The following is a 57,014-nucleotide window of genomic DNA, read 5'->3' as shown; positions in this document are numbered from 1 at the left end:
GTCGTACACCGCGCAGGATTGCGATCAAACCGTTGTGTGCGAGTGCTTGCTTGAGCATGTCAGGCCTCCAGGACCGGTTGAGTGAGCCCGGCCGCCACGGCCAATTGCCACAGGCCGCGTTCGGTGGCCGCTTGCGCCAGGCTGACGTGGGCGAAGCCGCAGAGGGCGAGGGCGCGCTGGTAACGGGCGCAGAGCGCTGCGGTGCCGACCAGGACGATGGGCTTATGTTTTGCAGGGGCCGGTAAACCGGCGAGTTCATGCCCGATCAGCAGGCCGGACAGGTAATCCGGTTGCTGGTCGGGAGCCAGTTCGGCGGTCAGCCCGAGTGTGCGGGCGCTGAACAATGTCGAGAGCACGCCACGCTGGCCGTCGTTGGAGAGTGCCACCTGCACGCCGCGATCAAAGGCTTCGGCCTGGAAGTGGTCGGAGGTTTTTTGCGTACGGCCGAGAATGCTGTGCTGGCTCAGCACGGCGAACAGTTCACCGGTCATGAAGGTGTCGAAGTGGGTGATGCAGCCATCCACCACCTCGACCCATTTGGAATGGCTGCCCGGCAGGCCGATCAATACCTCGGCCGCGAGGCCTTGCAGCACGCCCAGCACCTGGGTTTCTTCGCCGCGCATCACATTGGGCAAGCCCACCTGTTCGATCACGCCGGGCACGATATGCACCGCCACGCCGCGCAGGCTGCGCACGCTATGCAGCGCCTGGCCGAGGCTTGCGACATCGACCGGCGTATTGCGATACGCCGCCTCACTCCAGCCCTGGGCACTGCCGACCATGCCGCAGGCGATCACCGGCAAGTCGGGCTGGGCGTCGAGCCAGTCGCCGCAGGCCGCGTCGAACGCCAACTCGAAGCCATCGCTGCAACGCACGCCGGCAATGTCACGGGGTTCGCTGGGCAGGTGCATGATGCCGAACGCCAGTGCGCGCTGGTCGAGCACCTTGCCGGCCGGGCCGAGTTTATAAGCACGAAGGGAGCTGGTCCCCCAGTCGAGCGCGATCAATTGCGCCTGCATCGCTTCACCTGAAATGAGTGGGTGCTGAAAAAAGCAGATGGGCGAATATAAACCTATGACTGTCGATATCTCAATATATAAATAACAGTCCCATATATTGGGTTGAACCATAAAAAATCCCATCGCCTTTGCACTAGGGGATGGGATTTTTATACGCACTGGTTAAAAAACAGACAGGTCCAGCTCGCGCATCGCGCCCATCCAGATCGCGTAATCGGTGTGATCCTTCAGGTCATCGCCGGTATCAGGGTGCAGGAACACCACCAGCCCCTCGCGATGCAAAGCCAGCCATGGCAACACCACACCGATGTATTCCGGCTCGAACGCCAGCTGGCAACTCCAGTCTGGGTGCGGGCCCACCGGGCGTTCATGCACGCGGCCCATGCGCAACGGAAACAGCTTGGCCGCGTCCTCGCAGAGCTGGCGCGCCTGGTCGATCGTGCTGGCGTCGAAGTAGATGTGAGCGTGGTAGCCCTTGATACGTTGCATGGCGAAATCCGGATCCAATATGCGCCGATCCTAGACCGCAATCGACGGCAGGGCCAGCCCGGTCAGCGACTGTGCGCTGCTGGCTTGCTCGGCTACCAGCCAGTCGACAAAGCGCTCGACCAACTGCCCCCGGCGTTTGCGCTGGGGCTGCACCACGTAATAACCGAAGCGTGAGATCACCGTGTCGTTGATCGGCCGACACAGCCAGTTCTGCTCCAGCAGGTTATCCACCAAGTGGCGCCAGCCGATGGCCACGCCCTGGCCGGCAATCGCGGCCTGGATCAACAGGGTGTAGTTGTCGAAGCGCAGTTGGCCGGGTGTGGGCGCGGTGGTAATGCCCAGCTCGCGAAATACGCCGCTCCAGTCGAACCACTGGCTGTTGTTTTCCTGGCGCAGGTGCAGCAGCGGACAGTCCGGCAGCGTCTGCACGGTCAGCGGCGTGGCCTGATCCTTGAGCCATTGCGGGCTGCACACCGGGAACACTTCCTCGTTGAACAGCCAGAGGCTGTCACCCTGTTTGAAACGGCCATCGCCAAACAACACCGCCACGTCGATATCGCTGCGCAAGGTGGCATGGTTGCGTTCGCTGGTGACCAGGCTCACGTCTACCTGCGGGTTGGCCTGGTGAAAGCGGTGCAGGCGCGGCATCAGCCAGTAGGCGGCGAAGGCAAAGTCGGTGGCCACTTGCAGCACTTCATGCTGGTCTTGCTGGGTGATCGCGCTCAGGCCTTGGTTGATGGTCTGCAAACCGCCCTGCGCATGCTCAAACAACAGCGCGCCAGCGTCGGTCAGCTCGATGCCACGGTAGATGCGATCAAACAAACGCAGCCCAAGCTGTTCTTCGAGGCGTTTGATCTGCTGGCTGATGGCCGGCTGGGTGGTACCCAGTTCCACGGCGGCAGCGGTAAAGCTGCGGTGGCGTGCCGCCGCCTCGAATGCGCGCAGCAGGTCGAGGGAAAGGTCGCCAAGGGCTTCATACATAAGCTGTGCTTATCCTAGACATTGCTTTTCATGGGCTTTACCCCATTTTCCATGGGCCGCATGCTCATTCGCATAAACACCGCCTATGGAATGCCGAAGACTCATGAAGCGCAAGAACATTCTTTTCATCATGGCCGATCAAATGGCCGCGCCGCTGCTTCCGTTCTACGGACCTTCCCCGATCAAACTGCCAAACCTGAGCCGCCTCGCCGAACAGGGTGTGGTGTTCGACGCCGCCTATTGCAGCAGCCCGCTGTGCGCGCCGTCGCGGTTCACGCTGGTCAGCGGCCAGTTGCCGAGCAAGATCGGCGCCTACGACAACGCGGCAGACTTCCCTGGCGATGTGCCGACCTATGCCCACTACCTGCGCCGCCTCGGCTACCGCACCGCGCTGTCGGGCAAGATGCACTTCTGCGGCCCTGACCAGTTGCACGGCTATGAAGAACGCCTGACCAGCGACATTTACCCCGCCGACTATGGCTGGGCGGTGAACTGGGATGAGCCGGACGTGCGCCCCACCTGGTATCACAACATGGCATCGGTGCTGCAAGCCGGCCCGTGCGTGCGCACCAACCAGCTGGATTTCGACGAAGAGGTGGTGTTCAAGGCCCAGCAGTACCTGTTCGACCATATCCGCAATGAGGGTGACCAGCCGTTCTGCCTGACCGTGTCGATGACTCACCCACACGACCCGTACACCATTCCCAAATCGTTTTGGGACCTGTACGACGACAGCGACATCCCAATGCCTACGACGCCGGCCCAGGCCGACCTTGACCCGCATTCGCAGCGCCTGCTCAAGGTCTACGACCTGTGGGACAAGCCGCTGCCGCTGAATAAGATCCGTGATGCGCGCCGTGCCTATTTTGGCGCGTGCAGCTACATCGACAGCAACGTCGGCAAACTCCTGCAAACCCTGGAAGACACGGGCCTTGCCGATGACACGATCATCATCTTCTCCGGCGACCACGGCGACATGCTCGGCGAGCGCGGCCTCTGGTACAAAATGCACTGGTTTGAAATGGCCGCCCGCGTGCCGCTGCTGGTCAGTGCACCGGGGAAATTCGCGGCGGGCCGCGTGACCAAAGCGGTTTCCACGGCCGACCTGTTGCCAACGTTGGTGGAGCTGGCTGGCGGCGAGCTGGACCCACGCTTGCCGCTGGACGGTCGCTCGCTGGTCCCGCACTTGCAGGGGCAGGGTGGGCACGATGAAGTGTTTGGCGAATACATGGCCGAAGGCACCATCAGCCCGCTGATGATGATTCGCCGTGGCGCGTACAAGTTCATCTACAGCGAGGACGATCCTTGTCTACTGTTCGATGTGCACAACGACCCGCACGAGCGGGAAAACCTCAGCCAGTCACCGGAACACCGCCCACTGTTCGAGGCGTTTTTGAGTGAGGCGCGGGCCAAATGGGACATCCCGGCGATCCATCAGCAGGTGCTCGCCAGCCAACGCCGTCGCCGCCTGGTCTTTGAGGCGCTGACCCAAGGCAAGCTGAAGAGCTGGGATCACCAGCCACTGGTGGACGCCAGTCAGCAATACATGCGCAACCATATCGACCTCGACGACCTGGAGCGCAAGGCACGTTACCCACAACCCTGCCAAAACCAATAAATAGACAGAGGGAAGGCCATGCAAAAGTTGACTGTAGTGCTGGGCATGTTGGTGCTCAGTAGCGCCAATGCATACGCGGACGCTAGCTGCGACACGGTGAAGATGGCCGATCCAGGCTGGAGCGATATCGCCGCCACCAATGCCATCACCGGTTTTCTGTTGAACGGCATGGGCTACAAGGCCAAGGTCGACACCCTGGCGGTGCCGATCACCTTTGGCGGGCTCAAGGACGGCCAGGTGGACGTGTTTCTGGGCAATTGGATGCCGGCGCAGCAGGGCTTCTATGACAAGTTCGTGGCCAATGGCGATGTGGTGCAACTGGCGAAAAACCTCGACGGCACCGAGTTCACCCTTGCCGTGCCGGACTACGTGTGGGACGCCGGGGTGCATGACTTTGCAGACCTGAACAAATTTGCCGACAAGTTCGACAAGAAGATCTACGGCATCGGCTCCGGCGCGCCGGCCAATATTTCGCTGCAGGAGATCATCAAGAAGAACGACTTCGACCTCGGCCAGTGGAAGCTGATCGAGTCGAGTGAACAGGCGATGCTGGCCGAAGTGTCGCGGGCGGTTAAAAAACAGAAGTTCGTGACCTTCCTCGGCTGGACGCCGCACCCGATGAACGTGCAGTTGAACATGCATTACCTCAAGGGCGGCGAGAAGTACTTCGGTGACACCGGCAGCGTGTATACCTTGACCCGCAAGGGCTATGCACAAGCCTGCCCGAATGTCGGAAAACTACTGACCAACCTGAGTTTTACCCAGGAGATGGAGAACAGCATCATGGCGGAGGTGGTGAATAAAAAAGTCAGCAATGCTGATGCGGCGAAGGCCTGGATCAAGGCCAATCCAGCGGTGTTGGACAAGTGGCTCGATGGGGTAAAAACCGTGGATGGCCAGGATGCGCTGGCTGCGGTAAAAGCCAAGCTCTAACCCCCGAAATCGATCCTTTTTGGGAACTGGCTTTTGTGGGAGCTGGCTTGCCTGCGATGCAGGCACCTCGGTATTACTGATACGCCGCGGTGATGCTATCGCAGGCAAGCCAGCTCCCACAGGTACCGGTGTGTGCTGATACCCTGAGCTAACCTTTTCAACCCGAGTCTGCGATGCCCCGGCCCAACCGCCATACACTCTTGCCCTTCCTCGCCTGGCTCCCGCGCCAAACCCGCGCCAGCGTCGGCCGGGATGCGATGGTTGGCTTAAGCGGTGCCGTGCTCGCGCTGCCGCAGTCGATTGCCTACGCGCTGATCGCCGGTCTCCCACCCGAATACGGCTTGTACGCCGCCATCATCCCGGTACTGATAGCCTGCCTCTGGGGTTCCTCCTGGCACCTGATCTGCGGCCCTACCGCCGCCATTTCCATCGTGCTCTACGCCAGCATCAGCCCTTTGGCTGTGCCAGGGTCGCAGGACTACATCACGCTGATCCTGCTTCTGACCGTCCTCGCTGGCGTTTTCCAATGGCTGCTGGGCATGCTGCGCTTCGGCGCGTTGGTCAATTTCGTCTCTCATTCGGTGGTGCTGGGGTTCACCCTCGGCGCTGCCGTGGTGATCGCCTTGGGGCAGTTGCCCAACCTGCTGGGGCTGGATCTGCCCAGCCAAGCCACAGCGATCAAAAGCCTGCTGGCGCTCATCAATCACAGTGGCGAATGGGACCACGCCTCCCTCGCCTTGGGTCTGGGCACTTTGCTGGTGGGCGCGCTGCTCAAGTACCTGGTGCCACGTTGGCCAACACTGTTGATCGCCCTGGCCTTGGGCAGCCTGGTGGCGTGGCTGTGGCCGTCGATGTTCGGGCATGTGGCGCGGGTCAGTTCGTTTGTGGGCACACTGCCGCCGTTCAGCCCATTGCCGATGGACTTGGACATGCTCCTGCGCCTGCTGCCGAGCGCGGTGGCGGTGGGCATGCTCGGGTTGGTGACCAGCTTGTCGATTGCGCGCTCGCTGTCGGCGCGTTCGCAGCAACTGCTCGACGCCAATCAAGAAGTCCGCGCGCAGGGCTTATCCAATATCGTCGGCGGATTTTTCTCCGGTTACTTGTCGGCCGGTTCCTTTACCCGCTCCGGCCTCAGCTACGAGGCGGGCGCTTGCTCACCGTTGGCAGGCGTGTTTTCCGCCGGCTGGGTGGCGTTGTTTGCCGTATTTGGGGCGGCGTTGATCGCGCACATACCAATCCCCAGCATGGCCGCGAGCATCCTGCTGATTTGCTGGGGCCTGGTGGATCATCGCGGCATCCGCGCGTTGTTCCGCGTGAGCCGCGCAGAATTTGTGGTGATGAGCCTGACGTGCGTGGCCACCTTGCTGCTGGAGCTGCAAACGGCGATTTACGCCGGCGTGCTGGCGTCGCTGTTCTTCTACCTCAAACGCACTTCGCAACCGCGTGTTCAGCAGTGGCGCGACGGTGATGAAGACGTATTGCGGGTGGGGGGCTCGATCTTTTTTGGCGCCAGCCATTACCTGCAAGTGCGCCTGCAGAGCTTGCAGGGTGAGCGGGTGGTGATCGAGGCGCAGCAGATCAACTTTATCGACTATTCCGGGGTGGAGATGCTGCACCAGGAGGCGCGGCGGTTGCGGGGAACGGGGCGTAGTTTGACGTTGCGTAGGGCCCGGCCGCAGGTAGTGGAAGAATTGAAAAAACTCGAAGGGGCCGACAAATGCCCCATCCATTTCGAAGACTGAATGCGGTTAAAACTGTGGGAGCTGGCTTGCCTGCGATGCGGACGACTCGGTCTGTCAGTTGGACCGAAGTGATCCTATCGCAGGCAAGCCAGCTCCCACAGTTTGACCGTGCCCACGTTGGCGTTGTGTTACGCCAACTGGCGGCGTAGCTCAGCCAACACCGGCGCCGAATCCGGGCGCACGCCGCGCCACAGGAAGAACGCTTCCGCCGCCTGCTCCACGAGCATGCCCAGGCCATCCATCGCCACGGCTGCGCCATGCTCTGTCGCCCAGCGGCAGAACGCGGTGGGTTCCTTGGCGTACATCATGTCGTAGCAAAAGGTCTTGCCCGGCTCGATCAGGCTGCTGGCAATCGGCGGTACATCGCCTGACAGACTCGCGGACGTGGCATTGATGATCAGGTCCACCGGCTCACGCAGCCAGTCGAAACCGCTGGCCGACACAGGGCCCAGATCGTCAAACAGCTCGGCAAGCAACTCGGCCTTTTCCACCGTGCGGTTGGCGATGATCAGCGCGGCAGGCTGCTCGGCCAGCAAGGGCTCCAACGCCCCACGCACCGCGCCGCCAGCACCGAGCAACAGGATGCGCTGGCCGTGCAGGTTCAGCCCGGCGTTCACTTTCAGGTCGCGCACCAGGCCGGCGCCGTCGGTGTTGTCACCCAGCAGGGTGCCGTCGGCCAGCTTGCTCAGGGTGTTCACCGCCCCGGCGCGCTGGGCACGTTCAGTCAGGCTGTTGGCCAAGCGGTAGGCGTCTTCCTTGAAGGGCACCGTGACATTGGCGCCACGGCCTTGCTGAAAGAACTCACGGGCACAGCCGGTGAAATCCTCCAAAGGCGCGAGCAAGGTGCTGTAGTCCAGTTGCTCGCCGGTCTGCTCGGCGAACATGCGATGAATCAACGGCGACTTGCTGTGGCCGATAGGGTTGCCGAACACCACATAACGGTCCATCAGACGGCCGCCTTGGGCGCGGCGAGGCCCAGCCAGTCGCGGTCTTGCAGGAAGTAATCGGTGAGACGCGCTTCTTCGCTACCGGCCTCGGCCTTCCAGTCATAGCTCCAGCGCACTTGCGGTGGCAGCGACATCAGGATCGACTCGGTGCGCCCGCCCGACTGCAGGCCGAACAGGGTGCCACGGTCGTAGACCAGGTTGAATTCGACGTAGCGCCCTCGGCGGAACTCCTGGAACTGGCGCTGCTGTTCGGTGTAAGCCAGGGCCTTGCGGCGCTGCACAATCGGCAGGTAGGCGTCGATGTACGCATCGCCGATGGCGCGGATGAAGGCGAAGCAGGTGTCGAAGTCCCACTCGTTCAAATCGTCGAAGAACAGGCCGCCGATGCCGCGCGGTTCGTTACGGTGTTTGATATGGAAATACGTATCGCACCAGGCTTTATAGCGCGAGTACACGTCCGGGCCGAATCGCGCACAGGCCTGCTCGGCAACGCGGTGCCAGTGGATGCAGTCCTCCTCGTTGCCGTAGTAGGGCGTGAGGTCGAAGCCGCCGCCGAACCACCACACCGGTTCTTCGCCTTCTTTTTCGGCGATGAAAAAGCGCACATTGGCGTGGGACGTCGGCACATGCGGGTTGTGCGGGTGGATCACCAACGACACGCCCAAGGCTTCAAACCCGCGACCGGCCAGCTCAGGGCGATGCGCGCTGGCGGACGGTGGGAGACCGCTGCCGAACACGTGGGAAAAGTTAACGCCGCCTTTTTCGATGACCGTACCGTTTTCGATCACACGGGTGCGACCGCCGCCACCGGCAGGCCGGGTCCAGGCGTCTTCGATAAAGCGAGTGTCCGTCTCGAAGGTTTCCAGGGCGCTGCAAATACGGTCTTGCAGGTCGAGCAGGTAGGCTTTAACAGCCTCGGTGCGGGTAGTCATGGCATCACCTTGAATCGGGCAAAGCTACGCGAGGCCATGCGGCGTCGGCGGCAAATGGGCGCACAGGATACCACTGCACTTACGTGGCACTGCACTTAGGTGCGCCGCAGTTGACGAAGATCAAGCATAGGAGTGGGATAGAGGGCTACGCGAATTCGACCTCAGGAGAAGTGCAGATGGCCAAACGTATCCAGTTCAGCGCCCATGGCGGCCCCGAAGTGCTTGAGTATGTGGACTACACGCCGGCAGCGCCTGGCCCGCAGCAGGTTCGTGTGCGCAATGAGGCCATTGGCCTGAACTTTATCGACACCTACTTCCGTAGCGGCCTTTACGCGCCGCCGGCCCTGCCATCGGGCCTGGGCGCAGAGGGCGCCGGTGTGGTCGATGCCGTGGGCAGCGAGGTCACGCAATTCAAAGTCGGCGACCGTGTGGCCTACGGCAGCGGCCCGCTGGGCGCCTACAGCGAATTGCACGTGCTGCCCGCCGCCAACCTGGTGCACCTACCGGACGACATCAGCTTCGAACAGGCTGCCGGTGCGATGCTCAAAGGCCTGACCGTGCAATACCTGCTGCGTCAAACCTACGAATTGAAGGGCGGCGAAACCATTCTGTTCCACGCCGCTGCCGGTGGTGTGGGTTCACTGGCCTGCCAATGGGCCAAGGCCTTGGGCGTGAAGTTGATCGGCACCGTGAGTTCACCGGAAAAGGCCGCCTTGGCCAAATCCCTCGGCGCCTGGGAAACGATCGACTACAGCAAGGAAAACGTCGCACAACGCGTACTTGAATTGACCGACGGCAAAAAAGTCCCGGTGGTGTACGACGGCGTCGGCAAGGACACCTGGCTGACCTCGCTCGACAGCGTGGCGCCACGTGGGCTGGTGGTGAGTTTTGGTAATGCGTCGGGCGCGGTGGATGGGGTGAACCTGGGGATTCTGGCGGCGAAGGGTTCGCTGTATGTCACCCGGCCGACCTTGGCGACTTACGCCAGCAACCCGAAAGACTTGCAGGCGATGGCGGATGATTTGTTCTCGATGATCAAGAGCGGCAAGGTGCGCATTGATATCAACCAGCGGTTTTCGCTGGCGGACGCGGCGAAGGCGCAGACTGAGCTGTCGGGGCGGCGGACGACGGGGTCGACCATTCTGCTGCCATAAGGCGGTAGATCTTTTGAGGTTGTAAGGGCCTCATAGCGGGCAAGCCCGGCTCCCACATTTTGATCGCATTCCAACTGAAGGAACGCGGTCGAGTGTGGAGCCGGCTTGCCCGCGATGGCCGCAACGCGGTCTCAGGAAGGCCGCACCACCTCACCCGTCGCCAAATCGCGAATCAGGCTCGGGTTTTTGCGCCCACCCAGGGCGCCGCCCAATACCCGATCTACCTGGCCACGGAAGTATTGCTCCACGCGAAGCCGCGTACGCGCAGCCGGGCGCCCTTGCGGGTTGGCCGAGGTGGAAATCAGCGGCCCGACCAGCGAGCACAGATCCCGCACCAGCGGATGATCAGTCACCCGCAACGCCACCGTGTCATGCACACCCGTTACCCACTCAGGCAGCAAGTCCTGATGGGGCACCAGCCAGGTATTGGGCCCAGGCCAGGTGCTGGCCATGCGCTCGATCCAGATGTCCGGGAAGTCTTCAAAGAGAAAATCGAACTGGCGAATATTGTCCGCCACCAAGATCAGGCCCTTGTCCACCGACCGATTCTTGATCGCCAGCAGCCGGTCCACCGCTTCTTCGTTCCACGGATCGCAGCCAAGGCCCCAGACCGCTTCGGTCGGGTAGGCAATCACCGCGCCTGCGCGAATTTCCCGTGCGGTTTCCAGCACACGCCACCTGTTGACCATTACTCACTCTCCGGACTAAAGCTCTGCGCAGTTTACCGATCTTCTTTACAAAACCTAGCAGCGCGCAAGCCAGCGCCCGCTTTCGCAGATCACCTGGCCTTCGAGCTCAAGCTCGGTGAGGGTTGCCAGCACCTGGGACAACGGCCGCCCGCTGGCAATGGCCAAGCCTTCACTGGTGTGAGGCGCGGCGTGCAGCAACGCCACCAGCGGATGAGTGACGGGCATGGGGGCCGGACGGGACAGCGCCTGCCAGCCACGTAACCCTTCCAGAATGTGCTCGATGGATTCCACCAGCGTCGCGCCATCGCGGATCAATTGATGGCAGCCCTTGGCGCCAGGGTGATGGATGGAGCCCGGGATCGCATACACCTCGCGCCCTTGCTCGGCCGCCAGCCGCGCGGTGATCAGCGAGCCACTGGCCATGCTGGCCTCCACCACCAGCACGCCCAGCGACAGGCCACTGATGATCCGGTTGCGCCGGGGGAAGTTGCCAGCTTGTGGCGAAGCGTCCAACGGGAACTCGGAAACCACCGCGCTGCCCTGGGCAATCATCGTGGCTGCGAGCTGTCGGTGGCGCTGTGGATAAAAGTTTTCAAGCCCGGTACCGAGCACGCCGATTGTCTGGCCGCCGACATCCAGCGCTGCCTGGTGCGCCGCGCCGTCTATACCCAAAGCAAGACCACTGGTGATGACAAAACCGGCGCTCGCCAAGCTGCGGGAAAAGGCCGCTGCGGTGTCCATGCCGGGTCGCGACGCACGGCGACTGCCGACCATGGCCAACTGCGGTTTTTCCAGGATTTTGGGGTCACCGGCGACGAACAATAACGGCGGGGCATCATCGATCTGGGCGAGGAGTGCCGGGTACTCAGGTTGGTCCCACATCAGCAAATGCTGGGCCGGCTGCGCCAACCACGCCAATGCCTCACTGGCACCGTCACGTATTTCAGGGCTGCGGCGGGCATCGGCGCTGACGGCCGGCAACCCGAGGGAACGCCATGCACTGGCAGGGGCGCTGATGGCTTTTGAGGCAGAGCCGAAGGCTTCGAGCAACACACGAAAACGCTTGGAACCCAGTTCCGGCAGCCTGTGCAAGCGTAGTCGAGCTTCCAGTTCTGACGGGGAAATTTCGCTGCTGTTTATCGGATACATTTGATCATCCTTGACCGGAACAAGCTGTGGATAACTCTGTTGGTAACTTATTTAGCAGGCTATTTATTGTGTTTGTTGGGCAGTCTCGAATCGGTCCATGACTGCCAGCGAGCGTGAGGCGCTGAGAACCAGGCCGTAGCTGAGCTTTTCATAGGTGCGAAACACCAGCAGCGTGCCGGCGCGCTCATCGGGGAGTTGGGTTGCCGCGCCGGTGAGGGTGTCGCGGACCGTCGCGCCGGCTTTGATCACGGTCAGCAATTGGCCTTCAACCAGCCCGTCGCGTCGGCCTTTGTTCAGGGTGACGGCGTCCAGCACGCCAATCTGGGTGACGCCTTTGGGAATGTCGATGATGTGCCCCTTAACACAGGGCGCACGCTTCACGGGGGCCGGCTCAAACGTAGATTCGGCGCGCAGCAGCCGATCGCCGGGACGTACTTCCTGGGTGACTCGCTGCACCGCCAGCGTGGTGAGATCGCCGGCCATTACGAAGCGCGCGGTGCCGATGTTATCGGCGTTGATGCCCAGCAATTCCTGAGTGTCGGGGTCGGTGTAGGCCTTGGCGCGGCGAAAAATTCCGTAATTGGGCTGTGTGGGGTCCAGGGCGCCCCTTGCATACACACGGTCACCATTGGCACCCAGCACCCGGCCGGCATCGGCCGCGACAATGTAAGGTGCGTTGTCCAGGTCGTGAGCCGTATCGAGTATGCGGTTGTGCAGTAAAAAGGACTGGATGGCCTGCTGCGTTGCTGGTTCCAGCCGCTGGCCGGGCGGTGGGATCAAGGCCATCGTGAGCGGCGTCCACAGCAGCAAGACGAGTAGCGATTTCCTCATGGGGTCAATCTCCTTTATTATGTGCGTTCGCGTGAAATGCCATAGCCTTCGCGGCTTTGGAACCTTTCACACCGGCTGCCTGGGTCCATCCCACCGCCGATTTGCCTCTACCTCACATGTGCAGCAATTACGCTTATGGCTATTTTGAACATCCTCGAATTTCCCGACTCGCGCCTGCGCACGATCGCCAAACCGGTGGCCGTAGTGGACGACAAGGTTCGTCAGTTGGTCGATGACATGTTTGAAACAATGTATGAAGCCCCGGGCATCGGCCTCGCCGCCACCCAGGTCAACGTGCATCAGCGCGTCGTGGTCATGGACCTGTCGGAAGATCGCAGCGAACCGCGGGTGTTTATCAACCCCGAGTTCGAACCGCTGACCGAAGAGATGGGCGAATACCAGGAAGGCTGCCTCTCGGTGCCGGAGTTCTACGAGAACGTCGAACGCCCGCTGCGCGTGAAGATCAAGGCACTGGACCGTGACGGCAAGCCCTACGAGCTGATCGCCGATGGCCTGCTGGCCGTGTGCATCCAGCACGAGTGCGACCACCTCAACGGCAAGCTGTTTGTCGATTACCTGTCCACGCTTAAACGCGACCGGATCAAGAAGAAGCTGGAAAAAAAGCATCGCCAGCAAGCTTGATGCCCTTCTTCCAAAGGCTTGCTGCGGCAAGCCTTTTTCTTTTGTGACTGTTTTTAACCGAGATCTCCCATGACCGAGCCACTGCGCATTGTTTTTGCCGGCACTCCCGAATTCGCTGCCGAACACCTCAAGGCGCTGCTTGCCAGCCCTTATGACATTGTCGCGGTGTACACCCAGCCGGACCGCCCGGCCGGTCGCGGGCAAAAACTGATGCCAAGCCCGGTCAAGCAGCTGGCGCTGGAACACAACCTCCCTGTGCTGCAACCGCCAACCCTGCGCAACGCCGAGGCCCAGGCGGGACTGGCGGCGCTGAAGCCAGACCTGCTGGTGGTCGTGGCCTATGGCTTGATCCTGCCTCAGGCGGTGCTGGATATCCCGCGCCTGGGCTGCATCAACAGCCACGCTTCGCTGTTGCCACGCTGGCGCGGTGCGGCGCCGATCCAGCGCGCCGTGGAAGCCGGCGACCGTGAAAGCGGTGTGACCGTGATGCGCATGGAGGCGGGCCTCGACACCGGCCCTATGCTGCTGAAAGTCACCACCCCGATCACCGCCCAAGACACCGGCGCCAGCCTGCATGACCGCCTCGCCGAGCTAGGCCCGCCCGCTGTGGTCCAGGCCATCGCCGGCCTGGCCGCCGGCACCCTCGAAGGCGAAGTGCAGGACGACAGCCTGGCCACCTACGCCCACAAACTCAATAAAGACGAAGCGCGCATCGACTGGAGCCGCCCGGCCGTAGAGCTGGAACGCCTGGTGCGTGCCTTCAACCCATGGCCGATCGGCCACAGCACACTCAGTGGCGAAGCCTTGAAAGTGCTGGCCGCCACCTTGGCTGAAGGCAAGGGCGCCCCCGGTGAAATCATCGGCGCCAGCAAAGAAGGCCTGTTGGTCGCCTGCGGCGAACAGGCGCTTTGCCTGACCCGTCTGCAATTGCCCGGCGGTAAAGCGCTTAATTTCAGCGATTTGTTCAACAGCCGTCGTGAGAAATTTGCCCTGGGCACGGTTCTCGGGGCGGTCGTTCAATGAACCCGCGTCTGGCCGCCGCCAAGGCCCTCGCCGCCGTCCTGAATGGCAAGGCTTCGCTGAACAGTTCGCTGCCTACGCAGCTGGATAAGGTTGAAGACCGTGATCGCGGTTTCACTCAGGACCTGGCCTTTGGCACCGCGCGCTGGCAGCCACGCTTGTCGGCGCTGGCAGCCAAGCTGCTGCAAAAGCCGTTCAAAGCCGCGGATGCGGATGTGGAAGCGCTGCTGCTGGTCGGCCTCTATCAACTGCTCTACACCCGCGTGCCGGCCCACGCCGCCATCGGTGAAACCGTTGGGTGCGCCGACAAGCTGAAAAAACCTTGGGCCAAGGCGCTCCTCAACGCCGTGCTGCGCCGCGCTCAGCGCGAGGGCGAAGCGTTGCTGGCCGAGCTGGAACACGACCCGGTGGTGCGCACCGCACACCCGCGCTGGCTGCAAAAGTCCCTGAAAGCCTTCTGGCCTGAGCAATGGGAAGCCATCTGCGCGGCCAACAATGCGCACCCACCAATGATTCTGCGGGTCAACCGTCGCCATCACAGCCGCGACGCCTACCTGCAATTGCTCACCGACGCCGGCATCAACGCCACGCCGTGCGTGTACAGCGTCGACGGCATCGTGCTGGAAGCAGCCACCGACGTACGCAGCCTGCCAGGCTTTGCCGAAGGCTGGATCAGCGTGCAGGACGAAGCCGCGCAGCTGGCCGCCGACCTGCTCGACCTGGCGCCCGGCCAACGCGTGCTCGACGCCTGTTGCGCGCCGGGCGGTAAGACCTGTCACATTCTGGAAGTCGAAAAAGACCTCGCCGCTGTCGTCGCCGTCGACCTGGAAGCCAAGCGCCTGGTGCGCGTGCGTGAAAACCTCGCCCGCCTGGGCCTGAACGCCGAGCTGATCGCCGCTGACGGCCGCGACACCGCCACTTGGTGGGACGGCAAACCCTTCCAGCGCATTCTGCTGGACGCGCCATGCTCCGCCACTGGCGTGATTCGCCGTCATCCGGACATCAAGCTGACCCGCCAACCCGACGACATTGCCGCCCTGGCCGTGCTGCAAGGCGAACTGCTCGACGCCCTGTGGCCGACCCTGGAAGTCGGCGGCATCCTGCTCTACGCCACGTGCTCGACCTTGCCCACCGAGAACACCGAGGTGATTCAAGCCTTCCTCGCCCGCACCAGCGGCGCGCGCGAACTGGACCTCGCCACCGCGGCCGGCATCAAGCAGCCCCACGGCCGCCAGTTACTCGCGCAAGAAGGCGGACACGATGGCTTCTACTACGCCAAACTGATCAAGATTGCCGCCGCGCGCGGCTAATGGGTTTAAGGGAGTGACCGGATGAAAATCATCATCCTTGGGGCAGGGCAGGTCGGCGGCACGCTGGCCGAGCATTTGGCCAGCGAAGCCAACGACATCACGGTGGTCGACACCGATGCCGAGCGCCTGCGCAACCTCGGCGACCGCCTCGACATCCGCACCGTGCAAGGCCGCGCGTCATTCCCGACGGTGCTGCGCCAAGCCGGTGCCGACGATGCCGACATGCTGGTGGCCGTCACCAACAGTGACGAGACCAACATGGTCGCCTGCCAGGTCGCCCACACCCTGTTTCACACCCCGACCAAAATCGCCCGTGTCCGTGAGGCGGCTTACCTGACCCGTGCAGGGCTTTTCGACAACGACGCGATTCCAGTGGACGTGCTGATCAGCCCTGAACAAGTGGTGACTCACTACATCAAGCGTCTGATCGAAATTCCGGGCGCCTTGCAGGTGATCGACTTTGCCGAGGGCAAGGCGCAATTGGTCGCCGTTAAAGCCTATTACGGCGGTCCGCTGGTGGGCCAGCAACTGCGCCAGTTGCGCGAGCACATGCCGAATGTGGAAACCCGCGTGGCGGCGATTTTCCGGCGCGACCGGCCGATCCTGCCCCAGGGCGATACCGTGATCGAGGCCGACGACGAAGTATTTTTCATCGCCGCCAAAGCGAATATTCGCGCGGTCATGAGCGAAATGCGCCGGCTGGACGAGACCTACAAACGCATCGTCATCGCCGGCGGTGGGCAGATCGGCGAGCGCTTGGCCGAGGCCATCGAAAGCCGCTACCAGGTCAAGATCATCGAGATGAACCCGGCGCGCTGCCGGCATTTGTCCGACACCCTCGACAGCACCGTCGTACTGCAAGGCAGCGCCTCGGACCGCGACCTGCTGATGGAGGAGAACATCGCCGACGCCGATATTTTCCTGGCACTGACCAACGATGACGAGGCCAACATCATGTCCTCGCTGTTGGCCAAGCGGCTGGGAGCGAAGAAGGTCATGACCATCATCAACAACCCGGCTTATGTCGACCTGATCCAGGGCGGCGATATCGACATCGCCATCAGCCCGCAGCTGGCCACCATCGGCACTTTGCTTGCTCACGTGCGCCGTGGCGATATCGTCAGCGTGCACTCCCTGCGCCGGGGCGCGGCGGAGGCCATCGAGGCGATTGCCCATGGCGATTCGAAGTCGAGCAAGGTGATCGGCAAGGCCATCCGCGATATCGGCTTGCCGCCGGGCACCACCATTGGCGCGATCATTCGTGACGAAGAGGTACTCATCGCCCACGACGATACGGTGATCGTCACGGGCGACCATGTGATTCTGTTTCTGGTGGATAAAAAACATATCCGCGACGTGGAGAAGTTGTTCCACGTGGGGTTGAGCTTTTTCTGATCAAACCATTCAGGTGAGCCTGCCGTCGTCACCGCGGGCAAGCCCGCCCCACAGGTGATCGCGTTTTTAACGCGCAAGCGGGCTTGCCCGCGATGACGCGGTTGAAAACCTTACCTAGCTAAAAGGACACGCCACCATGCTCGAATCCCTGGAAAAAATGCTCGCCAAGGGTGTGGATAATTCGCTGCTGCGCTTCGGCTTGGGCAAGGGTTATCTGGATTTGAAGGACAACGCCAAGGCGGCGGAGCATTTGCACAAGTGCGTGGAATTCGATCCGAAGTATTCGGCGGCGTGGAAGTTGTTGGGCAAGGCGCAGGCGGGGTTGGGTGATAGTGCGGCGGCGCGGCTGGCGTGGGAGAAGGGCATTGAAGCGGCCCAGGCCCATGGCGACAAGCAGGCCGAAAAAGAGATGACGGTGTTCCTGAAAAAGCTCGACCGCCAGGCCTGATGCGATCCCTGTGGGAGCTGGCTTGCCTGCGATGCAGACAACTCGGTCTCTGTGTTACACCGAGGTGATGCCATCGCAGGCAAGCCAGCTCCCACATTAGGTCCTCATTGGGCTTAGACCTGGGTGAATCAATACCAACGCGCCTCACCCGGCGGGCGCTTCTTGAAGCGCTTCATGCTCCACATGTACTGGCTCGGGTAGGCGCCGACATAGCGCTCCACCACCTTGCTCATCGCCGCGCAGGACGTGGCGGTGTCGGTGCTGTACATGTCTTCCGGCGCCGCTTCCAAAATCACTTTGTAACCCGAACCGTCCGGCAGCCGCAGCGCATGCAGGAACACGCCCACCGCCTTATGGTCCGCAAGCATGTTGGGTACAAACTTGCTGGTCAGCGCCTGGGTGGCGAAGAACGGCACAAAGATCCCGGCCGATTCCGCCGGCTCGGGGTCAGCCGGGATTCCCACCTGGCCGCCTTTGCGCACTTCCTTGATCACGCTGAGAATGCCTTCCTTGGTGGACGCCGCCACGCGGTTGCCCAATTGCACGCGCTGTTTTTGCAGCAGTTCATCCACCGCCTTGAGCTTGGGCGGGCGGTAGAAAATGATCGGTTTGCACTGGTTGCAATAAAAGTGATTGAGCACTTCCCAGTTGCCCAAGTGGCTGGTGATGCCCACCACGCCTTTGCCCGAGGCCAGGGCTTGGTGCAGCACTTCCAGGCCTTCGACTTCACGCACCAGGTCGATGGAGCGCTGGGCCGGCCAGATCCAGGCGCAGGCGCTTTCCGTCAGGGACTTGCCGATGTCCATCAAGCTCTGGCCGACCAGGCGCTCGCGGGCGGCGGGGTCCATGTCCGGGAAGCATTTGGAGAGGTTGATCCGCACTGTTTCGCGGGAGCGGTTGGGGGTTTTCCACATGATCCAGCCAATTGCCGTGCCGACGGCCTGAACAGCGCGCCATGGCAACAAGGCAAACAACCGAAGAGCGCCTACCAGCAAGGCGCCTTTAAACTTTTCCACAGGTCACTCCTGATCGTGTGTGGTGCGCAAAGCGGGCATTCTAACCGGCGTTGGCCAAGTCCGCGTAACGGTCGCAGTCTTGAGTGTGGTCCATGACCATTCCGCTGGCCTGCATGAAGGCGTAGCAAATGGTTGGCCCGACGAAGGTGAAACCGGCTTTTTTCAGGGCGCGGCTCATGGCTTCAGCCTCGGGCGTAATCGCCGGGACCTCACTGCGATCCTTGAAGTGATTGACCTTGGGCACGCCGCCGACGAACGACCAGAGCAAACCCACCGGGTCTTCCAGCGCCAGCCAGGCCGCGGCATTGCGGCGGGTGGCATTGAGTTTCAGACGATTGCGCACGATGCCAGGGTCGAGCATCAGCGCCTCGATCTCGGCATCGCTGAGGCGCGCCAGGCGCTGTGCATCAAAGCCGAACAGGACCTTTCGATAATGCTCGCGTTTGCGTAAAACGGTGATCCAGGACAGGCCCGCCTGGAACCCTTCGAGCAAAAGCAACTCGAACAGACCCTGCGCATCGCGCAGCGGCGTTCCCCACTCCTGATCGTGATAAGCCATGTACAGCGGATCTTCAGAACACCAAAAGCAGCGTGGCATAAGGCTCCAGGGGATGGTGGCGCGGCCGAATCGGGTATACTCCCGCTCTTTAAATCGCAGCCCAAGTAACAGGTGAATTTCGTGAGCCAGCCTACGCCAGCCGTGCGTACCTTCCAAGACTTGATCCTCGCCCTCCAGCAATATTGGGCCGAGCAAGGTTGTGTGGTACTTCAGCCCTACGATATGGAAGTAGGCGCCGGCACTTTCCACACCGCTACATTCCTACGGGCCATTGGCCCGGAAACCTGGAACGCCGCTTATGTGCAGCCCAGTCGTCGCCCGACTGACGGCCGCTACGGCGAAAACCCGAACCGCCTGCAGCACTACTACCAGTTCCAGGTGGTACTCAAGCCCAACCCGGACAACTTCCAGGAGCTGTACCTGGGCTCGCTGAAACATGTCGGCCTGGACCCACTGGTGCACGACATCCGTTTTGTCGAAGACAACTGGGAATCGCCGACCCTGGGCGCCTGGGGCCTGGGCTGGGAAGTCTGGCTCAACGGCATGGAAGTGACGCAGTTCACTTACTTCCAGCAAGCGGGCGGCATCGAGTGCTACCCGGTGACCGGCGAGATCACTTACGGCCTTGAACGCCTGGCCATGTACCTGCAAGGCGTGGACTCGGTCTACGACCTGGTGTGGGCTGACGGTCCGTTCGGCAAAGTGACGTATGGCGATGTGTTCCACCAGAACGAAGTGGAGCAGTCCACTTACAACTTCGAACACGCCAACGTCGACAAGCTGTTCGAACTGTTCGACTTCTATGAAAGCGAAGCCAAGCGCCTGATCGAACTCGACCAGCCGCTGCCGCTGCCAAGCTATGAAATGGTGTTGAAGGCCTCCCATACCTTCAACCTGCTGGATGCCCGCCGTGCCATCTCGGTCACCGCGCGCCAGCAATACATCCTGCGTGTACGCACCCTGGCGCGTTCCGTCGCCCAAGCCTACTTGCTGGCTCGCGCCAAGCTGGGCTTCCCGATGGCAACCCCGGATCTGCGTGATGAAGTGTTGGCTAAGCTGGAGGCTGCACAATGAGTGCTCAAGATTTTTTGGTTGAACTGGGCACCGAAGAGCTGCCGCCCAAGGCACTCAACACCCTGGCCGACGCGTTCCTGGCCGGTATTGAAAAAGGCCTGCACACAGCCGGCCTGAAGTTCGCTGCGAAAAAAGTCTACGCCGCGCCACGTCGCCTGGCTGTGTTGCTGACCGCGCTGGAAACCCAGCAGCCGGACCGCAGCATCAACCTCGACGGCCCGCCGCGCCAAGCCGCTTTCGATGCGGAAGGTAACCCGACTCAAGCAGCCCTGGGTTTTGCCAAGAAGTGCGGCGTCGAGCTGAGCGAGATCGACCAGAGCGGCCCGAAACTGCGTTTCAGCCAGGTCATCACCGGCAAGCCGACGGCGAGCCTGTTGCCGACCATCGTTGAAGATTCCCTCAACGACCTGCCGATCCCCAAGCGCATGCGCTGGGGCGCTCGCAAAGAAGAATTCGTACGCCCAACCCAATGGCTGGTGATGCTGCTCGGTGACCAGGTCATCGACTGCACGATCCTCGCTCAAAAGGCGGGCCGTGATTCGCGTGGTCATCGCTTCCACCACCCAGAAGCCGTGCGCATCACTTCGCCCGCCAACTATGCCGCCGACCTGCGCGCCGCTTACGTGCTGGCCGATGCCAATGAGCGTCGTGAGCTGATCAGCAAGCGCACCGAAGAGCTGGCCCGCCTGCAGGAAGGCACCGCCATCGTGCCGCCAAGCCTGCTCGACGAAGTGACCGCGCTGGTTGAATGGCCAGTGCCGCTGGTGTGCTCGTTCGAAGAGCGTTTCCTCGACGTGCCGCAAGAAGCCCTGATCACCACCATGCAGGACAACCAGAAGTACTTCTGCCTGCTGGACGTGGACGGCAAGTTGCTGCCGCGCTTCATCACCGTGGCCAACATCGAAAGCAAAGACCCGCAGCAGATCATCGCCGGTAACGAAAAAGTCGTGCGCCCGCGCCTGACCGACGCCGAGTTCTTCTTCAAGCAAGACAAGAAGCAGAAGCTCGAAGACTTCAACCTGCGCCTGCAAAACGTGGTGTTCCAGGAAAAACTCGGCAGCGTCTACGACAAAGCCGTGCGCGTTTCCAAGCTGGCGGCCTACATTGCGCCGCGCATTGGTGGCGATGCCGCCTGGGCTGCCCGCGCGGGCTTGCTGTCCAAGTGCGACCTGGCCACCGAAATGGTCGGCGAGTTCCCGGAGATGCAAGGCGTTGCCGGTTACTACTACGCCCTCAACGACGGCGAGCCGGACGATGTAGCCCTGGCGCTGAACGAGCAGTACATGCCGCGCGGTGCCGGTGCTGAGCTGCCAACCACCTTGACCGGTGCGGCCGTGGCCATCGCCGACAAGCTGGATACCCTGGTGGGTATCTTCGGTATCGGCATGTTGCCTACCGGCAGCAAAGACCCGTACGCCCTGCGCCGTGCTGCCTTGGGCGTGCTGCGTATCCTGATCGACAAAAAGCTCGACCTCGACCTGACCCAGGCCGTGGTGTTTGCGGTCGGCCAGTTCGGTGGCAAGGTCAAGCAAGCCGGTTTGGCCGAGCAAGTGCTGGAGTTCGTGTTCGACCGCCTGCGTGCGCGTTACGAAGACGAAGGCGTGGATGTTTCGGTGTACCTGTCGGTCCGTGCCCTGCAACCGGGCTCGGCGTTGGACTTCGATCAGCGTGTGCAGGCCGTACAGGCTTTCCGCAAGTTGCCGGAAGCCGATGCACTGGCTGCCGTGAACAAGCGCGTGTCGAACCTGCTGAGCAAGGCCGACAACCTCGGCAATACCGAAGTCGACCCGTCCCTGTTTGCCGATGCCAAGGAGTTCTCGCTGAACTCGGCCATCGCCAAGGCCGAAAACGCAGTGAAGCCGCTGCTCGCTGAACGTAACTACGCCGAAGCTCTGGCGCGCCTGGCCACCTTGCGTGAGCCGGTGGATGCGTTCTTCGAAGCCGTGATGATCAATGCCGACGATGCCGGCGTGCGGAAAAACCGCTACGCCATGCTGGCGCGTCTGCGGGGTTTGTTCATCAACATCGCTGACATTTCCGTACTGGGCTGATCATGTTGAAACTGCTGATTCTCGATCGGGACGGAGTGATTAATTACGACTCCGACGCTTACATCAAGTCGGTGGCGGAATGGATTCCACTGCCCGGCTCGATCGAGGCCATCGCGCAGTTGAGCAAAGCCGGCTGGACGGTGGCCATCGCCACCAACCAGTCCGGCATCGCCCGTGGTTATTACGACATCGCCACCCTGGACGCCATGCACGCGCGCTTGCGCACGTTGGTGGCCGAGCAGGGCGGTGAGGTGGGGCTGGTGGTGTACTGCCCTCACGGGCCGGATGAGGGCTGCGATTGCCGCAAACCCAAGCCTGGCATGTTGAAAACCATTGCAGAACATTACAAGGTGCCCTTGGCTGGGCTATGGTTCGTCGGGGACAGCCTCGGTGACCTGGAGGCGGCCAAAGCCGTCGACTCTCAGCCAGTTTTGGTTAAGACCGGGAAAGGCGAAAAGACCCAGGCGAAAGACCTGCCGGTAGGCACTTTGATTTTTGACGATCTGGCGGCGGTTGCCGCAGAACTTATCAACAACTAGCCGCCCTCGACTTCCTGACCAAGGACTGTTCGGGAGTGCGCTTTTAACAGGCGGGCCGTGTCCCGCAACGGTAAATGCCGCCATGTCGATCTTGCAGGCCATCAGAACCTTTTTCTTTTACCTGCTGCTGGGCACCAGTTCGTTTCTCTGGTGCACCCTGAGCTTTTTTATTGCGCCGTTCCTGCCGTTCAAGGCGCGCTATCGCTTTATCAACGTTTATTGGTGCCGCTGCGCGTTGTGGCTGACCAAGGTGTTCCTGAACATCCGTTTCGAAGTGAAGGGCGCTGAAAACGTCCCGGAGCAGCCCTGCGTGATTCTGTCGAACCACCAGAGCACCTGGGAAACGTTCTTCCTCTCCGCGTACTTTTCGCCGTTGAGCCAGGTGCTCAAGCGCGAGCTGCTGTATGTGCCGTTCTTCGGCTGGGCCATGGCCATGTTGCGCCCGATCGCCATTGATCGTGACAACCCCAAGGCGGCGCTCAAGCACGTCGCCAAAAAAGGCGATGAGTTGCTCAAGGATGGCGTTTGGGTACTGATCTTTCCGGAAGGTACGCGTGTGCCTTACGGTACCGTAGGCAAATTCTCGCGGGGCGGCACCGCTTTGGCGGTGAATGCCAACCTGCCGGTATTGCCGATTGCGCATAACGCCGGCAAGTTCTGGCCGAAGACAGGTTGGGCCAAAAGCGCAGGCACCATCACGGTAGTGATTGGTGAGCCGATGTACGCAGAAGGCGAAGGGCCACGTGCGATTGCAGCATTGAATGACCGCGCTGCAGCGTGGAATGAAGCGCAGCAACGGGCCATGGGTTCATTGCCTCCCGAGCCTGTGGTGGTAGAGACGCCGGCGATTTGAGCTTCTGTGGATAACCTGTGTACGGTTTGTTGGCGAATTGCCGTTTTTGTTTCGTAAGAAGCTGATTTACTTACATATTTCTCAAGCTAATAAAATCGCGAAAAACGTGCATAAGTTTTTTGCGCATTAAAAAACCGGTCTTTTTGACCGGTTTTTTATGCACAGCAGAAAACCAGGCTTTTCACGTATCGAGCAGGGGCAGTTTCAGGCTGAAGGTCGAGCCTTTGCCTAACTCGCTCTCGCACAGAATACGGCCGCCATGGCGCTCAATCACGGCTTTGACCATGGTCAGCCCCAAACCCAAACCCTCACTGCCCTGGGCTGAATCGAAGCGTCGGTACTGGCTGAACAGCTCCGGCAAATCCCCAGGCGCGATGCCCAGCCCCTGATCGCTGATGCGACATTCCAACCAACCTTGCGCGCTGCCGTGGCTCAGCGTGACGGTGGTGCCTGACGGGGAGTACTTGATGGCGTTTTCCAGCACGTTGAACAGCGCCCGTGTCAGCAATGATTGATCGGCTGACACCATGCCCTCATCCGCCTCATCCAAGTCGTGTACCAAGTGAATGCCCTTGAGCTGCGCGATCACTGCCACCTGGTCAAAGGCATCCATGACCAGCATGGCAAATAGCGTCGGCTGGAAGTGGTAGCCGTCGGCTTCGGCTTTGGCCAACTGCACGAAGGATTCGGTGAGGCTCAATGCGCGTTTCACCTGTTGTTCGATCTGGGCAAATATCGGTGAATCGCCGTTGTGCACATCCAGCAACGCCAGGATCGCCGAGTGCGGCGCACGCAGGTCATGGGACAGGAAGCGCAACATCGTCTCGCGGTGTTGTTGGGCTTCACGCTCCTTGCTCAAGTCGGTAAGGCTCAGCAGCCAGCCAAGGGCGACATCACCTTCGGCCGGCAGCAAGGGTGCCAGCTCCATGCGCAGGCTGCGCTGGTGGATATCACGGAACTCGATAAGCTGCAGCGCCGACAGGGCAGGGCGAACGCCGTTGTGCAGCGGCGGGTAGCCGAGGTCGGCGAGTTGTTCCAATAGATTTGTGGCCACCAGATCGTTGCCGAACACCTCACGGGCGACGCGGTTGGCCAGCAGGATGCTGCCGTGGGGATCGGTAATCAGGGTCGCCACCGGCAGGCACTCCAACCCGTCCGCCATAAAGCGCCGCGTGTCGCGCGTGCGGCTTACCGCCTGCTCAAGCGCAAAGATCCGCCCCTGCAACACGTCACCTTTGCTGGCGGGCGCACGGCGGCGCTCGGGCAGCACTTTGGGTTCGTTATCCAGGCGTGCCAGTTCCCAGCCGAAGTAAGCAAGGATCACGCTCAGGCGGCGCCAATTCCAGATCAGGTAGCTGAGCAGCAGCCCGATCAGACACGCTGCGGGTGACCACCAATGCCCCAGGCGTAGCAGCGCCCATGAGCCGAGCAGTGCGGTGACCATGCAAGCCAGGGTCATCCACAGTGCATAGCGCGGCCGATACAACAGCAGCCCCAGCAGCAACGCCACCAGCGATGCGGCCATCAATGCGGCAAGCCAGCCTGGAAGATCGACGATGCTGCGCCCCAGCAGCAATCCATTGAGGATGTTGGCCTGGATCTCCACTCCGGCCGTGGAGCCCACTGTGGAGGAGAGGGGCGTGACAAAGCGATCACCCATTCCATAGGCCGTGGCACCGACCAATATCAACCGACCACGCAACACGTCGGGCGGTACCTCGCCCTGTAATACGCTGACGTAGGACACGCTGGGAAAGTGGCCCTGCGCGGTGTAAGGAACACGAACAGCGTGTTCACGATGCCAATGCTGCCCGTCAGGTTCCTTGGCGAGCCCCGGCATGGGTGAGGTTTGCCCACTCAACGTATAGGCAAGCCATGCCAGCTGCGCAAGCGTGTTGCCGGGCGGGCCCTCGCGCATATACAGGCTGCGTACCACACCATCGTTATCGGCTTCGACATTGATCTGGCCCATGCCTTTGGCGCATTTGAGCAGTGGCAACAGTTGCTCATCCGCCGCGTCGGAACTCGCCGTGGGCAACAACACATTGCCGGCATTGCACACCGCGTCGGCCAACCGTTGGTCATCCGCCGCATCGCCGGGCTCGCTGAAGATCACATCAAACAATATGCCTGCCGGTCGAGCGGTACTCAGCCGGTCAATCAGGTCAGCATGCACGCTGCGCGGCCAGGGCCACTGGCCTAGCTTTTTCAGGCTCTGGTCATCAATAGTCACCAGCAGGATCCGCGGGTCAACCGGCAATGGGGTCAGGCGACGAAGGCTGTCGTACAGCGGGTTATTGAGGGCCAGGCCTGGGCTCAAGGACAGGTAAACAGTGAAGGGCAGCAGAACCAGGCCAATCAATAGCCACTCGCGTATCAAACCGTGGAACAGCAGTTGTGCTCGAGTGGGTTGGCGTTTTTCGGATTTGCGCCACAGCATCACCGGGCCACCGTCGCAGGGGTGTAGAGGTGTCGAGAGTGGATAGTTGAACGCGCCATATGCCCCAGCCTCTCCCTTTTCGATATGAGCGGTGTACTGAACCCAGTGAAGCTCATATCGGTCTCACTGTTAGACTTTCCTGAGCGATTCATGCTGAACCTTTTCCTTACGGGCAGGAGTGGGTATCTTTCCTCCAAGGTATCGAGGTCTTCCAACGGATTAAAGGCTCTTTGATATCAGCGTATCGATAGATTCATGGTCCGCTGAATCTGACCACAATTATTCAGATTCGATGGCCGGCATTTGCGCCGTTTTTTTAGTAGAAGGGACCCACCCATGCGTGTCGCAATACTGGATGACGAGCCCGCTGAGTTGCGCCGGGTTGAGCAGACACTGCGACAGATTCCCAGCACCGCGGAACAGCCGTGGTCCGTGCATTGCTTCGAGCGTGGTGAAGACCTGCTACGCCAGCTGCGCCGGGAAACCTTTGACTTGCTGATACTCGACTGGCAGCTGCCCGACATCACGGGTATCGCGCTGCTGCGCTGGACCCGCGAGCACATGGAGTCACCGCCCGCCGTGATCATGCTCACCAGTCGGGACGCCGAGAGCGACATCGTCACGGCGCTGAACAGTGGGGCGGATGATTACGTCAGCAAACCCTTCCGGCCCAATGAACTGAAAGCCCGGATCACGGCCGTGCTGCGTCGCCATGGTCTGCAAAAATCGACGGCCCATGAAGTGCAGAGCTTCAACGATCTGACCTTTGACGATGCTGAGCTGACCGTCACTCGTGCGGGCAAACCTATCAACCTGACTGAGCGTGAATACCGCTTGGCCAGTTGCTTGTTCGCCAATCTGGCGCGTCCGTTGTCTCGTGAATATCTGTATGAGCGGTTCTGGTCTCATGAGGAGATGGTCTCCTCGCGCCCGCTGGATACTCATATCTATCGCCTGCGCAACAAGCTGGGGCTGACCGCCGACCGTGGCTGGCAACTGTTGACGATCTACGGATACGGTTATCGGCTGGAGAGTGTGGCGGCGGTAAATTCGAGCCAATAAGTTCGATGTTCCACGTGGAGCATTGGAAAAACTGCTTTTTTCAGACCCAATAAAAAAGGCCAACGCTGAGCGTTGGCCTTTTTGTTTTAGCAGGCTGACCTGATCAGAAGTCCAGGTTGGACACTGCCAAGGCATTGCTTTCGATGAAGTCACGGCGAGGTTCGACCGCATCACCCATCAGGGTGTTGAAGATCTGGTCTGCGCCAATGGCGTCTTCGATGGTCACGCGCAACATACGACGCTGAGCTGGGTCCATGGTGGTTTCCCACAGCTGATCCGGGTTCATTTCGCCCAGACCTTTGTATCGCTGAATGGTGTGACGCTTGGTGCTTTCTGCCATCAGCCAATCAAGGGCTTCTTTGAATTCCTTGACCTGCTTCTTGCGTTCGCCGCGCTGAATGTAAGCACCGTCGTCCAGCAGGGTGCTCAATTGCGCGCCGAGGGTAACGACGGTTTTGTAGTCGTTACTGCCGAAGAAGTCGCGGTTGAAGGTGACGTAGTTCGACAGGCCGTGGGAGATCAGTTCGACCTCTGGCAGCCACACGTTACGTTCACGGTCTTCACGCAGGCTGGCTTTGTACACCAGGCCAGACTTCTCGACGGTACGCAGGCGCACTTCGTACTGGGCCAGCCAATCCTGCATCGCTGCGTGATCGCCCAACTGCTCCAGGCTGACGGCCGGCAGGTAGATGAAGTGCTCGGTCAGCTCCTGAGGGTACAGGCGCGACAGACGCTTGAGAGTCTTCATGACCATGCGGAAATCGTTAACCAGACGCTCCAGCGACTCACCAGAGATACCCGGAGCTTCGTCGTTCAAATGCAGGCTGGCATCTTCCAGGGCCGACTGCGTCATGTACTCTTCCATGGCGTCGTCGTCTTTGATGTATTGCTCTTGCTTGCCTTTTTTCACTTTGTACAACGGTGGCTGAGCGATGTAGATATAGCCACGCTCAATCAACTCCGGCAGCTGACGGAAGAAGAAGGTCAGCAGCAGGGTACGGATGTGCGAACCGTCGACGTCAGCATCGGTCATGATGATGATGTTGTGGTAGCGCAGCTTGTCGATGTTGTACTCGTCGCGGCCGATACCGCAGCCCAGGGCTGTGATCAACGTGCCGACTTCCTGAGAGGAAATCATCTTGTCGAAGCGGGCTTTCTCAACGTTGAGGATCTTACCCTTCAACGGCAGGATCGCCTGGGTGCGACGGTTACGACCCTGCTTGGCGGAACCGCCAGCAGAGTCACCTTCCACCAGGTACAGCTCGGAGAGGGCAGGGTCCTTCTCCTGGCAGTCAGCCAATTTGCCCGGCAGGCCGGCGATATCCAGCGCGCCTTTACGACGGGTCATCTCACGGGCTTTACGCGCCGCTTCACGCGCACGTGCAGCGTCGATCATCTTGCCGACAACCAGCTTGGCTTCGTTCGGGTTCTCCAGCAGGAAGTCGGAGAAGTATTTGCCCATCTCCTGTTCCACAGCGGTCTTCACTTCGGAAGACACCAGCTTGTCTTTGGTCTGGGAGCTGAACTTGGGATCTGGCACTTTCACCGAGATAATCGCGGTCAGGCCTTCACGTGCGTCGTCACCGGTGGTGGCGACCTTGTGCTTCTTGGCCAAGCCTTCGGCTTCGATGTAGGTGTTCAGGTTACGCGTCAACGCCGAACGGAAACCCACCAAGTGAGTGCCGCCATCACGCTGAGGAATGTTGTTGGTGAAGCACAACAGGTTCTCGTTGAAGCTGTCGTTCCACTGCAGGGCGATTTCTACGCCGATGCCATCTTCACGCTGGATGTTGAAGTGGAACACCTGGTTGACCGCAGTCTTGTTGGTGTTCAGGTATTCAACAAACGCACGCAGACCGCCTTCGTACTTGAACAGCTCTTCCTTGCCGCTGCGCTCGTCCTTGAGAACGATGCCCACACCGGAGTTGAGGAAGGACAGTTCACGAATACGCTTGGCCAGGATGTCCCAGCTGAAGTGAATATTCTTGAAGGTTTCAGCCGATGGCTTGAAGTGGATCTGCGTACCAGTGGATTCGCTGTCACCGACGATTTTCATCGGCTCTTGTGGCACGCCGTGCACGTAAGTCTGTTCCCAGATCTTGCCGCTACGGCGAACGGTCAGAATCAGCTCTTCCGACAAAGCGTTCACTACCGACACACCTACACCGTGCAAACCGCCGGAGACTTTATAGGAGTTGTCGTCGAACTTACCGCCGGCGTGGAGCACGGTCATGATGACCTCTGCCGCCGAAACGCCTTCCTCTTTGTGCACGTCTACCGGAATGCCGCGACCGTTGTCGCGCACGGTGATGGACTCATCCGGGTGGATGATGATGCTGATGTCGTCGCAGTGACCGGCCAACGCTTCGTCGATGGAGTTGTCGACCACCTCGAAGACCATGTGGTGCAGACCGCTACCATCATCGGTGTCGCCAATGTACATACCGGGACGTTTGCGTACGGCATCCAAACCTTTCAGCACTTTAATGCTGGTCGAGTCGTACGTGTTTTCTTCGCTCATGCCTTCACTCCCGATGGTCGTGGGTCTGGGTGATACGGCCTTGTTCCACGTGGAACAAAGCGACTGGCGTTTCCGTCTGCCAGCCTTCCCTCAATAATTCGTGGTCTACACAGGTAATGAATACCTGGCAGCGTAAGTCTTCCAACAAGCGGCATAACGCGCGGCGGTGCTGCTCGTCCAGTTCGGACGGCAAGTCATCCACCAGATAAATACACTGACCGCGTCGGGCTTGGCTAACCAAATGCCCCTGGGCGATACGCAGTGCGCACACCACCAACTTCTGCTGACCGCGGGACAAGATATCCGCGGCATTATGTGCGCCTAATCTAAGACGCAGATCAGCACGTTGGGGGCCTGCCTGGGTATGGCCAATTTGCTGATCCCGTTGCAAGGACGTGGCGAGCACTGCGCTCAGCTCACGCTCTTTATCCCAACCACGGTAGTAGCTCAGCGTCAGACCCTCGAGATCCAACAACTCACGCAAGGTCTGCTCAAAGACTGGTTTCAAGGCTTTGATATAGGCGCGGCGGTATTCATCTATTTCGTCGCTGGCCAGGCACAGTTCCCGGTCCCAGGCTGCTTGCGAAGCGGCGTCAAGTGTACCATGCCGCAGCCATGAGTTCCGCTGCCGCAGGGCCTTCTGCAGGCGCTGCCAAGTGGCCATGAAACGCGGTTCCACGTGGAACACTCCCCAATCGAGGAATTGCCTGCGGATCTTCGGTGCACCTTCCAACAGGCGGAAGCTGTCGGGGTTGATCAACTGCAGAGGCAGAATTTCCGCCAACTGGGCAGCGCTGCGAGCATTTTGCCCGTCAATGCGAATTTGAAATTCCCCACCGCGCTCACGAGATATTCCCAGGCTGCTGTGTCCGCCTTCAGCCAATTCAACTTGGCCGAATACAGTGCATGCCAACTGCTCGTATTGAATCACCGGCAAAAGACGTGCACTGCGAAAAGAACGGGCGAGCCCCAGCAAATGAATGGCTTCCAGCACGCTGGTTTTGCCACTGCCGTTGGCGCCGTGGAGGATATTGATGCGGGGGGAGGGGGAGAAGGTCACCGGGTGCAGATTGCGCACCGCGGTGACCGAGACGCGACTGAGGGACATCTAGCTTCTGCTGAGCATGATTACAGGCGCATCGGCATAACTACGTAAGCCGAGTCGTCGTTATCAGATTCTTGCACCAGGGCGCTGCTGTTGGAGTCAGACAGAATCAGGCGAACCTGTTCGGTGGTCATCACGCCCAGCACGTCCAACAAATAGCTGACGTTGAAGCCGATCTCCAGCGAGCCACCGTTATAGTCAACGCCAACTTCTTCTTCCGCTTCTTCCTGCTCAGGGTTATTCGCCTGAATTTTCAACTGACCGTTGGCCAGTTGCAGACGGATACCGCGGTACTTCTCGTTCGACAGAATTGCGGTACGGCTGAACGCTTCGCGCAAGGCCTGACGATCGCCGATCACCAGCTTGTCGCCACCTTTAGGCAGCACGCGCTCGTAATCCGGGAACTTGCCGTCGACCAACTTGGACGTGAAGGTGAATTCACTGGTAGTGGCGCGAATGTGGTGCTGGCCCAGAACGATGCTGACGTTGCCGTCCGGCTCGGTGAGCAGACGCGCCAACTCCAGGATACCTTTACGCGGGACAATCACTTGGTGACGATCTGGCTGACCAATATCGGCACGCATGGAGCACATCGCCAACCGGTGACCGTCGGTGGCCACGGCGCGGATGATGCCTTCAGAGACTTCCAGCAACATGCCGTTGAGGTAGTAGCGAACATCCTGCTGGGCCATGGCGAAGCTGGTGCGCTCGATCAAACGGCGCAGTTTGCTTTGTTCCAGGCTGCAGGTCAGCGAGCCAGGGCCTTCTTCGACGGTCGGGAAGTCATTGGCTGGCAAGGTGGACAGCGTAAAACGGCTGCGGCCGGCCTTGACCACCAACTTCTGCTCATCGACTTTGATGTCGATCAGCGCTTCGTTTGGCAAGCTTTTGCAGATATCCATCAGCTTGCGCGCGGGTACGGTGATCTCGCCCGGCTCAGCAGGCTCTTCCAATTGCACGCGGCCGACCAGCTCGACTTCAAGGTCGGTACCGGTCAAGGACAATTGCTGGCCTTCGACAACCAGCAATACGTTTGAGAGCACCGGCAAGGTCTGTCGGCGCTCGACGACGCCTGCGACCAGTTGCAGGGGTTTCAACAGGGCTTCGCGTTGAATGGTGAAATGCATGGTCTAGTCCCTTGCCTTAATAAGCTGCGCTGGTGTCATCACGTAGTCAGTGTACGCAGCAGGTTCTTGTAGTCCTCGCGAATATCCGCGTCGGATTCCTTAAGTTCGTTGATCTTGCGGCACGCGTGCAAGACCGTGGTGTGGTCGCGACCGCCAAACACATCACCGATTTCCGGCAGGCTGTGGTTGGTCAGCTCTTTGGAGAGCGCCATCGCCACCTGACGCGGACGTGCCACCGAGCGCGAACGGCGCTTGGACAACAGGTCGGAAATCTTGATTTTGTAGTACTCAGCCACGGTGCGCTGGATGTTATCCACACTCACCAGCTTGTCTTGCAGGGCCAGCAAATCTTTCAGGGATTCACGGATCAACTCGATGGTGATATCGCGGCCCATGAAGTGCGAGTGAGCAATGACCCGCTTGAGCGCGCCTTCGAGCTCACGCACGTTGGAGCGAATGCGTTGAGCAATAAAGAAGGCCGCATCGTGTGGCAGATCGACTTTCGCCTGGTCGGCCTTTTTCATCAGGATCGCGACGCGGGTTTCCAGCTCCGGCGGTTCTACCGCAACGGTCAGGCCCCAGCCGAAGCGCGACTTCAAACGTTCTTCCAGGCCTTCGATTTCCTTCGGGTAACGGTCGCTGGTCAAGATGACCTGCTGACCGCCCTCGAGCAGGGCGTTGAAGGTGTGGAAAAACTCTTCCTGAGAACGTTCCTTGCGGGCAAAAAATTGAATGTCATCGATCAGCAACGCATCAACCGAGCGGTAGAACCGCTTGAACTCGTTGATTGCATTGAGCTGCAAGGCCTTGACCATGTCAGCGACGAAGCGCTCCGAGTGCAGGTACACAACCTTGGCATTCGGGTTCTTCTTTAATAGATGGTTACCCACAGCGTGCATCAAGTGCGTCTTACCCAAGCCGACGCCACCATAAAGGAAGAGCGGGTTGTAACCATGCTTGGGGTTGTCGGCTACCTGCCAGGCGGCCGCGCGGGCCAGCTGGTTGGATTTACCTTCGACGAAGTTTTCAAAGGTGAACGTACGGTTCAGGTAGCTGGTGTGCTTGAGCGCACCTTCCACCTGCACGGTGCGCTGTTCGGCGCGCACCGGTGCTTGCTGCGAGCTGGCGCCGGCCATTGGGTCGAAGCTGTCACGGGACGGCTCTTCATTTATAGGCGCGTTTTTCTGCGCCGATGATTTCGAAGGCGTCTGGGCAACGGGTGCTGGCGAGTTATTAACAGGCGCGGCTGCGGCCTGAGCCTGCGAGGCGCTCGCCGCCAACGGTGCATTCGGCGCGGCACGCGGTGCAGAGCTACGTTTGCTGCCTATTAATAGGGAGAGTACGGGCGCCAGGCCATTGCCGTGCTCATCGAGCAATTCGAGAACGCGGCTCAGGTACTTCTCATTAACCCAATCGAGAACAAAACGATTCGGCGCGTAGACACGCAACTCGTCGCCTTCGGCTTCGACCTGTAGCGGACGGATCCAGGTGTTGAATTGCTGGGCAGGCAGCTCTTCGCGCAAAAGCTCCACGCACTGCTGCCAAAGTTCCACTGACACGGATATCCCCTAAGTTGAAAGCCGGTGAGGCAAAAACAGCCGCCATTGTAGCGGCCAGCCGCCCACTTATCCACATGTAGGTTGCTCACAGGGCACCCAAAATCAATGCGTTAAGCGCAAAAAAGCCGACCAATGGTCTGTGCATAAGCTCTGTGGATAAGCGCCCCTAAGCTCGTTGTACAAGTGAGGTCGAAAGTCTGTGGGTAACTGGCCTGTGGATAACAACCCATTCCACGCACAGGTTATCCGACAGCGCAGCACAGGCAGAGCACCGTTTCTCCCCCTAGTTGTCATTCTCTGTACATCAGGTGGAATATGGGCTCAGAGCAGTTATCCACAGATGATCGCCTCCCTAGCTTTTATAAGCTTTACAGAAAAGCTTTAAATAACTTCCTTCTTTATTTTTATATCTATGGCATTGCTCGTGAAAGGCGGACGAGCCGAAAAGGCCCAATTGCCTGCAGAGATCTAATTAAAGGAAAAGCTGGTTGGAAATTGACCTAGAGGCTTGCTTTCTCTAGAATCGCCGGTCTCTTAAAACGGGGGCCATTCCGGCCCGTTGTGGACGAACCAGGTAACAACGCCATGAAACGTACTTTCCAACCAAGCACCATCAAACGCGCCCGTACTCACGGCTTCCGTGCTCGCATGGCCACCAAGAACGGCCGTGCTGTCCTGTCGCGTCGCCGCGCCAAAGGTCGTGCGCGTCTGGCAGTTTGATAATCCGGTACTGGTGGTGAGTCAGGACTTCAGTCGGGAAAAGCGTCTGCTAACCCCCCGGCATTTCAAGGCAGTCTTTGACTCCCCCACCGGCAAGGTTCCGGGGAAAAATCTCCTGCTCCTTGCGCGTAACAACGATCTGGATCACCCCCGCCTCGGGTTGGTGATCGGCAAGAAGAGCGTAAAGCTCTCCGTTGAGCGCAATCGCCTCAAGCGTCTGATGCGCGAATCGTTTCGCCTCCACCAGGAAACTTTGGTTGGTTGGGATATTGTTATCGTCGCGCGCAAAGGCTTGGGGGACGTAGAAAACCCCGAATTGATTCAGCATTTCGGCAAGCTCTGGAAACGTTTGGCGCGTACCCACAAGCCAGCACCAGCAGTCAGCACCGAAACTGTAGGGGTAGACAGCACCAATGCGTAAACTGGCCCTCGTTCCGATCCAGTTTTACCGTTATGCCATTAGTCCTCTGATGGCCGACCACTGTCGTTTCTACCCCAGTTGTTCCTGCTACGCGTTAGAGGCCATAGAAAATCATGGTCTTCTGCGCGGTGGCTGGCTGGCCTTTCGTCGTTTAGGCCGCTGTCATCCGTGGAATCCCGGTGGTTTTGACCCGGTTCCACCTATCCCTACCTCCCGTTCTTCTTCGATGGCCGAGTAATCATGGATATTAAACGCACGATCCTGATCGTCGCCCTGGCAATCGTGTCCTACGTCATGGTTCTTAAGTGGAACCAGGACTACGGCCAGGCTGCCCTGCCGACTCAGAATGTTGCTACCAATCAGGCTGCGCCGGCTATTCCGGACACCCCGTTGGGTAACAATGCGTCCGCGAGTGCCGATGTTCCCAGCGCGAATGGCGAGACAAGCGCCCCTCTAGAAACGCCAGTGGTCACCAACAAAGACCTCATCCACGTGAAAACGGATGTGCTCGACCTGGCTATCGACCCACAAGGTGGTGATATCGCGCAGTTGAAACTGCCGCTGTATCCACGTCGCCAAGACCATCCGGATGTGCCGTTCCAACTGTTCGATAACGGTGGTGAACGCACTTATCTGGCGCAAAGCGGCCTGACCGGCACTGACGGTCCGGATGCTCGTGCTACCGGTCGTCCGGTTTATTCGACCGAACAGAAGACTTATCAACTGGCTGATGGCCAGAACCAGTTGAACGTTGACCTGAAATTCAGTCAGGACGGCGTCAACTACATCAAGCGTTTCAGCTTTACCCGCGGTTTGTACGATCTGAAAGTCACCTATCTGATCGACAACGAAAGCGCCAAGCCATGGAGCGGCAACCTGTTTGCCCAGCTCAAGCGTGACAACAGCGCCGATCCTTCTTCCAGCACTGCCACCGGCACCGCGACTTACCTGGGCGCTGCCCTGTGGACAAGTAGCGAGCCGTACAAAAAAGTGTCGATGAAAGATATCGACAAGGGCGCGCTGAAAGAAACCTTACAAGGCGGCTGGGTTGCCTGGTTGCAACACTACTTCGTGACCGCATGGATCCCGAACAAGGGTGAAGCCAACCTGGTTCAAACCCGCAAAGACAGCCAAGGCAACTACATCATTGGTTTTACTGGCCCGGCGTTGACCGTCGCACCAGGCGCCAAGGCTGAAACCAGCGCCACGCTGTACGCCGGCCCGAAAAGCCAGGCTGTGCTGAAAGAGTTGTCCCCAGGTCTGGAACTGACTGTGGATTACGGCATTCTGTGGTTCATTGCCCAGCCAATCTTCTGGCTGCTGCAACATATCCACAGCATTGTGGGTAACTGGGGCTTCTCGATCATCTTGCTGACCATGCTGATCAAGGGGATCTTCTTCCCTCTGTCGGCCGCCAGCTACAAGTCGATGGCACGTATGCGTGCCGTGGCCCCGAAACTGGCCGCGCTGAAAGAGCAACATGGCGATGACCGGCAGAAAATGTCGCAAGCCATGATGGAGCTGTACAAGAAAGAGAAGATCAACCCGCTGGGTGGATGCTTGCCGATTCTGGTGCAGATGCCGGTATTCCTGTCGCTTTACTGGGTACTCCTGGAAAGCGTGGAAATGCGCCAGGCTCCGTTCATGCTGTGGATAACTGACCTGTCGATCAAAGACCCGTTCTTTATCCTGCCGATCATCATGGGCGCGACCATGTTCATCCAGCAGCGCTTGAACCCGACTCCGCCGGATCCGATGCAGGCCAAAGTGATGAAAATGATGCCAATCATCTTCACCTTCTTCTTCCTGTGGTTCCCTGCTGGTCTGGTGCTGTACTGGGTCGTCAACAACTGCCTGTCGATCTCTCAACAGTGGTACATCACACGTAAAATCGAAGCGGCTACCAAAAAAGCTGCGGCGTAATTTACTCTGTGGATAACCACTCAAGACGCCCCCTAGTGGGGCGTTTTGCTTTCCGTCACTTTTGTTCTGGAACCTGCTGATGAGCGCTCCTCGTGAAACCATCGCTGCTGTCGCTACCGCTCAAGGTCGCGGCGGCGTCGGTATCGTTCGAATTTCCGGGCCGCTCGCCGGTTACGCGGCCCAGGCCATCAGCGGCCGCGAGTTGAAACCGCGCTACGCCCACTACGGCCCCTTTCTGGACGCCGATGCGACCGTGCTGGATGAAGGCCTGGCGCTGTATTTTCCCGGGCCCAACTCGTTCACCGGCGAAGACGTGCTTGAATTGCAAGGGCACGGCGGTCCAGTCGTGCTGGATATGCTGCTGCAGCGCTGCCTGCAATTGGGTTGCCGCCTGGCGCGTCCGGGGGAGTTCAGCGAGCGGGCTTTTCTCAATGACAAACTCGATCTGGCCCAGGCCGAAGCCATTGCCGACTTGATCGAGGCGAGTTCTGCACAGGCCGCGCGCAATGCATTGCGTTCGTTGCAGGGTGCATTTTCGTTGCGTGTGCATAACCTGACCGAGCAATTGATCAGCTTGCGCATCTACGTCGAGGCAGCGATTGATTTTCCGGAGGAGGAAATCGACTTCCTCGCCGATGGGCACGTCTTGGCCATGCTCGACAAAGTGCGCGATGAGTTATCCACAGTGCTGCGCGAAGCCGGGCAGGGGGCTCTACTGCGCGATGGCATGACCGTGGTGATCGCGGGGCGGCCGAATGCCGGCAAGTCGAGTCTGCTCAATGCCCTGGCAGGTCGCGAGGCGGCCATCGTTACCGAGATCGCCGGCACCACCCGGGATATCTTGCGCGAACATATCCACATCGACGGTATGCCGCTGCACGTGGTCGACACTGCAGGTCTGCGCGATACCGACGACCAGGTCGAAAAGATTGGCGTAGAGCGCGCACTCAAGGCCATCGGCGAAGCGGACCGCGTGTTGCTGGTGGTGGACGCCACCGCGCCAGAGGCTGTGGATCCTTTTGCCTTGTGGCCGGAATTTCTCGAGCAACGGCCGGACCCGGCCAAGGTCACCTTGATTCGCAACAAGGCCGACCTGACCGGCGAAGCTATTGCCATGGAAACCAGCGAGGATGGCCATGTCACTATCAGCCTGAGTGCGAAGTCGGCCGGCGATGGCCTGGAGCTGCTGCGCGACCACCTCAAAGCCTGCATGGGCTATGAGCAAACCTCGGAAAGCAGCTTCAGTGCACGTCGCAGGCACCTGGAGGCGCTGCGCCACGCCAGCGCGGCGCTGGAGCACGGTCGGGCGCAACTGACCTTGGCGGGGGCAGGGGAGCTGCTGGCTGAGGATTTACGTCAGGCACAGCAGCTGCTGGGCGAGATCACCGGTGCATTCAGTTCGGATGATTTGCTGGGACGGATTTTTTCAAGCTTCTGCATCGGCAAATAGCCCAGTTATCCACATATCCTGTGGGAGCCGGCTTGCCGGCAAAAACGCCCTGAAGAACGCCTGAGTTCTTCAGGGCTACTGTGCGCCTTTACCAGTTATAGGAAACCGTCCCAAGCAGCGTCCGACTGTCGCCCCAGTAGCAGCGACCTGCATCGTTGCAACCGGATACATATTCCTTGTCGAACAGATTCTTCGCGTTCAGATCCACCGACCAGTGCTTGTCGAGCTGATAACCGATCGCCGCATCCACCAATGTCACGCTTCCGGCATCCAATTTCCCGTACAGCGTCGGCGCGGTGTAGGAGAAAGTGCTATCGAAGTAGCGCACTCCGCCACCCAGGGACAAGCCCTTGAGCTGGCCATCCAGAAAGCGGTACTTGCCCCACACCGACGCCTGGTTACGTGGCACCCCGGTCATCTGATGCCCTTCGACCAGTGAAGTGGCGGAATCCTTGGTAATTCTTGCATCGGTATAGGTGTAGGCCGCGGTGACATTCAAGTTCGGCGTAAGGTTGCTGTTGATTTCCACCTCCGCCCCTTTGGCGCGGCTTTCGCCCACTTGGCGATAGCTGTTGGTGGTGGCATCAAGGTAGGTGTCATCCTGTTTGCGCAGGTCATACACCGACAGCGTCATGGCGGTGTCCCAGCCAATCGGCTCGTACTTCACACCCACTTCGTACTGGCTGCTGGTGATCGGCTTTAACGGTGAACCCGCGTTGGAAATCTGCTGCACCGGGACGAAGGCGGTGGAGTAGCTGACATACGGCGTCACGCCGTTGTCGAACTGGTACATCACTCCGCCCTGGTACGTGAACTTCTTGTCTTCGGAGCCTGTGTTGCTGGCCTTGTTCACCTTGTCGCGAAAATCACTCTCGACCCAATCCTGGCGACCGCCGAGCAGGAACAGCCAGTGGTCGTATTTGCTTTGGACCTGTGCATAAACGCCTTTCATCTGCTGTTCGAGCAGGGTGTTCTGTACCGCGATCGGGGTGAGCGGGTCGCGCAGGTACACCGGGTTATACACATTGATGGTGCCGGCGAAGCCCGCATCCCAGTCCTGATTGAACGAGGTGCGGTCATAGCTGGCGCCAACCAGCAGGGTGTTTTCCAGGTCACCGACCTGGAATTTGCCTTCGAGCTGGTTATCCAGGGAATACACCATCGACTTGTTGTAGCGGTCGTAGGCGGTCATGTTCAACTGGGTGCCGAAGCCGCGATTGTTCAGCGCGCCGGGCCAGGTTTCATGGCGGTTGATGCGCGACTGCATGTAGCGCGAGTTCTGGCGGAACTGCCAATCGTCATTGAAGCTGTGGCTGAACTCGTAACCGGCGCTCCAGGCTTCGCGCTCGAACGTGTTCCAGTCCGGGTCGCCGAGCATGGTGTGTTTGGACAGCTTGCCGTTCGGGTTTTTCAGTAAAGTGCCGGCCGCAGGCAGGCCCAGTTCCAGATTGGTGTGGTCCTTCTGGTAGTTGGTCAGCAGCGTCAGGGTGTTGTAGTCATCAATGTTCAGGGTCAGGGAGGGCGCGATGTACAGGCGATCATCGGGCACGTGGTCGGTCTGGGTGTCGGATTTTCGACCGAGCATGACCACGCGGCCCAGGACGTTGCCATTGTCATTGAGTGGCCCCGAGATATCCACACCCAGCTGGCGCCGATTGTTGGAGCCGTAACCCAATTGCACTTCGCCCTGAGGCGTGGCGGTGGGGTGTTTGCTGACCAGGTTGACCAACCCGCCCGGCGCGTTTTCCCCATAGAGCAGAGAAGAAGGGCCGCGGAAAATCTCTACGCGCTCCAGGCCATAGGGTTCACTGGTGGTGTCATACCGATTGCCCTGTACCCGAAGGCCATCGCGCAGCAGGCCGTAGCCATAATCCGTGGCATTGAAACCACGAATGAAAAACAGGTCGCCCGCGAGGCTATCACCGGCAGCAAACGGTGGCGCGAAGATCCCCGGTACATACCCCAGCACCTCCGTCAGCGTCTGCGACTTCTGGTCCTTGATGCGTTGGCCTGTGACCACCGATACCGAGCGCGGGGTTTCCGACAGCGCGGTGCTGGTTTTGGTACCGACGCGACTGTTTTGCGCCTTGTAGCCAACATCACCGGCAATGTCCTGATTGAAACCGGCCTGTTGATAAGTGCTGACGGTGGTGGGGGCGAGCGTCAATGGCCCATCTTGCGAAGCCTGAAGTACATAGCTTCCGGGCGCCTGTGTTACGGCTTGCAACCCCGAGTTTTGCAGCAATAGCGCAAAGCCTTGATCCACCGAATAGTCACCTTCCAGCCCCGGCGTATTCAAGCGCGCGGTCTGCTGGGGTGAGAAGGACAAGATCACGTTGGCCTTGGCGGCAAATTGGCTCAACGCTGCGTCAAGGGGCCCGGCGGCAATGGTGTAATGCTGCGCAGCACTGGCTGCCAGGGCGCTTGTGGACAAAAAGACACCGGCGGTGGCGGCCGTGGACAGCAGTAAACCGTAGGTCATGCCGTGGTAAGAGAGTTGCTGGCGGAGTTTGGCGGGAAGGCGCATAGGTGGATAAGCCCTGAAGGTAGCGTCGTGATTACCCGTAGGGCCGGGCCAGGTAAAAAAAAGATAACCCCCTGTGGATTATTTTTTTCGCTCAACCCACGCGTGTCACCGAAACCCAATAGCGAGTGAAATATTTCACCTGGATCGGCAGAGTAGCTTGCAGGTTAGCCAGTACTGCATCGGTGGAGTCGAGGCGGAACGTGCCGGAAACCCGCAGAGGCGCCGAGGCCGGATCGCACTGCAGAACACCTGAGCGATAGCGTGCCAGGTCGTCGATCAGATCCCCAAGTCGCGCATCCAGGACGATCACTTGGCCATCGACCCAAGCCGCCTGGGTCCGGCGATAGGCGTGGTTGGGGCCGACATTTTCCCGGTCGAAGTCAGCGCTTTCACCGGCAGCCAGCAGCCGAGTGCGATCGGGTTGGTCTGCAGGCGAGATACTCACTCGGTCTTCCAGCACCCCCACTCGCGTCGAATCCGCCAGTTGGCGCACGGTAAACCTCGTTCCCAATGCCTGAACTCGGCCCTGGCGGGTTTCAACATAAAAGGGCGTCTGCCCACCCAGTTTTCCGGTGTGGATAAGCACTTCACCTTCGCGCAGGCGGATCAAACGCTGGCGCCCATCAAACACCACATCAATGGCGGTGCTGGTGTTGAGGTCTATTCGAGTGCCATCGGCCAGTTCGATCCTTCGCCGTTCGCCGACGCGTGTGCGGTAGTCCGCCCACACATTGCCCAGGGAAGGCGCGTGTTGAACATTCCAGCCCAGGTAGCCGGTGCCGCCCAGCACCAGCATCCACTTGAGCACCTGCCGCCGTTGCTGCGTGGCCGATAAGGCGCGACGGGTGAAATCCTGAGGCAGGGCACCCAGGCTGCGTTGCAATTGCTCCATCTGGTTCCACGCTGTCAGGTGTGCCGGGTCGTCATTGAGCCATTGTTGCCAGGCATAGTGCTCAGCCGGCGTTGGAGGCTGTGACTGAAACTGCACATACCAAGTGGCAGCGGCTTCGAAGACCTTTCGATCCGGGGCAACCATTACAGGCTGGCCATGATCAGTGAACACTCGGTAAGCGCGCGGATCATGTGTTTCTTCACGGTGGTCAGGGACACCTGCAACTTATCGGCGATCTGTTGATAAGTCAGGCCTTCGATCTGCGACAGCATGAAAATTCGCCGGGCCCGATCGCCCAGGTCAGCCAGGGCCTTATCCACAGCTACCAGCGTTTCAATGATGATGGCCTTGTCTTCTTCACTGATGGCGACAGCTTCAGGGCGCTCAGCCAACGACTGTTGATACGCGCGTTCAATCGCATGCCGGCGATAACGATCAATGACCAAGCCCCTGGCAATGGTTGCCAGGTAGTCCCTGGGTTCGAGGATCTGCGCCGCATCGCGCCCGCCCAAGATACGCACGAAAGTATCGTGTGCCACATCGGCTGCATCGCAAGCGTTGTGCAATTTACCTTTGAGCCATCCCTGCAGCCACGAATGGTGATGCTCATAGATGTGCTGGACTGCAGCCGTGTGTGAAGGAGGCATAGGGCGCGTTAAGGCAGGTTAATGATAATCGCTATTATTAACTGCGCCGTCGACTTCTCACAATAGCTCTCTTTTTGCAGCATTCCTTACTGCGTTCAAAAAACGCGGTGGCTTCGTCGTGGGTGAAATACACGATATCTGTGGATTAAGCCCTGTGAATAACCGCCACTGTGCCCAGTTGATAACAGGGCTTGAAACCTGAGTAAAAACCCCCTTGTGGATAACCACCTGTTTAATCCACAGGCTTAAAGCACTTATCCAACGGCCTCATTGGCACATGACCACAGACTTTTGAATCGCTGTACACAACGTAAATAGAGGCCTGTAGAGATCTATCCACAGAAAGTAGGCTCAGTAGAAATAAACATAAAAACAAAGATCTTATAAACTTCTCTCTTTTAATTTCTATTGTCTGTGATTCATCCACAGCTGGTTAAATTTTGTGCAAAGGGTTCTTTAGGAAGGGCTAAGTCCCTATACTTGCCGCCAAAGCTCTAAAACTCTTTCAACAATCAATTCCTGATTACCTACATAAGCAGGCACGAGGTGCGTGGTGGATTTCCCTTCCCGTTTTGAAGTGATCGTCATCGGCGGCGGTCATGCCGGTACCGAGGCAGCACTGGCCTCAGCACGCATGGGTGTAAAAACCCTGTTGCTGACGCACAACGTGGAAACCCTCGGTGCCATGAGTTGCAACCCCGCCATTGGTGGGATCGGCAAAAGCCATCTGGTCAAGGAAATCGATGCCCTTGGCGGTGTGATGGCCATGGCTACCGACAAAGGTGGCATTCAATTTCGCGTGCTCAACAGCCGCAAAGGCCCAGCCGTTAGGGCTACCCGGGCACAAGCTGACCGCATCCTCTACAAGGCCGCGGTGCGTGAAACCCTGGAAAACCAGCCGAACCTGTGGATATTTCAGCAAGCAGCGGATGACCTGATCGTCGAACAAGACCAGGTACGCGGTGTTGTCACCCAAATGGGCCTGCGTTTCTTCGCAGAATCCGTGGTGCTGACCACCGGTACCTTCCTCGGCGGACTTATCCACATTGGCATGCAGAATTATTCGGGCGGCCGCGCCGGTGATCCGCCGTCGATTGCCCTGGCAAAACGCCTACGTGAATTGCCGTTGCGTGTCGGCCGCTTGAAAACCGGGACCCCGCCGCGTATCGACGGGCGTTCTGTGGATTTCTCGGTGATGACCGAACAAGCCGGCGATACGCCAATCCCGGTGATGTCGTTCATGGGCTCCAAAGAACAGCACCCGAAACAGGTCAGCTGCTGGATTACCCACACCAACGCCCGCACCCACGAAATCATTGCCGCGAACCTCGACCGTTCGCCGATGTATTCCGGTGTGATCGAAGGCATTGGCCCGCGTTATTGCCCATCGATTGAAGACAAGATTCACCGCTTTGCCGACAAGGAGAGCCACCAGGTCTTCATCGAGCCCGAAGGCTTGACCACCCACGAGCTGTACCCGAACGGGATTTCCACGTCGTTGCCGTTCGACGTGCAAATCCAGATCGTGCAATCGATTCGCGGCATGGAAAACGCGCACATCGTGCGTCCGGGCTACGCCATCGAGTACGACTACTTCGACCCGCGTGACCTGAAATACAGCCTCGAAACCAAAGTGATCGGCGGCCTGTTTTTCGCCGGGCAAATCAACGGCACCACCGGTTACGAAGAAGCCGGCGCCCAAGGTTTGCTGGCCGGAACCAACGCGGCACTGCGCGCACAAGGCAAAGACAGCTGGTGCCCGCGCCGCGATGAGGCGTACATCGGTGTATTGGTCGATGACCTGATTACTCTCGGAACTCAGGAACCGTACCGGATGTTTACGTCCCGGGCCGAATACCGCCTGATCCTGCGCGAAGACAACGCCGACCTGCGCCTGACCGAAAAAGGCCGCGAGCTGGGCTTGGTCGATGACGCACGCTGGGCCGCCTTCTGCAAAAAACGCGAAAGCATCACGTTGGAAGAGCAGCGCCTGAAAAGTACCTGGGTTCGCCCCGGCACCGAGCAAGGCGACGCGATTGCCGAAAAATTCGGCACGCCGCTGACCCACGAATACAACTTGCTGAACCTGCTGTCCCGTCCGGAAATCGACTACGCTGGCCTGGTTGAAGTGACCGGTCACGGTGCCGAAGACCCACAAGTCGCCGAGCAGGTTGAGATCAAGACCAAATACGCCGGTTACATTGACCGCCAGCAGGACGAGATCGCCCGCTTGCGCGCCAGTGAAGACACCAAGCTGCCTGTGGACATCGACTACACCGGGATTTCCGGGTTGTCGAAAGAAATCCAAAGCAAGCTGGGGATAACTCGGCCGGAAACACTCGGCCAGGCTTCACGTATTCCTGGGGTCACGCCGGCAGCCATTTCGCTGTTGATGATTCATTTGAAAAAACGCGGCGCGGGCCGTCAGTTGGAGCAAAGCGCTTGAGTTCGTTGGTCACCTCGCAACACGCCGAAGAGTTATCCACAGGTGCACGCCAGTTGGGCGTGGACCTGACCGATGCACAGCACGACTTGCTGCTGGGCTACCTGGCCCTGTTGATCAAATGGAACAAGGCTTACAACCTGACAGCAGTGCGCGACCCGGACGAAATGGTCTCGCGTCACCTGCTCGATAGCCTGAGCGTGATGCCGTTTATCGAAAACGGCCGTTGGTTGGACGTTGGCAGCGGCGGCGGCATGCCTGGCATTCCACTAGCCATCCTGTTTCCAGAGTCACAAGTGACGTGCCTGGACAGCAACGGCAAGAAAACCCGCTTCCTGACCCAGGTCAAACTCGAACTCAAGCTGGATAACCTGAATGTTATCCACAGTCGCGTCGAAGCCTTCGTGCCTGAACAGCCTTTCAACGGGATTGTTTCCCGGGCATTCAGCAGCATGGAGAACTTCAGCAACTGGACCCGCCACTTAGGCGACCGCGACACCCGTTGGCTGGCAATGAAGGGCGTTCATCCAAGCGACGAGCTGTTAGCATTGCCGGCAGACTTCCACCTCGATAGCGAACACGCCTTGGCCGTACCCGGTTGCCAAGGCCAACGCCATCTGCTGATACTGCGCCGCACGGCATGATTGGGAACACAAGCAAGAATGGCTAAGGTATTCGCGATAGCGAACCAGAAAGGTGGCGTGGGCAAAACCACCACCTGCATCAACCTCGCAGCATCCCTGGTCGCTACCAAGCGCCGGGTGCTGTTGATCGATCTCGATCCACAGGGCAACGCCACCATGGGTAGCGGCGTGGATAAACACGGCCTGGAAAACTCGGTCTACGACTTGCTGATTGGCGAGTGCGACCTGGCCCAGGCCATGCACTATTCCGAGCACGGCGGTTATCAACTGCTGCCGGCCAACCGCGATTTGACCGCGGCCGAAGTGGTGCTGCTGGAAATGCAGATGAAAGAAAGCCGTCTGCGCAGCGCCCTGGCGCCGATCCGCGAGAATTACGACTACATTTTGATCGACTGCCCACCGTCGCTGTCGATGCTGACGTTGAACGCCTTGGTAGCAGCCGATGGGGTGATTATCCCCATGCAGTGCGAGTACTTCGCACTCGAAGGCTTGAGTGACCTTGTGGATAACATCAAGCGTATTGCCGAGTTGCTTAACCCTAACCTGCAAATCGAAGGCCTGTTGCGGACCATGTACGATCCGCGCCTGAGCTTGATGAATGATGTGTCGGCCCAGCTCAAGGAACACTTTGGCGATCAGCTTTACGACACGGTGATCCCACGTAACATCCGTTTGGCCGAAGCGCCAAGCTATGGCATGCCCGCGCTGGCGTACGACAAGTCATCCCGCGGCGCCATTGCCTACCTGGCACTGGCCGGCGAGATGGTTCGCCGTCAACGCCGCAACTCACGCACCGCTGCAGCCCAGCCAACTTAAGGAATCCCCATGGCCGTCAAGAAACGAGGTCTCGGACGTGGACTGGATGCACTGCTGAGTGGTCCGACTGTCACTTCGCTTGAAGAACAAGCCGTGCAGGCCGACGAGCGCGAGCTGCAGCACCTGCCGCTGGACCTGATCCAGCGCGGCAAATACCAGCCGCGCCGGGACATGGATCCCCAGGCGCTGGAGGAACTGGCCAATTCGATCAAAGCCCAAGGCGTGATGCAGCCGATCGTGGTGCGCCCGATTGGCGGCGGTCGCTTTGAAATCATCGCGGGTGAACGCCGCTGGCGCGCCAGCCAACAGGCCGGCAAGGAGACCATCCCGGCGATGGTGCGCGATGTGCCGGACGAAACTGCGATCGCCATGGCGTTGATCGAGAACATCCAGCGTGAAGACCTCAATCCCATCGAGGAAGCAATCGCGCTGCAGCGCTTGCAGCAGGAATTCAAACTGACGCAGCAGGAAGTCGCGGATGCGGTGGGCAAGTCCCGCGTGACCGTGTCCAACCTGTTGCGCCTGATCGCGCTGCCGGAAGTCATCAAGACCATGCTGTCCCACGGCGACCTGGAAATGGGTCATGCCCGTGCTTTGCTCGGTTTGCCGGAAAATCAACAGGTTGAAGGGGCGCGACACGTTGTCGCACGCGGCCTCACCGTTCGTCAGACTGAGGCGTTGGTTCGCCAGTGGCTCAGCGGTAAACCTGCACCGGTCGAAACGGCCAAACCTGATCCGGATATTGCGCGCCTCGAGCAGCGCCTGGCCGAGCGGCTGGGCTCTGCGGTGCAAATCCGCCATGGCAAGAAAGGCAAAGGGCAATTGGTCATCGGGTATAACTCACTCGATGAGCTTCAGGGCGTCCTTGCCCACATCCGCTGAAACATTTGCTTATGTAGCGCGCGATCGGAAAACACTACCCGACAGTTGAATAGGGGCTGAACCGCCCCTATACTCTGCGCGCATTTTGTCGGCACAAATTATGCCAAGTTATTGATTCTCGGCAGCCGACCATTGAGGAGCAAGAGTGATGGAAACCCGCACGCCAAACACGTTGCCGTTCCATCGCTTGGCCGTTTTCCCGGTTTTATTGGCTCAATTTGTCATTTTGCTGATCGCCGCATTGGCGCTTTGGTATTGGCATGGAGTCGTAGCCGGATATTCAGGACTCTGCGGAGGCCTGATAGCCTTGCTGCCCAATATGTATTTTGCTCACAGGGCCTTTCGGTTTTCCGGCGCCCGAGCAGCCCAGGCTATCGTCCGGTCTTTTTATGCCGGCGAAGCAGGGAAACTGATTTTGACGGCAGTGCTGTTTGCACTGACCTTTGCAGGTGTGAAGCCATTGGCGCCGCTGGCTGTATTCGGCGTCTTCGTGTTGACCCAACTGGTCAGCTGGTTCGCTCCCCTGCTAATGAAAACAAGACTTTCGAAACCTTAGGGCGTTTGAGGCAACCATGGCAGAAACAACCGCTTCGGGCTATATCCAGCACCACTTGCAGAACCTGACCTTCGGTCAGCTTCCCAACGGCGGCTGGGGCTTCGCCCACACCGCAGCAGAAGCCAAAGAAATGGGCTTCTGGGCATTCCACCTGGATACTCTGGGTTGGTCTGTCGCATTGGGTCTGATCTTCGTCCTGATTTTCCGCATGGCGGCAAAGAAGGCGACTTCCGGTCAGCCGGGTGCTTTGCAGAACTTCGTTGAAGTATTGGTCGAATTCGTCGATGGCAGCGTGAAAGACAGCTTCCATGGCCGTAGCCCGGTGATTGCACCGCTGGCACTGACCATCTTCGTCTGGGTGTTCCTGATGAACGCCGTCGACCTGATTCCGGTCGACTGGATTCCTCAGCTGGCCATCCTGATCACCGGCGATCACCACATTCCATTCCGTGCGGTTTCCACCACGGACCCTAACGCCACCCTGGGCATGGCCCTGTCGGTGTTTGCGTTGATCATTTTCTACAGCATCAAGGTCAAGGGCATCGGCGGCTTCATCGGCGAACTTACCCTGCACCCGTTCGGCAGCAAGAACATCTTTGTTCAAGCCCTGCTGATCCCGGTGAACTTCCTGCTGGAGTTCGTAACGCTGGTCGCCAAGCCGATTTCCCTGGCCCTGCGACTGTTCGGCAACATGTATGCCGGCGAGCTGGTGTTCATTCTGATCGCTGTGATGTTCGGCAGTGGTCTGCTCTGGCTTAGCGGCCTGGGCGTAGTTCTGCAGTGGGCGTGGGCTGTGTTCCACATCCTGATCATTACCCTGCAGGCCTTCATCTTCATGATGCTGACCATCGTCTACCTGTCGATGGCGCACGAAGAGAACCATTAAGACCAGTCTCGACTAGTCTGATGTCCTTCCCGGTAACACGGGAAGGTGGGCCCTACCGGGCTATGAAACGATTTGTTTTACCGCTTTAAAATCTAAAAAACCTAAACCATACGACGTAAAAGTCGGGAGGAAAGATGGAAACTGTAGTTGGTCTAACCGCTATCGCTGTTGCACTGTTGATCGGCCTGGGCGCCCTGGGTACTGCCATTGGTTTCGGCCTGCTGGGCGGCAAATTCCTGGAAGGCGCAGCGCGTCAGCCAGAAATGGTTCCAATGCTGCAAGTTAAAATGTTCATCGTCGCCGGCCTGCTCGACGCCGTGACCATGATCGGCGTTGGTATCGCTCTGTTCTTCACCTTCGCGAACCCTTTCGTTGGTCAACTCGCTGGCTAATCACTCGAATTTTTCGAGTTGATTGGGGTGATGGACAACGAATGAGCGAGGTGTTGGCGTGAACATTAATGCAACCCTGATTGGCCAATCCGTTGCGTTCTTCATTTTTGTAGTGTTTTGCATGAAGTTCGTGTGGCCTCCGGTCATCGCGGCTTTGCACGAGCGTCAGAAGAAGATCGCAGACGGCTTGGACGCTGCCACCCGTGCAGCTCGCGACCTGGAGTTGGCCCAAGAGAAAGCGGGTCATCAACTGCGCGAAGCTAAAGCACAGGCAGCTGAAATCATTGAGCAAGCCAAGAAGCGCGGTAACCAGATCGTCGAAGAGGCTGTTGATAAAGCCCGCGTCGAAGCTGACCGTGTGAAGGCTTCGGCTCATGCCGAGATCGAACAGGAACTGAACGGCGTCAAAGACGCGCTGCGTGCCCAACTGGGTGCTCTGGCGGTCGGCGGTGCTGAGAAGATCCTCGGTGCCACAATCGATCAAAACGCGCACGCGGAGCTGGTTAACAAACTGGCTGCTGAAATTTAAGCGAGGGCGATCATGGCAGAACTGACCACGTTGGCCCGACCTTACGCTAAGGCAGCCTTCGAGCACGCCCAGGCCCACCAGCAGCTGGCCTCTTGGTCAGCCATGCTCGGCCTGGCTGCAGCAGTGTCGCAAGACGACACCATGCAGCGCGTGCTCAAGGCCCCGCGCCTGACGAGCGCAGACAAGGCCGCCACTTTTATTGAAGTGTGCGGCGACAAGTTTGATGTGAAAGTGCAGAACTTCATCCACGTCGTTGCCGAAAACGACCGTCTCTCGCTATTGCCGGAGATCGCCGCTCTGTTCGACCTGTACAAGGCCGAAGAAGAGAAGTCGGTAGACGTTGAAGTGACCAGTGCTTTTGCATTGAACCAAGAACAGCAAGACAAACTCGCCAAGGTTCTCAGTGCACGACTCAATCGGGAAGTGCGCCTGCAAGCTTCGGAGGACGCATCCCTGATTGGGGGTGTTGTTATCCGTGCCGGCGACCTGGTTATCGATGGCTCGATTCGCGGCAAAATCGCGAAACTTGCCGAAGCATTGAAATCTTGAGTTTGAAGGGGCAGCAGAGCAATGCAGCAACTCAATCCTTCCGAAATAAGTGAAATTATCAAGGGCCGCATCGACAAGCTCGATGTGACCTCCCAAGCCCGTAACGAAGGCACTGTCGTCAGCGTATCTGACGGCATCGTGCGGATTCACGGTCTGGCCGACGTAATGTACGGCGAGATGATCGAGTTTCCGGGCGGCGTCTACGGTATGGCCCTCAACCTGGAGCAAGACTCCGTAGGTGCCGTTGTATTGGGCGCGTACACCAGTCTGGCTGAAGGCATGAGCGCCAAGTGCACAGGCCGCATCCTGGAAGTTCCGGTTGGTAAGGAACTGCTGGGTCGCGTAGTCGACGCACTGGGTAACCCTGTTGACGGTAAAGGTCCACTGGGCAACACCGAGACCGACGCGGTCGAGAAAGTTGCTCCAGGCGTGATCTGGCGTAAGTCGGTAGACCAGCCTGTACAGACTGGCTACAAGGCTGTCGATGCCATGATTCCGGTCGGCCGTGGCCAGCGTGAGCTGATCATCGGTGACCGTCAGATCGGTAAAACCGCTCTGGCGATCGACGCGATCATCAACCAGAAAGACAGCGGCATTTTCTGCGTCTACGTAGCCATTGGTCAGAAGCAATCGACCATCGCCAACGTGGTTCGCAAGCTGGAAGAAAACGGCGCCCTGGCCAACACGATCATCGTGGCTGCCAGTGCTTCGGAATCTCCTGCGCTTCAATTCCTGGCACCGTACTCCGGTTGCACCATGGGTGAATTCTTCCGCGACCGCGGTGAAGACGCGCTGATCGTTTATGACGATCTGTCCAAGCAAGCAGTGGCTTACCGCCAGATTTCCCTGCTGCTGCGCCGTCCACCAGGCCGTGAAGCTTACCCAGGCGACGTGTTCTATCTCCACTCCCGTCTGCTGGAGCGCGCATCTCGCGTATCCGAAGAGTACGTAGAGAAGTTCACCAACGGCGCAGTGACCGGCAAAACCGGTTCCCTGACCGCACTGCCGATCATCGAAACCCAGGCTGGCGACGTTTCCGCGTTCGTTCCGACCAACGTGATTTCCATCACCGACGGTCAGATCTTCCTGGAATCGGCCATGTTCAACTCCGGGATCCGTCCTGCTGTGAACGCCGGTGTTTCGGTATCCCGTGTGGGTGGTGCCGCTCAGACCAAGATCATCAAGAAGCTCTCCGGTGGTATCCGTACCGCTCTGGCTCAGTACCGTGAACTGGCGGCATTCGCCCAGTTCGCTTCTGACCTGGACGAAGCCACCCGTAAGCAACTTGAGCATGGTCAGCGCGTTACCGAGCTGATGAAGCAGAAGCAATACGCCCCAATGTCGATCGCTGACATGGCGTTGTCGCTGTATGCCGCTGAGCGTGGGTTCCTGACTGACGTCGAAATCACCAAGGTCGGCAGCTTTGAACAAGCGCTGATTGCTTACTTCAACCGCGATCACGCCGACTTGTTGGCCAAGATCAACGTGAAGGGTGACTTCAATGACGAAATCGACGCTGGCATGAAAGCCGGTATCGAGAAGTTCAAGGCCACCCAAACCTGGTAAGCCGCAGCGGGAGCCGCAAGGCTCCCGCTTGCTAACCTGATAGGTGTTACATGGCAGGCGCAAAAGAGATTCGCAGTAAGATTGCGAGCATCAAAAGCACGCAAAAGATTACCAGCGCCATGGAAAAAGTGGCGGTCAGCAAAATGCGCAAGGCACAAATGCGCATGGCTGCTAGCCGTCCTTATGCGGAACGTATCCGCCAGGTAATTGGGCATTTGGCCAACGCCAACCCGGAATACCGCCACCCGTTCATGATCGACCGCGCCGTTAAGCGTGTGGGTTATGTGGTAGTGAGCAGTGACCGTGGTTTGTGCGGTGGTCTGAATACCAACCTGTTCAAGGCCCTGGTCAAGGACATGGCGGTAAACCGCGAAAACGGCGTCGAGATCGATCTGTGTGTTGTTGGTAGCAAGGGTGCGGCCTTTTTCCGTAACTTCGGCGGTAACGTCGTTGCAGCTATCAGCCACCTGGGTGAAGAGCCGTCGATCAATGATTTGATCGGCAGTGTGAAGGTGATGCTGGATGCGTACCTGGAAGGCCGGATTGACCGCCTGTCCGTGGTATCCAACAAGTTCATCAACACCATGACCCAGCAGCCAACCGTGGAGCAATTGATTCCACTGGTGGCGACTCCGGATCAGGAACTCAAGCACCACTGGGACTACCTCTACGAACCAGACGCCAAAGAGCTGCTTGACGGCTTGATGGTGCGCTACGTGGAGTCGCAGGTGTACCAGGCGGTGGTCGAGAACAACGCAGCTGAACAAGCGGCGCGGATGATCGCGATGAAAAACGCTACCGATAACGCCGGTGATCTGATCAGCGATTTGCAGCTGATCTACAACAAGGCGCGTCAGGCTGCGATCACCCAAGAGATCTCGGAAATCGTCGGCGGCGCTGCCGCGGTTTAACGGTTCAAATATTCAGAGGATCCAGCTATGAGTAGCGGACGTATCGTTCAAATCATCGGCGCCGTTATCGACGTGGAATTTCCACGCGACAGCGTACCGAGCATCTACAACGCGCTGAAAGTACAAGGCGCGGAAACTACTCTGGAAGTTCAGCAGCAGCTGGGCGACGGCGTAGTTCGTACCATTGCGATGGGTTCCACCGAAGGCTTGAAGCGCGGTCTGGACGTTGTCGACACTGGCGCAGCCATCTCCGTACCGGTCGGTAAAGCGACCCTGGGCCGGATCATGGACGTACTGGGCAACCCGATTGACGAAGCTGGCCCGATCGACACCGAAGAGCGCTGGGGCATCCACCGTCCAGCACCTTCGTTCGCCGAACAAGCTGGCGGCAACGATCTGCTGGAAACCGGCATCAAGGTTATCGACCTGGTTTGCCCGTTCGCCAAAGGCGGTAAAGTCGGTCTGTTCGGTGGTGCCGGTGTAGGCAAAACCGTAAACATGATGGAACTGATCCGTAACATCGCCATCGAGCACAGCGGCTATTCCGTGTTCGCCGGTGTGGGTGAGCGTACTCGTGAGGGTAACGACTTCTACCACGAGATGAAGGACTCCAACGTTCTGGACAAAGTGGCACTGGTTTACGGTCAGATGAACGAGCCGCCGGGAAACCGTCTGCGCGTAGCACTGACTGGCCTGACCATGGCCGAGAAGTTCCGTGACGAAGGTAACGACGTTCTGCTGTTCGTCGACAACATCTACCGTTACACCTTGGCCGGTACTGAAGTATCCGCACTGCTGGGCCGTATGCCTTCGGCAGTAGGCTACCAGCCGACCCTGGCTGAAGAGATGGGCGTTCTGCAAGAACGTATCACTTCGACCAAAGAAGGTTCGATCACCTCGATCCAAGCGGTATACGTACCTGCGGATGACTTGACTGACCCGTCGCCTGCGACCACTTTCGCCCACTTGGACGCCACCGTCGTTCTGTCCCGTGACATCGCTTCCCTGGGTATCTACCCAGCGGTCGATCCACTCGACTCGACTTCGCGCCAGCTGGACCCGAACGTGATCGGCCAGGAGCACTACGACACCGCTCGCGGCGTTCAGTACGTGCTGCAGCGTTACAAAGAACTGAAGGACATCATTGCGATCCTGGGTATGGACGAGCTGTCGGAAGCCGACAAGCAGTTGGTAAACCGTGCTCGTAAGATCCAGCGCTTCTTGTCGCAGCCGTTCTTCGTGGCTGAAGTCTTCACCGGTGCTTCGGGTAAATACGTTTCCCTGAAAGACACCATTGCTGGCTTCAAAGGCATCCTCAACGGTGACTACGACCACCTGCCAGAACAAGCGTTCTACATGGTCGGCGGCATCGAAGAAGCGATCGAGAAAGCCAAGAAACTGTAATCCCGGCGCCCGGCAACGGGCGCTCATCAGGTTGAGGCAATCAGATGGCTATGACAGTCCATTGCGATATCGTCAGCGCGGAAGGGGAAATCTTCTCCGGTCTGGTAGAAATGGTGATTGCACACGGCGAACTCGGTGACCTGGGTATTGCCATGGGCCACGCGCCGTTGATCACCAGCTTGAAGCCAGGTCCGATCACGCTGACCAAGCAAGGCGGGGAAAAGGAGGTGTTTTACATCTCTGGTGGTTTCCTCGAGGTTCAGCCGAACATGGTCAAGGTACTTGCCGACACCGTGCAACGTGCTGGCGACCTGGATGAAGCCTCCGCTCAGGAAGCCGTCAAGGCTGCCGAGAAGGCCCTGAACGAAAAGGGCGCGGACTTCGACTACAGCGCTGCTGCTGTACGTCTGGCCGAGGCTGCAGCTCAGCTGCGCACGCTCCAGCAGATCCGCAAGAAGTAAGCGGCCCAGCCGTCATGCTTCATGTGCGATTGATTAAAAAGGGTAGCCTCGGCTACCCTTTTTCTTTTTTTGCAAAACACTTCTCTGGTCTGAAGCCGGACCGCCCAGGATTGGTAGCCATTCATGTCTCTTGAAATCGTCATCCTCGCCGCAGGCCAGGGCACTCGCATGCGTTCGGCCCTGCCCAAAGTGCTGCACCCGGTCGCGGGTAATTCCATGCTCGGCCATGTTATCCACAGCGCCCGGCAACTGGATCCCCAGCGGATTCACGTAGTGATCGGCCACGGCGCCGACGTGGTGCGTGAACGCCTGGCGGCGGATGACCTGAATTTTGTGTTGCAGGACAAACAGCTGGGCACCGGCCACGCCACCGCACAGGCCGTGCCGTTCATCAGCGCCGACACAGTCCTGATCCTCTACGGCGACGTGCCGTTGATCGAAGTGGAAACCCTGCAACGCCTACTCAAGCACGTCGTGCCTGGCCAGATGGGCCTGCTCACCGTCGAACTGGATGACCCCACTGGTTATGGCCGCATCGTGCGCAATGCCGACGGCAAGGTCGCGGCCATCGTTGAGCACAAAGACGCCAGCGAAGCCCAGCGCGCCATCACTGAAGGCAACACTGGGATTCTCGCGGTGCCGGCCAATAAGCTTGCTGACTGGATGAGCCGCCTGTCCAACAACAACGCCCAGGGCGAGTACTACCTCACTGACGTGATCGAAATGGCCGTGAGTGATGGCCTGCTGGTCGCCACCGAGCAGCCCCACGACCCCATGGAAGTGCAGGGCGCCAACGACCGCAAGCAGCTTGCTGAGCTGGAGCGTCATTACCAGCTGCGCGAAGGCCGCCGTCTCATGGCCCAGGGCGTGACCCTGCGCGATCCGGCGCGCTTCGACGTACGCGGTGAAGTCAGCGTCGGCCGCGACGTGCTGATCGACATCAACGTGATCCTCGAAGGTCGCGTGATCATCGAAGACGACGTAGTGATCGGCCCGAACTGCGTGATCAAGGACAGCACCCTGCGCAAAGGCGTGGTGATCAAAGCCAACAGCCATATCGACGGTGCGGTGATGGGCGAGGGCAGCGATGCTGGCCCATTCGCGCGTTTGCGTCCGGGCAGCGTATTGGGGGCCAGGGCGCATGTGGGTAACTTTGTCGAACTGAAGAACGCGCGCATGGGCGACGACGCGAAGGCCGGCCACCTGGCTTATTTGGGCGATGCGGTGATTGGTGCTCGCAGCAACATCGGTGCGGGTGCGATCACGTGCAACTACGACGGTGCGAACAAGTATCAGACGACGATTGGCGAGGACGTATTCATCGGCTCGAATAACTCGCTGATTGCTCCCGTCACTATCGGCGACGGATCCAACACTGCTGCGGGCTCAACCATCAACCTGGATGTGGATAAGTCGCAACTGGCCGTAGCCCGCGCCCGCCAGCGCAACATCGACGGCTGGAAACGCCCGGTCAAAATCAAAAAGACCTGAGTTATCCACAATCAATGTGGGAGGGGCTTGCCCCCGATGGCGGTAGATCAGTCAGCTTACGAATCGACTGACACTTTGCTATCGGGGGCAAGCCCCCTCCCACATTTGCGGTGTGGTGGGCTTAAAAATTTTGTTCGCGCTGCTTGACGATCTTTCGCCAATAGGTTTTGATTGCCTTCGTTATCTTTCGAAACGAAACCTATCATCATCATGTCGAAACGAAATACTCCCCAACGACGCCACAACATCCTGACCTTGCTCAATGAACAGGGCGAAGTCAGCGTGGACGAATTGGCCAAGCGTTTCGAAACGTCGGAAGTCACCATCCGCAAGGACTTGGCCGCGCTGGAAAGCAATGGCCTGTTGCTGCGCCGCTACGGGGGCGCCATCACCATGCCTCAGGAGCTGGTGGGCGACGCCGCCCAGCCCATCTCGGCTTACAAGCGCGCCATCGCACGTGCGGCCGTGATGCGCTTGCGTGAACACGCGCGCATCATCATCGACAGCGGCAGCACCACCGCCGCCATGATCCCCGAGCTGGGCCATCAGCCCGGCCTGGTGGTGATGACCAATTCCCTGCACGTGGCCAGCGCCTTAAGCGAGCTTGAACACGAACCGGTGCTGCTCATGACCGGCGGCACCTGGGACCCGCATTCGGACTCGTTCCAGGGCCAGGTGGCCGAGCAAGTGCTGCGCTCCTACGACTTTGATCAACTGTTCATCGGTGCCGACGGCATCGATCTGCAGCGCGGTACCACCACCTTCAACGAACTGCTGGGCCTGAGCCGCGTGATGGCCGAGGTCGCCCGTGAGGTGGTGGTGATGGTCGAGTCCGACAAGATCGGCCGCAAGATTCCCAACCTGGAACTGCCCTGGAGCAGCGTCCATACCCTTATTACCGATGATCGCCTGCCGCTTGAGGCCCGCGACCAGATCCAAGACCGCGGCATTACGCTGATATGCGCGGCAATCATCTAGGAGAAAACCATGTGTGGAATTGTAGGCGCAGTCGCTGAACGCAACGTCACCGCCATCCTGCTTGAAGGCCTCAAGCGCCTGGAATACCGCGGCTACGACAGCGCCGGTGTGGCGGTCTTTACCAACGCCGGCAAGCTTGAGCGTATGCGTCGCCCGGGCAAGGTCAGTGAACTGGAGCAAGCCCTGCTCGGCGAGCCGCTGGTTGGCCGTCTGGGCATCGCCCACACCCGTTGGGCCACCCACGGTGCGCCATGCGAACGCAATGCCCACCCGCACTTCTCCGGTGACCTGGCGGTGGTGCACAACGGCATCATCGAGAACCACGAAGTGCTGCGCGCGCAGCTCAAAGGCCTGGGCTACGTGTTCACCTCGGACACCGACACCGAAGTCATCGCCCACCTGCTGAACCACAAGCTCAAGGACCTCGGCGACCTGACCGTCGCCCTCAAGGCCACCGTTAAAGAGCTGCACGGCGCCTACGGCCTGGCCGTGGTCAGCGCCAGCCAGCCAGACCGCGTGGTTGCCGCGCGCAGTGGCAGCCCATTGGTGATCGGCCTGGGCCTGGGCGAAAACTTCCTCGCCTCCGACCAACTGGCGCTGCGCCAGGTGACTGACCGTTTCATGTACCTGGAAGAAGGCGATATCGCCGACATCCGCCGCGAAAGCGTGGCGATCTGGGACGTCAACGGCAACTCCGTCGAACGCGAAGCCGTGCAATACC

54 protein-coding genes (2 of these 54 only partly in view) are annotated in these 57,014 nt (G+C 59.3%); 35 read left to right on the top strand and 19 right to left on the bottom strand.

Features of this window, described 5'->3' with window-relative positions; all coding sequences use genetic code 11:
* The 4 genes from FPT15_RS03185 to FPT15_RS03170 all read right to left on the bottom strand — a co-directional run.
* Positions 1-58, bottom strand: the 5' end (the start) of a protein-coding gene (locus FPT15_RS03185; RefSeq protein WP_145158462.1) for a 2-dehydro-3-deoxy-6-phosphogalactonate aldolase. Its footprint begins 563 nt before the window's first position; 58 of the gene's 621 nt are visible here — the first part of the coding sequence; it begins with the start codon at positions 56-58; its stop codon lies beyond the left edge, outside the window.
* Between the two features lies 1 nt (position 59).
* On the bottom strand, positions 60-1,019 hold the full coding sequence (locus FPT15_RS03180; protein WP_145158460.1) for a 2-dehydro-3-deoxygalactonokinase: 960 nt from the start codon (positions 1,017-1,019) through the stop codon (positions 60-62).
* A gap of 162 nt (positions 1,020-1,181) precedes the next feature.
* Positions 1,182-1,508, bottom strand: coding sequence for a DOPA 4,5-dioxygenase family protein (locus tag FPT15_RS03175; RefSeq protein WP_145158458.1), 327 nt, complete (start codon positions 1,506-1,508; stop codon positions 1,182-1,184).
* A gap of 30 nt (positions 1,509-1,538) precedes the next feature.
* Positions 1,539-2,489 carry a LysR family transcriptional regulator gene (locus FPT15_RS03170; protein WP_145158456.1) on the bottom strand — a complete coding sequence of 317 codons (951 nt, stop codon included), beginning with the start codon at positions 2,487-2,489 and terminating at the stop codon, positions 1,539-1,541.
* A gap of 103 nt (positions 2,490-2,592) precedes the next feature.
* On the opposite strand from FPT15_RS03170, the gene betC reads away from it, so the two are divergent.
* The 3 genes from betC to FPT15_RS03155 all read left to right on the top strand — a co-directional run bounded on the left by betC (position 2,593) and on the right by FPT15_RS03155 (position 6,782).
* A complete protein-coding gene (gene betC, locus FPT15_RS03165) occupies positions 2,593-4,107 on the top strand; it encodes a choline-sulfatase (protein ID WP_145158454.1) in 1,515 nt (504 codons plus the stop codon).
* An 18-nt stretch (positions 4,108-4,125) separates the two neighbouring features.
* Entirely contained in the window at positions 4,126-5,040 is a 915-nt protein-coding gene (choX, locus tag FPT15_RS03160; RefSeq protein ID WP_145158452.1) for a choline ABC transporter substrate-binding protein, read from the top strand.
* Positions 5,041-5,213: 173 nt separating this feature from the next.
* Positions 5,214-6,782: a SulP family inorganic anion transporter gene (locus FPT15_RS03155; protein ID WP_145158450.1), complete on the top strand. Its 1,569-nt coding sequence runs from the start codon at positions 5,214-5,216 to the stop codon at positions 6,780-6,782.
* Between the two features lie 128 nt (positions 6,783-6,910).
* On the opposite strand, the gene aroE is transcribed toward FPT15_RS03155, so the two are convergent.
* Both aroE and hemF read right to left on the bottom strand, forming a co-directional pair.
* Positions 6,911-7,729, bottom strand: coding sequence for a shikimate dehydrogenase (aroE, locus tag FPT15_RS03150; RefSeq protein ID WP_145158448.1), 819 nt, complete (start codon positions 7,727-7,729; stop codon positions 6,911-6,913).
* Entirely contained in the window at positions 7,729-8,661 is a 933-nt protein-coding gene (gene hemF / locus FPT15_RS03145; RefSeq protein ID WP_145158446.1) for an oxygen-dependent coproporphyrinogen oxidase, read from the bottom strand. Before hemF ends, aroE begins: the two co-directional genes overlap by 1 nt.
* 176 nt (positions 8,662-8,837) lie before the next feature.
* Here hemF and FPT15_RS03140 point away from each other — a divergent pair, with 176 nt between their 5' ends.
* Positions 8,838-9,815, top strand: coding sequence for an NADPH:quinone reductase (locus FPT15_RS03140; RefSeq protein ID WP_145158444.1), 978 nt, complete (start codon positions 8,838-8,840; stop codon positions 9,813-9,815).
* 131 nt (positions 9,816-9,946) lie between these two features.
* Here FPT15_RS03140 and FPT15_RS03135 read toward each other — a convergent pair whose 3' ends face one another.
* From FPT15_RS03135 to FPT15_RS03125, 3 genes are all read right to left on the bottom strand, one after another.
* On the bottom strand, positions 9,947-10,504 hold the full coding sequence (locus FPT15_RS03135; RefSeq protein ID WP_145158442.1) for an L-threonylcarbamoyladenylate synthase: 558 nt from the start codon (positions 10,502-10,504) through the stop codon (positions 9,947-9,949).
* A gap of 54 nt (positions 10,505-10,558) precedes the next feature.
* Positions 10,559-11,653, bottom strand: coding sequence for a DNA-processing protein DprA (gene dprA, locus FPT15_RS03130; RefSeq protein ID WP_145158440.1), 1,095 nt, complete (start codon positions 11,651-11,653; stop codon positions 10,559-10,561).
* Between the two features lie 63 nt (positions 11,654-11,716).
* A complete protein-coding gene (locus FPT15_RS03125) occupies positions 11,717-12,484 on the bottom strand; it encodes a peptidoglycan-binding protein (protein WP_145158438.1) in 768 nt (255 codons plus the stop codon).
* Between the two features lie 135 nt (positions 12,485-12,619).
* Between FPT15_RS03125 and def the strand changes: the two genes are divergently transcribed.
* The 5 genes from def to FPT15_RS03100 all read left to right on the top strand — a co-directional run bounded on the left by def (position 12,620) and on the right by FPT15_RS03100 (position 17,299).
* Positions 12,620-13,126 (top strand): peptide deformylase, encoded by a 507-nt coding sequence (gene def, locus FPT15_RS03120; RefSeq protein ID WP_016970668.1) that lies wholly within the window; start codon positions 12,620-12,622, stop codon positions 13,124-13,126.
* 69 nt (positions 13,127-13,195) lie between these two features.
* Positions 13,196-14,149 (top strand): methionyl-tRNA formyltransferase, encoded by a 954-nt coding sequence (gene fmt / locus FPT15_RS03115; protein WP_145158436.1) that lies wholly within the window; start codon positions 13,196-13,198, stop codon positions 14,147-14,149.
* Positions 14,146-15,456 carry a 16S rRNA (cytosine(967)-C(5))-methyltransferase RsmB gene (gene rsmB / locus FPT15_RS03110; RefSeq protein ID WP_145158434.1) on the top strand — a complete coding sequence of 437 codons (1,311 nt, stop codon included), beginning with the start codon at positions 14,146-14,148 and terminating at the stop codon, positions 15,454-15,456. The genes fmt and rsmB overlap by 4 nt, the downstream gene beginning before the upstream one ends.
* Before the next feature lie 21 nt (positions 15,457-15,477).
* Positions 15,478-16,851, top strand: coding sequence for a Trk system potassium transporter TrkA (gene trkA / locus FPT15_RS03105; protein ID WP_106575983.1), 1,374 nt, complete (start codon positions 15,478-15,480; stop codon positions 16,849-16,851).
* A gap of 136 nt (positions 16,852-16,987) precedes the next feature.
* Positions 16,988-17,299, top strand: a complete 312-nt coding sequence (locus FPT15_RS03100; RefSeq protein ID WP_145158432.1) for a hypothetical protein — start codon at positions 16,988-16,990, stop codon at positions 17,297-17,299.
* Positions 17,300-17,427: 128 nt separating this feature from the next.
* Here the strand turns inward: FPT15_RS03100 and FPT15_RS03095 are convergent, their stop codons facing one another.
* Positions 17,428-18,315, bottom strand: a complete 888-nt coding sequence (locus FPT15_RS03095; RefSeq protein WP_145158430.1) for a lysophospholipid acyltransferase — start codon at positions 18,313-18,315, stop codon at positions 17,428-17,430.
* A gap of 40 nt (positions 18,316-18,355) precedes the next feature.
* The gene (locus FPT15_RS03090; RefSeq protein WP_106575980.1) at positions 18,356-18,913 is read right to left on the bottom strand and encodes a DNA-3-methyladenine glycosylase I; all 558 of its coding nucleotides are present in this window, start codon (positions 18,911-18,913) and stop codon (positions 18,356-18,358) included.
* Between the two features lie 81 nt (positions 18,914-18,994).
* On the opposite strand from FPT15_RS03090, the gene glyQ reads away from it, so the two are divergent.
* From glyQ to FPT15_RS03070, 4 genes are all read left to right on the top strand, one after another.
* A complete protein-coding gene (gene glyQ / locus FPT15_RS03085; RefSeq protein WP_003187265.1) occupies positions 18,995-19,948 on the top strand; it encodes a glycine--tRNA ligase subunit alpha in 954 nt (317 codons plus the stop codon).
* Positions 19,945-21,999: a glycine--tRNA ligase subunit beta gene (gene glyS, locus FPT15_RS03080; protein WP_145158428.1), complete on the top strand. Its 2,055-nt coding sequence runs from the start codon at positions 19,945-19,947 to the stop codon at positions 21,997-21,999. The genes glyQ and glyS overlap by 4 nt, the downstream gene beginning before the upstream one ends.
* Complete coding sequence (gmhB, locus tag FPT15_RS03075) at positions 21,999-22,538, top strand: D-glycero-beta-D-manno-heptose 1,7-bisphosphate 7-phosphatase (protein ID WP_177410061.1); 540 nt, start codon at positions 21,999-22,001, stop codon at positions 22,536-22,538. Before glyS ends, gmhB begins: the two co-directional genes overlap by 1 nt.
* 82 nt (positions 22,539-22,620) lie before the next feature.
* On the top strand, positions 22,621-23,391 hold the full coding sequence (locus FPT15_RS03070) for a 1-acyl-sn-glycerol-3-phosphate acyltransferase (RefSeq protein ID WP_145158426.1): 771 nt from the start codon (positions 22,621-22,623) through the stop codon (positions 23,389-23,391).
* A 181-nt stretch (positions 23,392-23,572) separates the two neighbouring features.
* Here FPT15_RS03070 and FPT15_RS03065 read toward each other — a convergent pair whose 3' ends face one another.
* Entirely contained in the window at positions 23,573-25,834 is a 2,262-nt protein-coding gene (locus tag FPT15_RS03065) for a CHASE2 domain-containing protein (protein WP_145158424.1), read from the bottom strand.
* Between the two features lie 333 nt (positions 25,835-26,167).
* Here FPT15_RS03065 and FPT15_RS03060 point away from each other — a divergent pair, with 333 nt between their 5' ends.
* Positions 26,168-26,893, top strand: a complete 726-nt coding sequence (locus tag FPT15_RS03060) for a response regulator transcription factor (RefSeq protein ID WP_145158422.1) — start codon at positions 26,168-26,170, stop codon at positions 26,891-26,893.
* A gap of 103 nt (positions 26,894-26,996) precedes the next feature.
* Here the strand turns inward: FPT15_RS03060 and gyrB are convergent, their stop codons facing one another.
* From gyrB to dnaA, 4 genes are read right to left on the bottom strand one after another with little or no spacing between them, the layout of a single operon-like run.
* Positions 26,997-29,414 carry a DNA topoisomerase (ATP-hydrolyzing) subunit B gene (gene gyrB / locus FPT15_RS03055; RefSeq protein WP_145158421.1) on the bottom strand — a complete coding sequence of 806 codons (2,418 nt, stop codon included), beginning with the start codon at positions 29,412-29,414 and terminating at the stop codon, positions 26,997-26,999.
* A gap of 4 nt (positions 29,415-29,418) precedes the next feature.
* Complete coding sequence (recF, locus tag FPT15_RS03050; RefSeq protein WP_145158419.1) at positions 29,419-30,522, bottom strand: DNA replication/repair protein RecF; 1,104 nt, start codon at positions 30,520-30,522, stop codon at positions 29,419-29,421.
* 20 nt (positions 30,523-30,542) lie between these two features.
* The gene (gene dnaN / locus FPT15_RS03045) at positions 30,543-31,646 is read right to left on the bottom strand and encodes a DNA polymerase III subunit beta (RefSeq protein ID WP_083355987.1); all 1,104 of its coding nucleotides are present in this window, start codon (positions 31,644-31,646) and stop codon (positions 30,543-30,545) included.
* Positions 31,647-31,684: 38 nt separating this feature from the next.
* Positions 31,685-33,205, bottom strand: a complete 1,521-nt coding sequence (dnaA, locus tag FPT15_RS03040) for a chromosomal replication initiator protein DnaA (RefSeq protein ID WP_119741254.1) — start codon at positions 33,203-33,205, stop codon at positions 31,685-31,687.
* A gap of 585 nt (positions 33,206-33,790) precedes the next feature.
* Here dnaA and rpmH point away from each other — a divergent pair.
* The 5 genes from rpmH to mnmE all read left to right on the top strand — a co-directional run bounded on the left by rpmH (position 33,791) and on the right by mnmE (position 37,719).
* Positions 33,791-33,925, top strand: coding sequence for a 50S ribosomal protein L34 (rpmH, locus tag FPT15_RS03035; protein ID WP_003213577.1), 135 nt, complete (start codon positions 33,791-33,793; stop codon positions 33,923-33,925).
* Between the two features lie 16 nt (positions 33,926-33,941).
* Entirely contained in the window at positions 33,942-34,346 is a 405-nt protein-coding gene (gene rnpA / locus FPT15_RS03030) for a ribonuclease P protein component (protein ID WP_218570655.1), read from the top strand.
* Complete coding sequence (gene yidD, locus FPT15_RS03025; protein ID WP_073636650.1) at positions 34,339-34,584, top strand: membrane protein insertion efficiency factor YidD; 246 nt, start codon at positions 34,339-34,341, stop codon at positions 34,582-34,584. Before rnpA ends, yidD begins: the two co-directional genes overlap by 8 nt.
* 2 nt (positions 34,585-34,586) lie before the next feature.
* On the top strand, positions 34,587-36,269 hold the full coding sequence (gene yidC / locus FPT15_RS03020) for a membrane protein insertase YidC (RefSeq protein WP_145158415.1): 1,683 nt from the start codon (positions 34,587-34,589) through the stop codon (positions 36,267-36,269).
* A gap of 79 nt (positions 36,270-36,348) precedes the next feature.
* Entirely contained in the window at positions 36,349-37,719 is a 1,371-nt protein-coding gene (mnmE, locus tag FPT15_RS03015) for a tRNA uridine-5-carboxymethylaminomethyl(34) synthesis GTPase MnmE (protein WP_106575971.1), read from the top strand.
* Positions 37,720-37,807: 88 nt separating this feature from the next.
* Here mnmE and FPT15_RS03010 read toward each other — a convergent pair whose 3' ends face one another.
* The 3 genes from FPT15_RS03010 to FPT15_RS03000 form a co-directional block, all read right to left on the bottom strand.
* On the bottom strand, positions 37,808-40,246 hold the full coding sequence (locus tag FPT15_RS03010; protein WP_145158413.1) for a TonB-dependent siderophore receptor: 2,439 nt from the start codon (positions 40,244-40,246) through the stop codon (positions 37,808-37,810).
* A gap of 91 nt (positions 40,247-40,337) precedes the next feature.
* A complete protein-coding gene (locus FPT15_RS03005) occupies positions 40,338-41,282 on the bottom strand; it encodes a FecR domain-containing protein (protein WP_145158411.1) in 945 nt (314 codons plus the stop codon).
* Entirely contained in the window at positions 41,282-41,785 is a 504-nt protein-coding gene (locus tag FPT15_RS03000) for a sigma-70 family RNA polymerase sigma factor (protein ID WP_145158409.1), read from the bottom strand. Before FPT15_RS03000 ends, FPT15_RS03005 begins: the two co-directional genes overlap by 1 nt.
* A 553-nt stretch (positions 41,786-42,338) precedes the next feature.
* Between FPT15_RS03000 and mnmG the strand changes: the two genes are divergently transcribed.
* The 16 genes from mnmG to glmS all read left to right on the top strand — a co-directional run.
* Positions 42,339-44,231 carry a tRNA uridine-5-carboxymethylaminomethyl(34) synthesis enzyme MnmG gene (mnmG, locus tag FPT15_RS02995; protein ID WP_145158407.1) on the top strand — a complete coding sequence of 631 codons (1,893 nt, stop codon included), beginning with the start codon at positions 42,339-42,341 and terminating at the stop codon, positions 44,229-44,231.
* Complete coding sequence (rsmG, locus tag FPT15_RS02990) at positions 44,228-44,872, top strand: 16S rRNA (guanine(527)-N(7))-methyltransferase RsmG (protein WP_145158405.1); 645 nt, start codon at positions 44,228-44,230, stop codon at positions 44,870-44,872. The genes mnmG and rsmG overlap by 4 nt, the downstream gene beginning before the upstream one ends.
* 18 nt (positions 44,873-44,890) lie before the next feature.
* A complete protein-coding gene (locus FPT15_RS02985) occupies positions 44,891-45,688 on the top strand; it encodes a ParA family protein (protein WP_017477894.1) in 798 nt (265 codons plus the stop codon).
* 9 nt (positions 45,689-45,697) lie between these two features.
* Positions 45,698-46,570: a ParB/RepB/Spo0J family partition protein gene (locus FPT15_RS02980; protein ID WP_145158403.1), complete on the top strand. Its 873-nt coding sequence runs from the start codon at positions 45,698-45,700 to the stop codon at positions 46,568-46,570.
* A gap of 148 nt (positions 46,571-46,718) precedes the next feature.
* Positions 46,719-47,126, top strand: a complete 408-nt coding sequence (locus tag FPT15_RS02975) for a F0F1 ATP synthase subunit I (RefSeq protein WP_010565865.1) — start codon at positions 46,719-46,721, stop codon at positions 47,124-47,126.
* Positions 47,127-47,142: 16 nt separating this feature from the next.
* A complete protein-coding gene (atpB, locus tag FPT15_RS02970) occupies positions 47,143-48,012 on the top strand; it encodes a F0F1 ATP synthase subunit A (RefSeq protein WP_017848936.1) in 870 nt (289 codons plus the stop codon).
* A gap of 134 nt (positions 48,013-48,146) precedes the next feature.
* Entirely contained in the window at positions 48,147-48,404 is a 258-nt protein-coding gene (atpE, locus tag FPT15_RS02965; RefSeq protein WP_002555987.1) for a F0F1 ATP synthase subunit C, read from the top strand.
* 58 nt (positions 48,405-48,462) lie between these two features.
* Complete coding sequence (locus FPT15_RS02960; protein ID WP_016970692.1) at positions 48,463-48,933, top strand: F0F1 ATP synthase subunit B; 471 nt, start codon at positions 48,463-48,465, stop codon at positions 48,931-48,933.
* A gap of 12 nt (positions 48,934-48,945) precedes the next feature.
* Positions 48,946-49,482: a F0F1 ATP synthase subunit delta gene (locus FPT15_RS02955; RefSeq protein WP_145158401.1), complete on the top strand. Its 537-nt coding sequence runs from the start codon at positions 48,946-48,948 to the stop codon at positions 49,480-49,482.
* A gap of 21 nt (positions 49,483-49,503) precedes the next feature.
* A complete protein-coding gene (gene atpA, locus FPT15_RS02950) occupies positions 49,504-51,048 on the top strand; it encodes a F0F1 ATP synthase subunit alpha (RefSeq protein WP_017135120.1) in 1,545 nt (514 codons plus the stop codon).
* Positions 51,049-51,098: 50 nt separating this feature from the next.
* Positions 51,099-51,959, top strand: coding sequence for a F0F1 ATP synthase subunit gamma (gene atpG, locus FPT15_RS02945; protein ID WP_003233565.1), 861 nt, complete (start codon positions 51,099-51,101; stop codon positions 51,957-51,959).
* Between the two features lie 27 nt (positions 51,960-51,986).
* Positions 51,987-53,363, top strand: coding sequence for a F0F1 ATP synthase subunit beta (gene atpD / locus FPT15_RS02940; RefSeq protein WP_017135118.1), 1,377 nt, complete (start codon positions 51,987-51,989; stop codon positions 53,361-53,363).
* A 44-nt stretch (positions 53,364-53,407) separates the two neighbouring features.
* On the top strand, positions 53,408-53,824 hold the full coding sequence (locus FPT15_RS02935) for a F0F1 ATP synthase subunit epsilon (RefSeq protein WP_003177061.1): 417 nt from the start codon (positions 53,408-53,410) through the stop codon (positions 53,822-53,824).
* Positions 53,825-53,947: 123 nt separating this feature from the next.
* A complete protein-coding gene (glmU, locus tag FPT15_RS02930; protein WP_145158399.1) occupies positions 53,948-55,315 on the top strand; it encodes a bifunctional UDP-N-acetylglucosamine diphosphorylase/glucosamine-1-phosphate N-acetyltransferase GlmU in 1,368 nt (455 codons plus the stop codon).
* A gap of 207 nt (positions 55,316-55,522) precedes the next feature.
* Positions 55,523-56,293: a DeoR/GlpR family DNA-binding transcription regulator gene (locus FPT15_RS02925; protein ID WP_178119651.1), complete on the top strand. Its 771-nt coding sequence runs from the start codon at positions 55,523-55,525 to the stop codon at positions 56,291-56,293.
* Between the two features lie 9 nt (positions 56,294-56,302).
* On the top strand, positions 56,303-57,014 hold the 5' end (the start) of the coding sequence (gene glmS, locus FPT15_RS02920) for a glutamine--fructose-6-phosphate transaminase (isomerizing) (protein WP_145158395.1). 1,121 nt of this gene lie beyond the right edge of the window; 712 of the gene's 1,833 nt are visible here — the first part of the coding sequence; the start codon lies at positions 56,303-56,305; its stop codon lies beyond the right edge, outside the window.

Origin of the sequence: Pseudomonas sp. RGB (genome assembly GCF_007713445.1) — a bacterium.
Classification (GTDB): domain Bacteria; phylum Pseudomonadota; class Gammaproteobacteria; order Pseudomonadales; family Pseudomonadaceae; genus Aquipseudomonas.
Note: the sequence above shows the minus strand (reverse complement) of the source record. Positions and strands in the feature narration are given on the sequence as shown.

What these genes read in the sequence shown, in the direction of transcription:
- FPT15_RS03180 (WP_145158460.1), bottom strand. Translation starts at nt 1,019, where the DNA reads ATGCAGGCGCAATTGATCGCGCTCGACTGGGGGACCAGCTCCCTTCGT.
- FPT15_RS03175 (WP_145158458.1), bottom strand. Translation starts at nt 1,508, where the DNA reads ATGCAACGTATCAAGGGCTACCACGCTCACATCTACTTCGACGCCAGC.
- FPT15_RS03170 (WP_145158456.1), bottom strand. Translation starts at nt 2,489, where the DNA reads ATGTATGAAGCCCTTGGCGACCTTTCCCTCGACCTGCTGCGCGCATTC.
- betC (WP_145158454.1), top strand. Translation starts at nt 2,593, where the DNA reads ATGAAGCGCAAGAACATTCTTTTCATCATGGCCGATCAAATGGCCGCG.
- choX (WP_145158452.1), top strand. Translation starts at nt 4,126, where the DNA reads ATGCAAAAGTTGACTGTAGTGCTGGGCATGTTGGTGCTCAGTAGCGCC.
- FPT15_RS03155 (WP_145158450.1), top strand. Translation starts at nt 5,214, where the DNA reads ATGCCCCGGCCCAACCGCCATACACTCTTGCCCTTCCTCGCCTGGCTC.
- aroE (WP_145158448.1), bottom strand. Translation starts at nt 7,729, where the DNA reads ATGGACCGTTATGTGGTGTTCGGCAACCCTATCGGCCACAGCAAGTCG.
- hemF (WP_145158446.1), bottom strand. Translation starts at nt 8,661, where the DNA reads ATGACTACCCGCACCGAGGCTGTTAAAGCCTACCTGCTCGACCTGCAA.
- FPT15_RS03140 (WP_145158444.1), top strand. Translation starts at nt 8,838, where the DNA reads ATGGCCAAACGTATCCAGTTCAGCGCCCATGGCGGCCCCGAAGTGCTT.
- FPT15_RS03135 (WP_145158442.1), bottom strand. Translation starts at nt 10,504, where the DNA reads ATGGTCAACAGGTGGCGTGTGCTGGAAACCGCACGGGAAATTCGCGCA.
- dprA (WP_145158440.1), bottom strand. Translation starts at nt 11,653, where the DNA reads ATGTATCCGATAAACAGCAGCGAAATTTCCCCGTCAGAACTGGAAGCT.
- FPT15_RS03125 (WP_145158438.1), bottom strand. Translation starts at nt 12,484, where the DNA reads ATGAGGAAATCGCTACTCGTCTTGCTGCTGTGGACGCCGCTCACGATG.
- def (WP_016970668.1), top strand. Translation starts at nt 12,620, where the DNA reads ATGGCTATTTTGAACATCCTCGAATTTCCCGACTCGCGCCTGCGCACG.
- fmt (WP_145158436.1), top strand. Translation starts at nt 13,196, where the DNA reads ATGACCGAGCCACTGCGCATTGTTTTTGCCGGCACTCCCGAATTCGCT.
- rsmB (WP_145158434.1), top strand. Translation starts at nt 14,146, where the DNA reads ATGAACCCGCGTCTGGCCGCCGCCAAGGCCCTCGCCGCCGTCCTGAAT.
- trkA (WP_106575983.1), top strand. Translation starts at nt 15,478, where the DNA reads ATGAAAATCATCATCCTTGGGGCAGGGCAGGTCGGCGGCACGCTGGCC.
- FPT15_RS03100 (WP_145158432.1), top strand. Translation starts at nt 16,988, where the DNA reads ATGCTCGAATCCCTGGAAAAAATGCTCGCCAAGGGTGTGGATAATTCG.
- FPT15_RS03090 (WP_106575980.1), bottom strand. Translation starts at nt 18,913, where the DNA reads ATGCCACGCTGCTTTTGGTGTTCTGAAGATCCGCTGTACATGGCTTAT.
- glyS (WP_145158428.1), top strand. Translation starts at nt 19,945, where the DNA reads ATGAGTGCTCAAGATTTTTTGGTTGAACTGGGCACCGAAGAGCTGCCG.
- FPT15_RS03070 (WP_145158426.1), top strand. Translation starts at nt 22,621, where the DNA reads ATGTCGATCTTGCAGGCCATCAGAACCTTTTTCTTTTACCTGCTGCTG.
- FPT15_RS03060 (WP_145158422.1), top strand. Translation starts at nt 26,168, where the DNA reads ATGCGTGTCGCAATACTGGATGACGAGCCCGCTGAGTTGCGCCGGGTT.
- gyrB (WP_145158421.1), bottom strand. Translation starts at nt 29,414, where the DNA reads ATGAGCGAAGAAAACACGTACGACTCGACCAGCATTAAAGTGCTGAAA.
- recF (WP_145158419.1), bottom strand. Translation starts at nt 30,522, where the DNA reads ATGTCCCTCAGTCGCGTCTCGGTCACCGCGGTGCGCAATCTGCACCCG.
- dnaN (WP_083355987.1), bottom strand. Translation starts at nt 31,646, where the DNA reads ATGCATTTCACCATTCAACGCGAAGCCCTGTTGAAACCCCTGCAACTG.
- rpmH (WP_003213577.1), top strand. Translation starts at nt 33,791, where the DNA reads ATGAAACGTACTTTCCAACCAAGCACCATCAAACGCGCCCGTACTCAC.
- yidD (WP_073636650.1), top strand. Translation starts at nt 34,339, where the DNA reads ATGCGTAAACTGGCCCTCGTTCCGATCCAGTTTTACCGTTATGCCATT.
- yidC (WP_145158415.1), top strand. Translation starts at nt 34,587, where the DNA reads ATGGATATTAAACGCACGATCCTGATCGTCGCCCTGGCAATCGTGTCC.
- mnmE (WP_106575971.1), top strand. Translation starts at nt 36,349, where the DNA reads ATGAGCGCTCCTCGTGAAACCATCGCTGCTGTCGCTACCGCTCAAGGT.
- FPT15_RS03010 (WP_145158413.1), bottom strand. Translation starts at nt 40,246, where the DNA reads ATGCGCCTTCCCGCCAAACTCCGCCAGCAACTCTCTTACCACGGCATG.
- FPT15_RS03005 (WP_145158411.1), bottom strand. Translation starts at nt 41,282, where the DNA reads ATGGTTGCCCCGGATCGAAAGGTCTTCGAAGCCGCTGCCACTTGGTAT.
- FPT15_RS03000 (WP_145158409.1), bottom strand. Translation starts at nt 41,785, where the DNA reads ATGCCTCCTTCACACACGGCTGCAGTCCAGCACATCTATGAGCATCAC.
- FPT15_RS02985 (WP_017477894.1), top strand. Translation starts at nt 44,891, where the DNA reads ATGGCTAAGGTATTCGCGATAGCGAACCAGAAAGGTGGCGTGGGCAAA.
- FPT15_RS02980 (WP_145158403.1), top strand. Translation starts at nt 45,698, where the DNA reads ATGGCCGTCAAGAAACGAGGTCTCGGACGTGGACTGGATGCACTGCTG.
- FPT15_RS02975 (WP_010565865.1), top strand. Translation starts at nt 46,719, where the DNA reads ATGGAAACCCGCACGCCAAACACGTTGCCGTTCCATCGCTTGGCCGTT.
- atpB (WP_017848936.1), top strand. Translation starts at nt 47,143, where the DNA reads ATGGCAGAAACAACCGCTTCGGGCTATATCCAGCACCACTTGCAGAAC.
- atpE (WP_002555987.1), top strand. Translation starts at nt 48,147, where the DNA reads ATGGAAACTGTAGTTGGTCTAACCGCTATCGCTGTTGCACTGTTGATC.
- FPT15_RS02955 (WP_145158401.1), top strand. Translation starts at nt 48,946, where the DNA reads ATGGCAGAACTGACCACGTTGGCCCGACCTTACGCTAAGGCAGCCTTC.
- atpA (WP_017135120.1), top strand. Translation starts at nt 49,504, where the DNA reads ATGCAGCAACTCAATCCTTCCGAAATAAGTGAAATTATCAAGGGCCGC.
- atpG (WP_003233565.1), top strand. Translation starts at nt 51,099, where the DNA reads ATGGCAGGCGCAAAAGAGATTCGCAGTAAGATTGCGAGCATCAAAAGC.
- atpD (WP_017135118.1), top strand. Translation starts at nt 51,987, where the DNA reads ATGAGTAGCGGACGTATCGTTCAAATCATCGGCGCCGTTATCGACGTG.
- FPT15_RS02935 (WP_003177061.1), top strand. Translation starts at nt 53,408, where the DNA reads ATGGCTATGACAGTCCATTGCGATATCGTCAGCGCGGAAGGGGAAATC.
- glmU (WP_145158399.1), top strand. Translation starts at nt 53,948, where the DNA reads ATGTCTCTTGAAATCGTCATCCTCGCCGCAGGCCAGGGCACTCGCATG.